At 68.8% G+C, this 54,665-nt stretch carries 52 protein-coding genes and 1 pseudogene (2 of these 53 running past the window's edge); 21 read left to right on the top strand and 32 right to left on the bottom strand.

The genetic code is table 11. The features are described from left to right. The 4 genes from EJO66_RS21825 to mutS form a co-directional block, all read right to left on the bottom strand. Positions 1-224: the 5' end (the start) of a response regulator transcription factor gene (locus EJO66_RS21825; protein WP_124955760.1), read on the bottom strand. 454 nt of this gene lie to the left of the window's left edge; the window shows 224 of its 678 coding nt (coding positions 1-224); the start codon lies at positions 222-224; its stop codon lies beyond the left edge, outside the window. Positions 225-391: 167 nt separating this feature from the next. Continuing rightward, positions 392-1,201, bottom strand: a complete 810-nt coding sequence (locus EJO66_RS21830; RefSeq protein WP_206168877.1) for an alpha/beta fold hydrolase — start codon at positions 1,199-1,201, stop codon at positions 392-394. 14 nt (positions 1,202-1,215) lie between these two features. Beyond that, a complete protein-coding gene (locus EJO66_RS21835) occupies positions 1,216-2,055 on the bottom strand; it encodes a proteasome-type protease (protein WP_012748685.1) in 840 nt (279 codons plus the stop codon). 27 nt (positions 2,056-2,082) lie between these two features. Next, positions 2,083-4,680, bottom strand: a complete 2,598-nt coding sequence (gene mutS / locus EJO66_RS21840) for a DNA mismatch repair protein MutS (RefSeq protein ID WP_240648661.1) — start codon at positions 4,678-4,680, stop codon at positions 2,083-2,085. A 168-nt stretch (positions 4,681-4,848) separates the two neighbouring features. On the opposite strand from mutS, the gene EJO66_RS21845 reads away from it, so the two are divergent. Together EJO66_RS21845 and corA are read left to right on the top strand one after the other, a co-directional pair. Then, positions 4,849-5,475, top strand: a complete 627-nt coding sequence (locus EJO66_RS21845) for a hypothetical protein (RefSeq protein ID WP_124955756.1) — start codon at positions 4,849-4,851, stop codon at positions 5,473-5,475. Between the two features lie 36 nt (positions 5,476-5,511). Then, entirely contained in the window at positions 5,512-6,489 is a 978-nt protein-coding gene (gene corA / locus EJO66_RS21850; RefSeq protein ID WP_124955754.1) for a magnesium/cobalt transporter CorA, read from the top strand. Positions 6,490-6,615: 126 nt separating this feature from the next. Here the strand turns inward: corA and EJO66_RS21855 are convergent, their stop codons facing one another. From EJO66_RS21855 to EJO66_RS21880, 6 genes are all read right to left on the bottom strand, one after another. Then, positions 6,616-7,455, bottom strand: a complete 840-nt coding sequence (locus EJO66_RS21855) for a siderophore-interacting protein (protein WP_125966074.1) — start codon at positions 7,453-7,455, stop codon at positions 6,616-6,618. A 15-nt stretch (positions 7,456-7,470) separates the two neighbouring features. Then, positions 7,471-8,082 (bottom strand): PadR family transcriptional regulator, encoded by a 612-nt coding sequence (locus EJO66_RS21860; RefSeq protein WP_125966075.1) that lies wholly within the window; start codon positions 8,080-8,082, stop codon positions 7,471-7,473. Between the two features lie 156 nt (positions 8,083-8,238). After that, on the bottom strand, positions 8,239-9,066 hold the full coding sequence (locus EJO66_RS21865; RefSeq protein WP_125966076.1) for an HDOD domain-containing protein: 828 nt from the start codon (positions 9,064-9,066) through the stop codon (positions 8,239-8,241). A 129-nt stretch (positions 9,067-9,195) separates the two neighbouring features. Beyond that, on the bottom strand, positions 9,196-10,512 hold the full coding sequence (locus EJO66_RS21870) for a sulfatase family protein (protein ID WP_125966077.1): 1,317 nt from the start codon (positions 10,510-10,512) through the stop codon (positions 9,196-9,198). A gap of 14 nt (positions 10,513-10,526) precedes the next feature. Continuing rightward, on the bottom strand, positions 10,527-11,519 hold the full coding sequence (locus EJO66_RS21875; protein WP_125966078.1) for a Bug family tripartite tricarboxylate transporter substrate binding protein: 993 nt from the start codon (positions 11,517-11,519) through the stop codon (positions 10,527-10,529). Positions 11,520-11,557: 38 nt separating this feature from the next. Beyond that, a complete protein-coding gene (locus EJO66_RS21880) occupies positions 11,558-12,559 on the bottom strand; it encodes a Bug family tripartite tricarboxylate transporter substrate binding protein (protein ID WP_125966080.1) in 1,002 nt (333 codons plus the stop codon). 105 nt (positions 12,560-12,664) lie between these two features. Here EJO66_RS21880 and EJO66_RS21885 point away from each other — a divergent pair, with 105 nt between their 5' ends. Continuing rightward, the gene (locus EJO66_RS21885; RefSeq protein WP_125966081.1) at positions 12,665-13,189 is read left to right on the top strand and encodes a MarR family winged helix-turn-helix transcriptional regulator; all 525 of its coding nucleotides are present in this window, start codon (positions 12,665-12,667) and stop codon (positions 13,187-13,189) included. Here EJO66_RS21885 and EJO66_RS21890 read toward each other — a convergent pair. After that, a complete protein-coding gene (locus EJO66_RS21890) occupies positions 13,161-14,168 on the bottom strand; it encodes a tripartite tricarboxylate transporter substrate binding protein (protein ID WP_125966082.1) in 1,008 nt (335 codons plus the stop codon). The genes EJO66_RS21885 and EJO66_RS21890 overlap by 29 nt on opposite strands. A 124-nt stretch (positions 14,169-14,292) precedes the next feature. Between EJO66_RS21890 and EJO66_RS21895 the strand changes: the two genes are divergently transcribed. Beyond that, positions 14,293-15,261 (top strand): LysR substrate-binding domain-containing protein, encoded by a 969-nt coding sequence (locus tag EJO66_RS21895; RefSeq protein WP_125966084.1) that lies wholly within the window; start codon positions 14,293-14,295, stop codon positions 15,259-15,261. Beyond that, entirely contained in the window at positions 15,258-16,478 is a 1,221-nt protein-coding gene (locus EJO66_RS21900) for a DUF418 domain-containing protein (RefSeq protein WP_125966085.1), read from the top strand. Before EJO66_RS21895 ends, EJO66_RS21900 begins: the two co-directional genes overlap by 4 nt. Here EJO66_RS21900 and EJO66_RS21905 read toward each other — a convergent pair. Continuing rightward, positions 16,451-17,071 carry a LysE family translocator gene (locus EJO66_RS21905; RefSeq protein ID WP_124961763.1) on the bottom strand — a complete coding sequence of 207 codons (621 nt, stop codon included), beginning with the start codon at positions 17,069-17,071 and terminating at the stop codon, positions 16,451-16,453. The genes EJO66_RS21900 and EJO66_RS21905 overlap by 28 nt on opposite strands. A 107-nt stretch (positions 17,072-17,178) precedes the next feature. Between EJO66_RS21905 and EJO66_RS21910 the strand changes: the two genes are divergently transcribed. Continuing rightward, entirely contained in the window at positions 17,179-17,637 is a 459-nt protein-coding gene (locus EJO66_RS21910; RefSeq protein ID WP_018906329.1) for an Lrp/AsnC family transcriptional regulator, read from the top strand. A gap of 19 nt (positions 17,638-17,656) precedes the next feature. On the opposite strand, the gene EJO66_RS21915 is transcribed toward EJO66_RS21910, so the two are convergent. The 3 genes from EJO66_RS21915 to EJO66_RS21925 are packed head-to-tail and all read right to left on the bottom strand — an operon-like array spanning position 17,657 to position 22,019. Continuing rightward, entirely contained in the window at positions 17,657-18,718 is a 1,062-nt protein-coding gene (locus EJO66_RS21915) for a mechanosensitive ion channel family protein (protein WP_124961764.1), read from the bottom strand. Next, positions 18,718-20,958, bottom strand: coding sequence for an FUSC family protein (locus EJO66_RS21920; RefSeq protein WP_125966115.1), 2,241 nt, complete (start codon positions 20,956-20,958; stop codon positions 18,718-18,720). The genes EJO66_RS21915 and EJO66_RS21920 overlap by 1 nt, the downstream gene beginning before the upstream one ends. Next, entirely contained in the window at positions 20,958-22,019 is a 1,062-nt protein-coding gene (locus tag EJO66_RS21925) for an inositol monophosphatase family protein (RefSeq protein ID WP_124961765.1), read from the bottom strand. The genes EJO66_RS21920 and EJO66_RS21925 overlap by 1 nt, the downstream gene beginning before the upstream one ends. 121 nt (positions 22,020-22,140) lie before the next feature. Here EJO66_RS21925 and EJO66_RS21930 point away from each other — a divergent pair, with 121 nt between their 5' ends. Further along, positions 22,141-22,872 (top strand): RNA methyltransferase, encoded by a 732-nt coding sequence (locus EJO66_RS21930; RefSeq protein ID WP_125966086.1) that lies wholly within the window; start codon positions 22,141-22,143, stop codon positions 22,870-22,872. Between the two features lie 59 nt (positions 22,873-22,931). Next, positions 22,932-23,723: a serine O-acetyltransferase gene (gene cysE, locus EJO66_RS21935; RefSeq protein ID WP_276311989.1), complete on the top strand. Its 792-nt coding sequence runs from the start codon at positions 22,932-22,934 to the stop codon at positions 23,721-23,723. A gap of 61 nt (positions 23,724-23,784) precedes the next feature. Here the strand turns inward: cysE and cadR are convergent, their stop codons facing one another. Beyond that, positions 23,785-24,258, bottom strand: a complete 474-nt coding sequence (gene cadR / locus EJO66_RS21940; protein WP_125966088.1) for a Cd(II)/Pb(II)-responsive transcriptional regulator — start codon at positions 24,256-24,258, stop codon at positions 23,785-23,787. 88 nt (positions 24,259-24,346) lie between these two features. On the opposite strand from cadR, the gene EJO66_RS21945 reads away from it, so the two are divergent. Further along, the gene (locus EJO66_RS21945) at positions 24,347-26,617 is read left to right on the top strand and encodes a heavy metal translocating P-type ATPase (RefSeq protein WP_124961768.1); all 2,271 of its coding nucleotides are present in this window, start codon (positions 24,347-24,349) and stop codon (positions 26,615-26,617) included. A gap of 84 nt (positions 26,618-26,701) precedes the next feature. After that, a complete protein-coding gene (locus tag EJO66_RS21950) occupies positions 26,702-27,964 on the top strand; it encodes a cation:proton antiporter (protein ID WP_125966089.1) in 1,263 nt (420 codons plus the stop codon). 7 nt (positions 27,965-27,971) lie between these two features. Here EJO66_RS21950 and EJO66_RS21955 read toward each other — a convergent pair whose 3' ends face one another. After that, positions 27,972-29,303 carry a heavy metal sensor histidine kinase gene (locus EJO66_RS21955; protein WP_125966090.1) on the bottom strand — a complete coding sequence of 444 codons (1,332 nt, stop codon included), beginning with the start codon at positions 29,301-29,303 and terminating at the stop codon, positions 27,972-27,974. Further along, positions 29,300-29,977, bottom strand: coding sequence for a heavy metal response regulator transcription factor (locus EJO66_RS21960; protein WP_062366367.1), 678 nt, complete (start codon positions 29,975-29,977; stop codon positions 29,300-29,302). Before EJO66_RS21960 ends, EJO66_RS21955 begins: the two co-directional genes overlap by 4 nt. A gap of 162 nt (positions 29,978-30,139) precedes the next feature. Here EJO66_RS21960 and czcI point away from each other — a divergent pair, with 162 nt between their 5' ends. The 5 genes from czcI to EJO66_RS21985 all read left to right on the top strand — a co-directional run bounded on the left by czcI (position 30,140) and on the right by EJO66_RS21985 (position 37,438). Next, positions 30,140-30,520, top strand: coding sequence for a cation efflux protein, CzcI family (gene czcI, locus EJO66_RS21965; protein WP_125966091.1), 381 nt, complete (start codon positions 30,140-30,142; stop codon positions 30,518-30,520). Positions 30,521-30,623: 103 nt separating this feature from the next. Further along, complete coding sequence (locus tag EJO66_RS21970; protein WP_125966093.1) at positions 30,624-31,955, top strand: TolC family protein; 1,332 nt, start codon at positions 30,624-30,626, stop codon at positions 31,953-31,955. A gap of 17 nt (positions 31,956-31,972) precedes the next feature. Further along, a complete protein-coding gene (locus tag EJO66_RS21975; RefSeq protein ID WP_125966094.1) occupies positions 31,973-33,280 on the top strand; it encodes an efflux RND transporter periplasmic adaptor subunit in 1,308 nt (435 codons plus the stop codon). 9 nt (positions 33,281-33,289) lie between these two features. Then, positions 33,290-36,514 (top strand): CusA/CzcA family heavy metal efflux RND transporter, encoded by a 3,225-nt coding sequence (locus tag EJO66_RS21980; protein WP_125966095.1) that lies wholly within the window; start codon positions 33,290-33,292, stop codon positions 36,512-36,514. A 171-nt stretch (positions 36,515-36,685) separates the two neighbouring features. Further along, a complete protein-coding gene (locus tag EJO66_RS21985; RefSeq protein ID WP_125966097.1) occupies positions 36,686-37,438 on the top strand; it encodes an SDR family oxidoreductase in 753 nt (250 codons plus the stop codon). A gap of 17 nt (positions 37,439-37,455) precedes the next feature. On the opposite strand, the gene mog is transcribed toward EJO66_RS21985, so the two are convergent. Beyond that, positions 37,456-38,046 carry a molybdopterin adenylyltransferase gene (gene mog / locus EJO66_RS21990; RefSeq protein ID WP_125966099.1) on the bottom strand — a complete coding sequence of 197 codons (591 nt, stop codon included), beginning with the start codon at positions 38,044-38,046 and terminating at the stop codon, positions 37,456-37,458. Further along, positions 38,043-38,699 (bottom strand): ribosome biogenesis factor YjgA, encoded by a 657-nt coding sequence (gene yjgA / locus EJO66_RS21995; RefSeq protein ID WP_125966100.1) that lies wholly within the window; start codon positions 38,697-38,699, stop codon positions 38,043-38,045. The genes mog and yjgA overlap by 4 nt, the downstream gene beginning before the upstream one ends. 105 nt (positions 38,700-38,804) lie before the next feature. Here yjgA and pmbA point away from each other — a divergent pair, with 105 nt between their 5' ends. Further along, positions 38,805-40,175, top strand: coding sequence for a metalloprotease PmbA (gene pmbA, locus EJO66_RS22000; RefSeq protein ID WP_125966101.1), 1,371 nt, complete (start codon positions 38,805-38,807; stop codon positions 40,173-40,175). Between the two features lie 19 nt (positions 40,176-40,194). Here the strand turns inward: pmbA and EJO66_RS22005 are convergent. Beyond that, positions 40,195-40,515: pseudogene (locus EJO66_RS22005) on the bottom strand (fumarylacetoacetate hydrolase family protein); the annotation flags it as partial. A gap of 214 nt (positions 40,516-40,729) precedes the next feature. Between EJO66_RS22005 and EJO66_RS22015 the strand changes: the two are divergent. From EJO66_RS22015 to EJO66_RS22025, 3 genes are all read left to right on the top strand, one after another. Beyond that, complete coding sequence (locus EJO66_RS22015) at positions 40,730-43,801, top strand: helix-turn-helix transcriptional regulator (protein ID WP_125966102.1); 3,072 nt, start codon at positions 40,730-40,732, stop codon at positions 43,799-43,801. Between the two features lie 119 nt (positions 43,802-43,920). Further along, positions 43,921-44,280 carry a group I truncated hemoglobin gene (locus EJO66_RS22020; RefSeq protein WP_062366395.1) on the top strand — a complete coding sequence of 120 codons (360 nt, stop codon included), beginning with the start codon at positions 43,921-43,923 and terminating at the stop codon, positions 44,278-44,280. Positions 44,281-44,350: 70 nt separating this feature from the next. Then, positions 44,351-44,821: a cupin domain-containing protein gene (locus EJO66_RS22025; protein ID WP_124961780.1), complete on the top strand. Its 471-nt coding sequence runs from the start codon at positions 44,351-44,353 to the stop codon at positions 44,819-44,821. A gap of 3 nt (positions 44,822-44,824) precedes the next feature. Here the strand turns inward: EJO66_RS22025 and EJO66_RS22030 are convergent, their stop codons facing one another. Continuing rightward, on the bottom strand, positions 44,825-45,100 hold the full coding sequence (locus EJO66_RS22030; protein ID WP_124961781.1) for a DUF4242 domain-containing protein: 276 nt from the start codon (positions 45,098-45,100) through the stop codon (positions 44,825-44,827). A gap of 70 nt (positions 45,101-45,170) precedes the next feature. Here EJO66_RS22030 and EJO66_RS22035 point away from each other — a divergent pair, with 70 nt between their 5' ends. Beyond that, on the top strand, positions 45,171-45,713 hold the full coding sequence (locus EJO66_RS22035) for a nucleoside 2-deoxyribosyltransferase (RefSeq protein ID WP_125966103.1): 543 nt from the start codon (positions 45,171-45,173) through the stop codon (positions 45,711-45,713). A gap of 24 nt (positions 45,714-45,737) precedes the next feature. On the opposite strand, the gene EJO66_RS22040 is transcribed toward EJO66_RS22035, so the two are convergent. Further along, complete coding sequence (locus tag EJO66_RS22040) at positions 45,738-46,643, bottom strand: LysR family transcriptional regulator (protein ID WP_124961783.1); 906 nt, start codon at positions 46,641-46,643, stop codon at positions 45,738-45,740. Between the two features lie 102 nt (positions 46,644-46,745). Here EJO66_RS22040 and EJO66_RS22045 point away from each other — a divergent pair, with 102 nt between their 5' ends. Next, positions 46,746-47,513: a sulfite exporter TauE/SafE family protein gene (locus EJO66_RS22045; protein ID WP_206168878.1), complete on the top strand. Its 768-nt coding sequence runs from the start codon at positions 46,746-46,748 to the stop codon at positions 47,511-47,513. Positions 47,514-47,534: 21 nt separating this feature from the next. Here EJO66_RS22045 and EJO66_RS22050 read toward each other — a convergent pair whose 3' ends face one another. From EJO66_RS22050 to EJO66_RS22090, 9 genes are all read right to left on the bottom strand, one after another. After that, on the bottom strand, positions 47,535-48,011 hold the full coding sequence (locus EJO66_RS22050) for an NUDIX domain-containing protein (RefSeq protein ID WP_125966105.1): 477 nt from the start codon (positions 48,009-48,011) through the stop codon (positions 47,535-47,537). After that, positions 48,011-48,460: a GatB/YqeY domain-containing protein gene (locus tag EJO66_RS22055; protein WP_125966106.1), complete on the bottom strand. Its 450-nt coding sequence runs from the start codon at positions 48,458-48,460 to the stop codon at positions 48,011-48,013. Before EJO66_RS22055 ends, EJO66_RS22050 begins: the two co-directional genes overlap by 1 nt. 110 nt (positions 48,461-48,570) lie before the next feature. Further along, positions 48,571-48,783: a 30S ribosomal protein S21 gene (gene rpsU, locus EJO66_RS22060; RefSeq protein WP_007833691.1), complete on the bottom strand. Its 213-nt coding sequence runs from the start codon at positions 48,781-48,783 to the stop codon at positions 48,571-48,573. A 110-nt stretch (positions 48,784-48,893) separates the two neighbouring features. Beyond that, complete coding sequence (locus EJO66_RS22065) at positions 48,894-50,135, bottom strand: BaiN/RdsA family NAD(P)/FAD-dependent oxidoreductase (RefSeq protein WP_125966107.1); 1,242 nt, start codon at positions 50,133-50,135, stop codon at positions 48,894-48,896. Between the two features lie 5 nt (positions 50,136-50,140). Continuing rightward, positions 50,141-50,926, bottom strand: coding sequence for a YaeF family permuted papain-like enzyme (locus tag EJO66_RS22070; RefSeq protein WP_124961788.1), 786 nt, complete (start codon positions 50,924-50,926; stop codon positions 50,141-50,143). Further along, positions 50,923-52,047 carry a sterol desaturase family protein gene (locus EJO66_RS22075; protein WP_125966108.1) on the bottom strand — a complete coding sequence of 375 codons (1,125 nt, stop codon included), beginning with the start codon at positions 52,045-52,047 and terminating at the stop codon, positions 50,923-50,925. Before EJO66_RS22075 ends, EJO66_RS22070 begins: the two co-directional genes overlap by 4 nt. Before the next feature lie 110 nt (positions 52,048-52,157). Beyond that, positions 52,158-53,048, bottom strand: coding sequence for an ABC transporter permease (locus EJO66_RS22080; RefSeq protein WP_124961790.1), 891 nt, complete (start codon positions 53,046-53,048; stop codon positions 52,158-52,160). 108 nt (positions 53,049-53,156) lie between these two features. Then, entirely contained in the window at positions 53,157-54,074 is a 918-nt protein-coding gene (locus EJO66_RS22085) for an ABC transporter permease (protein WP_125966109.1), read from the bottom strand. Between the two features lie 124 nt (positions 54,075-54,198). Next, a protein-coding gene (locus tag EJO66_RS22090; RefSeq protein ID WP_124961792.1) for an ABC transporter substrate-binding protein crosses the window boundary here: on the bottom strand, positions 54,199-54,665 show its end. 802 nt of this gene lie beyond the right edge of the window; only the last 467 of its 1,269 coding nucleotides appear in the window; its start codon lies beyond the right edge, outside the window — the gene reads right to left on this strand; it ends in the stop codon at positions 54,199-54,201.

The raw sequence follows: 54,665 nt of genomic DNA on the forward strand, positions 1-54,665 counted from the left end.
ACCGCGCCGTCGCCAGGCAAGCCGATGTCCACCAGCACCACGCCGAAGTTCGGCTTCTCCAGCAGCTGCATGGTCATCTCGACGTCGTCGGCCCAGGTGATCTGCGGCTCGTCGCATCCGAGCGTGGGCAGGATGTAGCGCAGACGTTCCTGCATCGCCGTGTCGTTTTCGACCACGAGCACCGAGTTCAGCGAAACGGTTTCGACGGCTTCCGAAGAGAACATTTGGGCGGCATTCTGAGGCTGTGGCCGAGAAAATGGGACGTTTCGACTTATTTTGCGCGAATGTTGCCGGAATTCACATTTATGTTCCCCGGTTTGCCCATGCCTTGAACAGGGCCTTGCACGGAGGGCTGCGCAAGCCCGCGCCGGCACCCAATATTCCTGTTCGATCAGCCCATCAGGTTGCGCAGTGCCGCTTCGACCGCCGCAGCGGTGGCCAGCGGCTTTTCCATGGGAAACAGGTGCGTGCCGTCAAGCATGGCGATGCGCCCCTTGGTGACCTGCTCGGTCATTGCCATGCCCACCTGCCTCATCTCCACCGACTGGCGCCCGCCGATGAATGCGACCTTGCACTTGAGCGGATGGCGGCGCAGCAGGGCACCGAGGTTATGGGGCAAGGTGTTGTAGATGGCCGTTTCCACGTCGCGGTCGAAGCTCAACTCGCGCGTGTCGTCGCGGTCGCTGGTGCCGTGGTCGATGTAGTCGTGCAGCACCTGCTCGTCCCACCTGGAAAAGGCCTTCTTGCTGCGGAAATGCTCGAACACCGCTTCGCGGTGCGCCCAGCTGTTGCGGCGTTTCCGGCTGATGGCGCCGGGCGAAATGCTCTTCATGAGCGGTGTGCGCTTGACGACATTGAGCGTGTTCGCGCGCCAGCCGCTGAGGACCGGCGAGTCGAGCAGCACCACGCCGCAAGCGAGCGCCGGATGCAGCGCCGCGCACATCAGGCTCAGGATTCCGCCAAGCGAATGGCCGACCAGGAACACCGGGCCGCCGGCGCGGTCGGCGTGCCGTTGCGCGAAGTCGGCCAGCTGCTGCACCAGGTGCGGCCAGTTGTCGGTGACAGGGTACTTCGGGTCGTGCCCGAATTTCTCGATGGCGTCGACCTCGAAGCCGCGGCTGCGCAGGCTGTCCAGGACGACGCGGTAGGTGCTCGCGGGAAAGCTGTTGCCGTGCGAGAACACGACGGGAGGCATCGGCATGGCCGCGGTCGGCTTCAGATCAGCTTTTCGTCGGGCGTCGAGATCTTGCGCAGCGGGCTGTGCCGCGTGGCCGGCATCTTCAGCGGATGCTCGGTGGCGGAGTCGTCCCACACCGGGTCCTCGATGCTGTCGAACACCTCGCGCAGCTTCTGGCCCCAGCTGTTGTGCATCATGCGGTAGTAGGGGTTGTCGGCATCGATGCAGATCACGCGGTCGGTCTCGAGCTTGTTGGCCTCGTACACCACCAGGTCGAGCGGCAGGCCCACCGAGAGGTTCGACTTCATGGTCGAGTCCATCGACACCAGCGCGCACTTGGCGGCTTCGTCCAGCGGGGTCTCGGGCGTGAGCACGCGGTCGAGCACCGGCTTGCCGTACTTCGATTCGCCCACCTGGAAGTAGGGCGTCTCGGTGGTGGCCTCGATGAAGTTGCCGGCCGCATAGACCAGGAACAGGCGCATGCCTTCGCCCTTGACCTGGCCGCCGAAGATGAAGGACACGTTGAAGTCCAGCCCCGCATGCTTGAGCGCTTCGGCGTCGCGGTCGTACACGTGGCGCACGGCCGAGCCGAGCACGCGCGCGGCGTCGAACATGCTCTTGGCGTTCCAGATGGTGATGGGGTCGCCCTGCGAGCCGTCTTCGCGCGTTTCGCGCAGTTCCTCGATCTGCAGGATCTCGCGCACCGACTGCGAGATGCTCAGGTTGCCCGAGGACAGCAGCACCATGACGCGGTCGCCCGGCTGCTCGTAGACGATCATCTTGCGGAAGGTGCTGATGTGGTCCACGCCCGCGTTGGTGCGCGAGTCGGAGAGAAACACCAGGCCGGCGTTGAGTTTGATGCCTACGCAATAAGTCATTTTTTCATCTCGCACGAAGGATGCCCGCTACGCGGCGCTGCGTTCGCGCGTGTTCAGTTTTTGTAAGGCATAGAGCGCGTCGAGCGCCTCCCGTGGCGTCATCGCATCGGGATCGAGCGCGGCCAGGGCGGATTCTACGGCGCTGGCCATAGGCGTTTCGGCCGCCGGGGGCGGGGCGAACAGGTCGACCTGCGCGCGCGTCTGGGCGTGCTGCGATTCCAGCGCCTCGAGCGCCTGCCGCGCATGGTTGACCACCGCGGCCGGCATGCCGGCGAGCCGCGCCACCTGGATGCCGTAGCTCTTGCTGGCCGGGCCGGGCTGCATTTCGTGCAGGAACACGATGTCGCGGCCCGCCTCGGTGGCGCTCACGTGCATGTTCACGGCGCAGTGGTGCGTGGCCGGGAATTCGGTCAGCTCGAAGTAGTGGGTGGCAAAGAGGGTGAAGGCCTTGCTGCGGTCGTGCAGCTGGGCCGCGATGCCCGCGGCCAGCGCCAGGCCGTCGAAGGTGCTGGTGCCGCGGCCGATCTCGTCCATCAGCACCAGCGACTGGGCGGTGGCGCTGTGCAGGATCTGCGCGGCCTCGGTCATCTCGAGCATGAAGGTCGACTGCGCGTTGGCCAGGTCGTCGGCGGCGCCGATGCGGGTGTGGATGGCGTCGATCGGCCCGAGCCGGCAGGCCGCCGCCGGCACGTGCGAGCCGATGGACGCCAAGAGCACGATGATCGCCACCTGCCGCATGTAGGTCGACTTGCCGCCCATGTTGGGGCCGGTGATGACCTGCATGCGCTGCTGCGGCCCGAGCTGCGTGTCGTTGGCGATGAAGCCGCCCGAGGATTTCTCGGCCAGCCGCGCCTCCACCACCGGATGGCGGCCCTGCTGGATCTCGATGCAGGGATGCGAGACGAAGCTCGGCGCGCGCCAGTGCAGCGTGTGCGAGCGCTCGGCCAGTGCGCACAGCGCATCGAGCGTGGCAATGGCGCCGGCCAACTGCGTGAGCGCGGGTACCGAGGGCTGCAGTGCGTCGAGCAATTGCTCGTAGAGCCACTTCTCGCGGGCGAGGGCCCGGTCCTGCGCGCTCAGCGCCTTGTCCTCGAAGGCCTTGAGCTCGGGCGTGATGAAGCGCTCGGCGTTCTTCAGCGTCTGGCGGCGGCGGTAATTGTCGGGCACCTTGGAGAGCGCGCTTTGCGTCACCTCGATGTAGAAGCCGTGCACGCGGTTGAACTGCACCCGCAGGTTGCTGATGCCGGTGCGCTCCCGCTCGCTGACTTCGAGCTTCAGCAGGAAGTCGTCGCAGTTCTCGCTGATGGCGCGCAGCTCGTCGAGCTCGGCGTCGTGGCCGGTGGCGATCACGCCGCCGTCGCGCACCAGCGCCGACGGGTCGGGCTTGATCGCGCTCGCCAGCAGGTCGGCGCAGCCCGGCGGCGGCGCGAGCCGTTCGATGATGCGGCCCAGCAGCTCGCCGGACGCCGGAAGCGCCGGTGCCAGCTGCTCGGACTTCGCGAGCGCGAGGCGCAGCGCCAGCAGTTCGCGCGGACGCACCTGCCTGAGCGCGATGCGCGCCGCGATGCGTTCCACGTCGCTGGTGTTCTTCAGCTGTTCGCGCAAGGTGCGCCAGGGCGCGGCCGTGCCACCCAGCACCGTGGACTGGAGCGCGGCAATGGCTTCGAGCCGGGCCTGCGCCTCGCTGCGGTCGCGCCGCGGCGACAGCAGCCAGCGCTTGAGCAGCCGGCTGCCCATGCCCGTCATGCAGGTGTCGAGCAGCGAGAACAGCGTGGGCGAATCCTCGCCGCGCAATGTCTGCACCAGTTCGAGGTTGCGGCGCGTGGTGGGCGGCAGCTCGACCAGATCGCCGTCGCGCTCCACCGACAGGCGCTGCACGTGCGAGAGCGCGCGGCCCTGCGTGTGCTCGGCATAGCCCAGCAGCGCGGCCGCGGCGGCATGCGCATTGGCGAGCGATTCGGCGTTCCAGGCCGCAAGGCTGTTGCTGCCCATCTGCTCGCTGAGCTTGCGTTCGCCCAGGCCACCGTCGAACTGCCACGCGGGCCGGATCGAGAGCGTGAAAGGCGTGGCCGCGCGCGCGGCCTTCAGGCGCTGCTCGAAGGCCGGCGTCACCTCGGCGCTGTAGAGCAGCTCGCTCGGCGCGATGCGCGCGATCCAGGCTTCGAGCGCGTCGGCCGGGCATTCGGCCAGCCGCAGTTCGGCGCCGGTCACGCTGAGCCAGGCCAGGCCGCAGAAGTTGCGCGTGCCCGCATGCACCGCGAGCAGCAGCGATTCGCTCTTGTCGTTGAGCAGTTCCGAATCGGTCAGCGTGCCGGGCGTGACCACCCGCACCACCTTGCGCTCGACCGGGCCCTTGCTGGCGCCGACTTCGCCCACCTGCTCGCAGATGGCCACCGATTCGCCCAGCTTGATGAGCCGTGCAAGGTAGGTGTCGACCGCATGGAAGGGCACACCGCACATCACCACCGGCTGGCCGGCCGACTGGCCGCGCTGGGTGAGCGTGATGTCGAGCAGGCGCGCGGCCTTCTCGGCATCGGCCCAGAACAGCTCGTAGAAATCGCCCATCCGGTAGAACAGCAGGGTGTCCGGATGGTTCGCCTTGAGGCCCAGGTACTGCGCCATCATGGGCGTATGCCCGGAGAAGTCGCTGGTGGAGGGGGAGGGTTGCGCAGTCGTCGTTTTCACTCGGACGATTATCGGGGACGGCGGCCGGCCATTCCGGCTGACCGGCAATGCGCACCTGCCGCTTTAAAATCCGCCGGCGCGAACCCCGCGTGAAGAAACAAGGTGCCCATGGTCCACCCGGATGAATTCAAAGGCCCCGAAGCGGACGCGCTGCCCGACACCGTCACCTTGCCCGCAGAACTCGCCGCGCTGTATCTCTGCATGTCGCCGGCCCAGCTCGCGGACCTGCGCAAATCGAAGCGGCCCGATGGGCGGGCAGGCAACGGCGCCTCCATCATCAAGCCCGTGGAAAGCGGCGCAGCAGCCGGTCCGAAAGACGCGGTGCTCTACAAGCTCGGCATCTTGCGCGACTTTGCCAAGTCGCATACCGCGCCCACTGCCTTCGACACCGCGCTGGACTCCGGGTTGCCGGGCTGGGTGTCCGCCAAGCTGCCTTTCTTTGCCGAGCGCGAACCCCGCGTCAAACGTGGCCGCCGCGTGCTCATCGGCGGCGCCTGGAACCGGGCGGACCCCCTGCGCGAGAAACGCTTCGCCGACTTGGCGAAGGGCCGCATCCGCTTCACGTCATTGACATGCGCCGAAGCCGCAGCGAGCCTGTGGGCCGACGTGGCAAGCCACGCTGCACTCGCCGAACAGGGGCTCGCCCTGCTCAGGAGCGAGACACAGGCCATCGAGGCCGCGCTGGCGGCCACCGGCCAGCTGGCCGCGGCTTCCAATCCGGATGCGGTGGCCTGACCCGCTTCCTTCAAGACCAACCAGCGACGAGCACCGATGCTGATCAACTGCGTGGCCTACGAAAACGGCGCCAAGCTCGCCGACATTCCGGTCGAGGACATCAGCGAGTACATCTCCCGGCCCGGCTGCTTCGTCTGGGTGGCGCTGAGCGACGCCACGCCGCAGGAGCTGGCCCAGATGCAGGACGAGTTCAACCTGCATCCGCTCGCGGTGGAAGACGCCCAGCACGGCCACCAGCGGCCCAAGGTCGAGGAGTACGGTGATTCGCTCTTCGTCGTGATGCACCTGGTCGAGCCCTCCGCCGAGGGCGAGCACTGCATGAACGTGGGCGAGGTCGACGTGTTCGTCGGCAAGAACTACGTGCTCTCTGTGCGCAACCGCAGCCAGCAGGGCTTCCTGGGCGTGCGCGAGCGCTGCGAGCGCGAGCCCGAGCTGCTGCGCAACGGCGCGGGCTTCGTGCTGTATGCGCTGATGGATGCGGTGGTGGACCGCTACTTTCCGGTCATCGATGCGCTCGAGGTGGAGCTCGAATCCATCGAGCAGCAGATCTTCACGCAGGGCGGCGCGGCGCGCGACAAGATCAAGCAGTTGTACGACCTGAAGCGGCGCAGCATGATCCTCAAGCGCGCCGTCGCGCCGCTGGTCGAGGCCGCGGGCAAGCTGCACGGCGGGCGGGTGCCGCAGATCTGCGTGAGCTCGCAGGAGTATTTTCGCGACGTGGCCGACCACCTGGTCCGCATCAACGGCTCGATCGACGCCATGCGCGACACCATCGGCACGGCCATTTCGGTGAACCTCTCGATGGTCACCATCGAGGAGAGCGAAGTGACCAAGCGGCTGGCGGCCTGGGCCAGCATCTTTGCGGTGTGCACCGCGTTCGCGGGCATCTGGGGCATGAACTTCGAGCACATGCCGGAGTTGAAATTCCGCTATGGGTATGCGGTGGCGCTGGTGCTGATCGCGGCCACCTGCAGCTATCTCTATTACCGGTTCAGGCGCGCGGGCTGGCTCTGAGTTTTTCTTTCTCCCGCCCCTTCCGGGGGGGGCAGGGGTGGGGGCTGGCGGCGTATCGGGTGCAGTCAACTTGCGATACGCCAAGAGCCCCCATCCCAACCTTCCCCCGGAGGGGGAAGGAGCAAGTCACTCGTCGTGCGTATCGTGCGTGGCCGCTGCGCCGCGCCGCCAGTAGCCGGAGGCGCGAATCCACTTGGGGTTGGCGCCGCGCTCGCCAACGAGGTGCGCGCGCAAGGCCTTCGCAATCGCCGATTCGCAACCCACCCAGGCGTGGAAGTCGCCGGGCGGCAACTCCGTGGCCTTGAGTGCATCGAGCAGCACCGGGCTCAGGCCCGGTTCGACGCCGTTGCGGTGGACCCATTTCAAGGTGAGCTGCGCCTGCGTCTCGAACGGAACCTGGTCGGCTTCGCTGTCGACCTCGGCCAGAACCACCACCTGTGCACCGGCCGGCAACTCGGCCAGGCGCCGCGCAATGGCGGGCAGGGCGGTGTCGTCGCCGATCAGCAGGTGCCAGTCGAACGCCGTCGGCACGATGAACGAGCCGCGCGGGCCGCCCACGCCGAGCACGTCGCCGGGCCTGGCCTGCTCGGCCCATTGCGTGGCAGGGCCGGCGTCGTGCAGTGCGAAGTCGAGCTCCAGCGTGTTGGCGCTGGCGTCATGGCGGCGCGGCGTGTAGTCGCGCATGGTGGGCCGGCCGCTCGCGGGCCACACCGGGCCGTCGGGTCCCATGGCCGGCAGCGTGAGCTGGCCGGTCGCCGCGTCGGGGAAAAAGATCTTTGCGTGGTCGTCGAAGCCCGGGCTCGTGAAGCCCGCGAGGTCGTCGCCCGTGAGCGTGATGCGGATCAGGTGCGGCGTCACGCGCTGCACGGCCTTGACCGTGAGCTGGCGAAATCGAAGCTCGTGGCGCACGCGGCGCGGCGTGCGCTCGGGTGTGGTGGAAGCGGAAGTGGTTGTGAAGTCGGTCATTTCAAAGGAAGAAGTTCAGATGCGCTCTAACTGTTGAGCGGCGCTGTCGAGCACCGCGGCGAAATCGTGGGCTTGTTGTTCGGTGAGGGGGGCGCCCGAGAGGCGCATGCGCATCGCGAGCTTGAGGTTCTCGATGGCGCGCGTGACCTGCGGCGGGCGCCCGCCGCGCGGACCGGCGCCGTCGACGCCGCCGTTCATGCGGGCCATCATGGCATCGGCCGTGTCGCGGTTGGCCGCCAGGAACTCCCGGCCGCTCGCGGTGATGCTGTAGCGCTTGCGTCCGCCGGTGTCGGCCGTTTCCACGCTCAGGTAGCCCATCTCCTCGAGCAGCGTGAGGGTGGGGTAGACCACACCAGGGCTCGGCGCATAGCTGCCGCCCAGGCGGTCTTCGATGGCCTTGATGAGCTCGTAGCCGTGGGCAGGCTTGTCGGCGATGAGCTGCAGCAGCACGAAGCGCAGGCCGCCATGGCCGAACACCCGTGCGCCGCCGCGTCCGCCGCGGCCTCCGCCATGCATGCGCTCTTCGCCGCCGTGGCGGCCGTGGCCGCCCGAAAGGCCGTCTTCGTGCTCGCCGCGCGGGGAATGGCAGTGGTGATGGTGGTGGTGGCCGAAGTGGAAATGCCGCATGTCGATGTCCTCTAGATGTATATCGAAATTATTTTCGATATATCTAAAAAAGTCAAACAGCTCTGCCTGCCGCATCACTGCAGCGCATCCAAGGGGGCGGGCAAGGTGGATTGGGCCGAGGCCCGGGCAAGCGGTCGGGCGGCGCCCGTCCGGTGATCAGGCGATCATCGATTCCAGGTCGGACGCGAGCTCGCGCGGCGCTGGCATGTCCTGCATCACGTCCTCGGAGAGGCCGATCGCGTCCGCCGGCTGGGCTGGCCAGACATGTTGCGCATCGCCGATGCGCAGCCCTTCGCGTTCCAGGGCGACGCGCCAGACCGCCAGGTGCAGCACGCTGGCGAGCGGGTCGACCTGCTCGGCCTCCATTGGGTTGGCGAAGGAGGAAAGGGCGCTGACGAACTCGGGCGCGAATTCCCAGCGGGCGGCCAGCCGGGCGCCGACCTCGCCATAGTGGAAGCCGAACTTCTGCCGCTCCACCTCGAGCCGCCCCATGCGATCGAAGGGATGCACGGCGTTGAGTTCGGCCATCGGCTGCTTCATGGCGCCGGCCATGATCAGGTGTCCGATGGCGTGCATGCTGCCGACGGTGAAGGCCAGGCTCTGGTCCACGCGGCGCGTCTTGCCCGCGAGATAGCGGGCCACGGCGGCCACGCGCAGGCTGTGCGACCAGAAGGCCGGCAGGTGCACGCCCTCGACCTTGCGGAAGGTGCCCGTGAGGCCGGAGCTCACCACCAGGGAGCGGATCGAGGAGAAGCCCAGCAGCTGGATCGCGTCCTGGATCGACAGGATCTTGCGGCGCAGCCCGAAGTACGGCGAATTCGCCATGCGCAGCACGCGGGCCGTCAGCACCTGGTCGAGCTCGATCTTGCGTGCCACCACGGAAACCGCGGCGTCCTCGCTGCGAAGGAGCTCGATGAGATCGAACACCACCTTGGGCACCGTGGGAAGCAAGTGGCTGTCGGTAAACAGTTCGTCCAGGGTCATGGCGATCTCGGGCTGTAGTTTTTTGCTGCCCGGGATTGTCCTGCAACCTTAGTGTTACATGTTGATGTCTTCGGAATCGGGCCGGCTCCCGTGGCCCGGCTGCAGACTTCCAGCAACACTGGAGCGCCCTCAGCGCTGCGGCATGTCCTTGACCGAGTAGCCCAGGCTCACCGTCGCATCCTCCGGAATCGCGGGCATCGTGGCGTTCCAGGCCAGCCAGTCTTCCCGCATGGCCGCGAGCCGCTGCGGCTCCTTCTTGCCCAGGTTCGCCCGTTCGCGCTCGTCCGCCGGAATGTTGAACAGGTACTCGTTGCCGTCGACCTTCAGGTACTTCCAGTCGCCGTCGCGCATGGCCTGCTGGCCGCGGTGGTTCATGCGCCAGTGCAGCGGGCGGCGGAAGCTGTGCTTCGCGTCCTTCAGCACCGGCATCAGCGACACGCCGTCGAGCGGGTAGTCCGCATCGGCCTTCACGCCGGCCGCGTCGAGCATGGTGGCGGACCAGTCCATGGTCATGCACAGCTGCCGGCTCTCGCCGCCCTTGGCAATCACCGCGGGCCAGTGCGCGATCCACGGCACGCGGATGCCGCCTTCGGTCAGATCCATCTTGCCGCCCACCAGCGGCCAGTTGTCGGAGAAGCGCTCGCCGCCGTTGTCGCTGGTGAACACCACCAGCGTGTTGTCGGCCATGCCGTGCTTCTCGAGCGCGGCCATGATCCAGCCGATGCCCTCGTCCATGTGATGGATCATGCGGCGGTACACGTGGATGTTGCCGCCGGCCAGGTCGAACAGGTTGTCCTTCACGAGCGGCGCCTTCTCGGCGTCGTCGCGCGTTTCCCAGGGCCAGTGCGGCGCGGTGTAGTGCAGGCTCAGGAAGAAGGGGGCGTCCTGCTTTGCCATGCGCTCCACGTAGTCGACGGCGCGCCTGGAGAGGATGTCGGTGAGGTAGCCCTCTTCCTTTTTGTCTTCCTCGCCGAACCACAGGTCGTGGCGGCCCGTGGAGTCGCAGTGCGTGAAGTAGTCGACGCCGCCCGACATCGGCCCGAAGAACTCGTCGTACCCCGAGCGCAGCGGCCCGAAGGTGGGCGGGTAGCCCAGGTGCCACTTGCCGATGAGCGCGGTCTGGTAGCCGCCGGCCTTCAGCAGCGAGGGCAGCGTGGGATGGTCGGTCGGCAGGCCGAGCGTGGTGCTGCCGCGGCTCTTGCTGTTGATGGGTTCCTCGGCCGCGCCGCGCAGCCGGTATTGGTAGCGCGCGGTGATCATCGCAAAGCGCGTGGGCGAGCACACGGGCGAGTTCGAGTAGCCCTGCGTGAGCTTCAGCCCGTTGGCCGCCAGGCCGTCGAGCACGGGCGACACGGGTCCGAACGCGGCATCGCGGCCGCCGTAGCAGCCGAGGTCGGCATAGCCGAGGTCGTCGGCCACGATGAAGATGATGTTGGGTCTGGTCATGTCTCTGGAAGGGTTCAGGGCTGGTAGCCGGACTTCTGGACGACGGGTGCCCATTGCGCCTTGTAGGCCTTGAGCATTGCGGCGGTCTGCGCCTGCGTGCTCACCACCGGCGTCATGCCGGCGTCCTTGAACTTGCGCTGCGTGTCCGCATCCTGCATGACTTCGCGGATGGTGGCGGCCAGGCGCTCGACCTTGGCCTTGGGCATGCTGGCCGGCGCAAAGAAGGTGTTCCAGCCGGTGGCGGCCAGGTCGAGGCCGGCTTCCTTGAAGGTCGGGATGTTCGGCGCGAAGGGCGAACGCTGGGCGCCCGACAGCGCCAGGATGCGCAGCTTGCCGGCGTTGTGCTGCGGCAGCACAACGTCCTCGGTATCGACCGAGATGGGCACCTGGCCGCCGATCAGGTCGTTCAGCAGCGGGGCCGAGCCGCGGTAGCCGATCACCTGCGTCTGCACCTTGGCCTTCTCGCCCACCATGAGGCCGAAGAAGTGCGGCAGGCTGCCGGTGGCTGGCACGCCCACGTTGGCCTGGCTGGGGTTGGCGCGCATCCACGCCAGCAGGTGGTTCAGTTCGCGCACCGGCAGCGTGGGTGACACCGACAGCGCGAAGTCGTAGCTGTTGACGTGCGACACGGGCACGAAGTCGCGCTCGGGGTCGTAGTTGTTGTCCTTGAAGACGAGCGGCGCCACCACCATCACGGCCGGGTTGGCGAGCATCAGCACGTTCTGGCTGGCGGGCGTGTTCCTGGCCTGCTGCGCGGCAAGGCGGCCGCCCGCGCCGGGCTTGTTGTCGACGACGACCGGCACGCCCAGCCTGGCGCCGAGCTTGTCGCCCACGATGCGCGCGACGCGGTCGGTGGCGCCGCCGGGGGCGTAGCCGACGACGATGTGCAGCGGACTGTCGAGCGTTTGCGCGCCCGCGCTGGCGGGCACGGCGGCGATGGACGCCATGAAGCCGGCTGCGGCAAGCAGCGCGGCAAGGCGGCGGGTGATGGGGGCGGTCTTCGGCATGTCGGGGTTCCTCCTCGTTCGGTCGTTCATTCGGTTGTTCAGTCGGTGGCCTGGAAATTCACGGCCTTCATGATGCCCGCCCAGCGCGCGGTGTCCTCGCGCATGGTCTTGAGCAAGGCCTCGCTGCCGTCGCCGACCGGGTACATGCCGTTCTGCAACAGCAGCTGGCGCACCTCGCGGGCATTGACGGCCCGGGTGAATTCGGCGCGCAGCTTGTCGACGACGGGCTGCGGCGTCTTGAGCGGCGCATAGTAGGCGAACCACGCGGTGGCCACCACGTCCTTGTAGCCGGCCTCGACGAAGCAGGGCAGATTGGGCATGAGCGGCGAGCGCTTCTCGCCGCTGGTGGCCAGCACCTTTGCGCGGCCCGTGGGCAGCATCTGCTGCGCGCCGCCGACGGTGTCGAAGTACACGGGCACGGTGCCGCCCATCAGGTCCTGCCGCGCGGGCGTGGAGCCGCGGTAGGGCACGTGCACCATCTTCAGCCCGGCCGCGCGGTTGAGCATCTCGCCGAGAAAGTGCGAAGGCGTGCCCGCGCCATAGGAGCCGAAGCTCAGCTTGTCGCCCTGCGCCCTGGCCCAGGCGATGAATTCGGCCAGTGTGTTGGCGGGCACGTCCTTGTGGACGGTGAGCGCCAGTTCGAAGCGCGCCGCATTGATGATCGGCACGAAATCCTTGACCGGATCGTACGAGAGGCTGCGGTAGGCGCTCGGGAACATGGTCATCATGCTGGCCGTGCCCAGCAGCAGCGTGTGGCCGTCGGGCGCGGCCGTCTTGACGGTTTCGGCCGCGATGCGGCCCGCCGCGCCCGCGCGGTTGTCGATGATCAGCGGGCCCAGCGCGTCGCGCACCTGCTGCGCGATGGCACGCGTCAGCACGTCCTGCGTGCCGCCGGCGGGCACGCCGATCAGCACCTTGACCGGCTGGCCGGGCCTGAAGGCCTGGGCCTGCGCGTCGAGGGCAAACGGCGCCAGGGCAAGGCCGCCCAGCGCGGCGAGTGCGCGGCGGCGGTCGAAGCTGGAAAGAGGCGTGCTGGGCATGGGGCGGTGTCTCCGGGGTCTTATAGGGCTGGTGCTGGATCCCGAAGGACTTTAGAGACGCTACATTCGATTGATCTAATCAACCATCCCCCGGACTAACCCCGAATGACCGCGCCGCGCCGCTCGCCCGACGACCTGCTGCTGTACCGGCTCGCGCGGCTGATCGGGGTTGCGGGCAGCATGGTGATTCGGCTGTGCGAGGGCCGCTTCGGCATCACGCGGCGCGAGTGGCGGCTGATCGCGGTGCTCGCGAGCCGCGGCGAACTGGGCTCCTCCCAACTGGCCGAGCACGCCCAGCTCGACCGCGCCCGCACTTCCAAGACGATCGGCTCGCTGGTCGAAAAGCGGCTGGTCTCGCGCGTGGCCCGCGCGGGCGACCGGCGGCAGGTGCTGCTGGGCCTGACCGAGAGCGGGCAGGCGCTGTACGAGGAGCTTTTTCCGCTGGTCACGAAGATCAACGCCGAGCTGATGGAGGCGCTCGACCAGGAAGACGCGGCGCGGCTGGACGGATTCCTGGACCGCCTGCAGGCGCAGGCCGAGCGCATGGTGCAAAAGGCCGTGCTGCCCAAGGCCGACCGCGGGCGCCGCGGTGCGGGCGGCATCAGTCCACCTTCATCCCGGTCGCCTTGACGATGCGGCCGTAGCGCGCCTGGTTGGCTGCCAGGCGCTCGGCCGCGGGAGCGCCGGTCTCGCCGAGCGCCACCATGTCGAGCGAGGCGAGGCGCGCCTTGACCTCGGGCAGCGCCAGCGCCTTCTGCAGCGACTGGCGCAGCGCCTGCACCACGGGCTCGGGCGTCGCGGCCGGCACCATCGCGAGGTAGAGCACCTCGAATTCCAGGTCCTTGAGGCCGAGTTCACCCACCGTGGGCACCTCGGGCAGCAGCGGCGAGCGCTGGCGGCCGGTCACGGCCAGCGCGCGCAGCTTGCCGGCCTGCACCTGCGGCAGCAGGCCCGGCGTGGCGAGGATGCCGGCCTGCACCTCGCCACCCAGCAGCGCCATCACGGCCGGCGCATTGCCCTTGTAGGGCACGTGCGTGATCTTGGCGCCGGTCGCGGTCGAAAAGATGCCGGCCGCAAGATGGCCGGGGCTGCCGTTGCCGGCGGAGCTGAAGGTGGCGGCTTCGGTCCTGGCCTGCGCGATGAATTCCGGCAGCGTCTTGGCCTTCGCGGCGGGCCCGACGCCGAAGCCCAGGCCCGACGAGCTGAAGATCATCAGCGGCTTCAGGTCCCTGGCCGCGAAGGGCATCGACGCATACAGGTGCGGGTTGATGGTGAAGGTGCTGTCGATGCTCAGCAGCACCGTGTAGCCGTCGGCTGCACTCTTGGCCACGAGGTCGGCGCCGATGTTGCCGCCGGCGCCGGGCCGGTTGTCGACCACGAAGGGCTGCCTGAGCTCCTTCTGGAGCACGTCCCCCAGCGCACGGCCGAGGATGTCGAGCGGACCGCCGGCCGGGAAGTTGGTGATGAACTTCACCGGCTTGGCGGGGTAGGCCGCGTCGGCATGCGCGGCCGGGCTGCCGAGCGCGAGGGAAAGCGCAGCGCAGGCGGCGGCAAGGGCCAGGCGGCGCGATGCGCCCGGGGTGTTCTTCTTCGAGAAACCGGTGGTCATGTGTTTGCTTGTCTCCGTACAGCCGGCACTCTAGAAGGCGGAAGCGGCCCGCACAACTGAAAGCTCTTCTGCCAGCTATTCCGGCTGGTTATATTTGAACGGCCGCCTCACAGGGAAGACACCCATGTCAGCCATGAACAACTTTGCGCGCCTCAAGCTGCGCCACCTGCAATGCCTCGTGATGGTGGCGCAGGAGCGCAACCTCGTGCGCGCGGGCAAGGCCCTGGCTCTCACGCAGCCCGCGGTGTCCAAGACCATCGCCGAACTCGAAGAGATCGTCGGGCGCCAGTTGCTGCTGCGCCGCCGCCGCGGCGTCGAGCTCACGCCGGCGGCCGAGGTGCTGGTGCGCCATGCCGTCTCCGCGCTGCGCGGGCTGCGCGAAGGCATGGGCCTGGCCATGGACCAGCCCGAAGCCGATCAGCTGCGCGCGGCCGTGGGTGCTCTGCCCAACATGGCAGCCAACCTGCTGCCCGAGGCCGTCGCGCGGCTGTTTGCATCGCATCCGGCGCTGCGCGTGCGCGTGGTGAGCGGCACCAACGCGCAGCTCATGACGCAGCTGCGCCAGGGCGAGATCGACCTCGTGCTCGGCCGGCTCGCCCAAGCCTCGGCGATGGCCGACCTGGCGTTCGAGCAGCTCTACAGCGAGCCGCTGCTGCTGGTGGTGCGCCCGGGCCATCCGCTCGCGGCGCGGCGCCGGCTCACGCTCGACGCGCTGGCCGCGCATCCGCTGGTGCTGCCCGTCTCGGGCACCCTGATCCGGCACACGGCCGATGCCTTCCTGATCGCGCAGGGCATGGCGCTGCCCAGCCGGCTGGTGGAGGCGACGGATACGAGCTTCGTGGTCGGGCTGCTGCAGCGCTGCGACGCGGTGTGGTTCGCCCCGCAGGGTGCCGTCGAGGGCTTGATTGCACAGGGTGCGTTGAAGCGCGTCGCCATCGACACCTCGAGCACCGAAGGGCCGGTGGGCTTCACGGTGCGGCGCGGCGGCGAAGCGGGCGAGGGCGCGCGGCTGCTGGTCGAGGCGATCCGCGGAATCGTCGCGGCCGCGGCGCGCGGGGGGCGGCCTGGTGCCAGACTCGGGAATACCGCATGAACACCACCCCGAACGAACGCCAGCAGATGGTCGATGCGCTGCGCGGCTTCGCGCTGCTGGGCATCCTGGTGGTCAATATCGCGAGCTTCGCATCGACCTACTATGGCCTGGGCGTTCCCGATCCGATGGCGCTCTCGCTGGCCGACCGCTGCGCATCGTTCGTGCGGGCCTTCGTGTTCGAGACCAAGTTCTATCTGCTGTTCTCGTTCCTGTTCGGCTACAGCTTCACGCTGCAGATGCGGTCGGCGGAGCGCGACGGAAAAGCTTTCGTGCCGCGCATGGTGCGGCGGCACGTCGGCCTGTGGGTCATCGGCGTCGTGCATGCCGTGCTGCTCTACTACGGCGACATCCTCACCACCTATGCGGTGCTGGGCGCCGTGCTGCTCATGCTGCGCAGGCGCGGTGATGTGTTCCTGGCGTGCGTGGGCATCGCGCTGGTGCTGCTCACTTCATTGCTGTGGGCCGCCGTCGGCCAGATGTACACGCACATGGACATGTTGATGGCAACGCAGGCGGCCTACGCCGAAGCCGCCGCGGCGCTGGCCGCCTACCGCGCGACGCCCGCCATGGTGGTCGTGCAGCATTTGCGCGATCTCTCGCAGACCTGGTGGATCACGGGGCTGGTGCAGGCGCCGGAGGCGCTGGCCATGTTCTTCGCGGGCTTCATCGCCGGCAAGCGCGGGCTCCTCGCGCATGTCGAAGCGCATCGCACGCTGTTGTGGCGGATGTTCTGGTGGGGCCTTGCCGTCGGCCTGCCGGGTGCGCTCGCCTACGCCTGGCCGACCCTGCGGCTGAATGACCCGGTGCGCGACATCCAGGGCCTTGCGGTCACGCTGCTGACGGCGCCGTTTCTGGCTGCCGCGTATGCGGCCGGCATGCTGCTCGTGTTCCAGAGCGGGCGCGGCGGCCGGGTACTGGTGCAACTGCTGGCGCCGGCGGGCCGCATGGCGCTGTCGAACTACCTGCTGCAATCGCTGGTCTGCGCGTGGATCTTTCTTGCCTACGGGTTGCGCTGGATCGGAACGGTCGGGCCGCTGGCCACATTCGCAGTGGCGTTCGCGATCTTCGCAGGCAACCTGGCGCTGAGCCGGTGGTGGATGCAGCGCTTCGCCTACGGCCCGGCGGAGTGGCTGCTGCGGGCCTTCACCAACCTCCAGCGGCCGCCGCTGCGCCGGCGCCGGCATGCGGATCAGCGCGACAGCAGCGCCGAGAACTGAAACACCGCAAAGCCCAGCAGCAGTGCGCCCGACAGCCGGTTGATGGACTGGAGCACCCGCGCACCGAGCTTGTGCCGCACCATCGACACCGCGGTCGACAGGCCCACCCACCACAGTGCCGACCCGAGGAAAACGCCCACCACCATCGTCACGGCGGCGCCGCTGCTGCTCGCATGTCCGGAGCCGATCGATGCGAACACCGCGACGAAGGACAGGATCGTCATCGGATTCGCGAGCGTGAGCATGAACACCGACAGCATGGCTTTCCGCGGCGTGGCGGCGTCCTGCGCGGTCCGGGCCTGGGTGGCGGCCGGTGCACGCAGCAGCTGCACGCCCATCCACCCCAGGAAGGCCGCGCCGCCGAGCGCCAGCGGCACGCGCGCCGCCACCATCGACGAGATGACTGCCGAGACGCCGAACGCGCCGATGGCGCCGTAGCACGCATCCGCCAGCGCGGCCCCGAGGCCGCTGAAAAGACCGATGGCACGGCCGTGCGCGAGCGTGCGCTGGATGCAGAGCAGCCCGATGGGGCCCACGGGTGCGGCGATCGACAGCCCGATGACCAGGGCCTTGAGGAAAAGAGAAAAGTCCATGCCTGGAATTGTTCGGCGCGGCCTCCATGGCGAGAATGACGAAATTCAGGCGCGCAGCGTGCCAAGCCTGAAATCGGAAGTGAAATTCTCAACTGCACCTTAGATTCATGGAAATCGACTCCAAGAACTGGCAAATCCTCGACGCGCTCCAGCAGGACGCGCGCACCTCGCTGACGGCGCTGGCGCGGCAAGTGGGCTTGTCCGTGCCCTCGACCTCGGAGCGCGTGAAGCGGCTCGAGGAGGCCGGCGTGATCGAGGGCTACCGTGCGGTGGTTCCGCCGCGCAAGGCGGGCTATACGGTGACGGCGCTGATCGGCATCACGACCGCGCAGCCCGACAAGGCCCGGCTGCTGAAGCTGCTCGATGGCCGGCGCGAGGTGCTCGAGTGCTTTCACGTCACCGGGCAGGACTCCTATGTGCTGAAGGTGGTCGCCCGGGACATCGAGCATCTGGAGACCTTCGTGAGCAGCATCAACCACCTGGGGGAGACGCGCACGTCGATCGTCATGTCGGTGCCGATCCCGGCGCGCGCGGTGGCGGTGCCAGCGGGCGCCGTGCCCGGATAAGGCGCTGCGGCGCCCTGCTTCAGGCCGCCGCCGAGCCCTGAGGCAGGTCGGCCTCGATGCGCATCCTCGGCAGGAACTGCGGGTACTCGCGCTGCATGAAGTCGAGGAGCCCTTCGCGCACGGTGCAGCGCAGGTCGAAGGCCAGGCCCGAGGTGGCGGCGGTGCACAGCACGCGAACCTGCATGCTGCGCTCGGTCGCATCGGTGACGCGCATGTTGAAGAAGCGGCCGTCCCATTCGGGCGCCGCCTTCACGATGCGCTCGACCTCTTCGCGCAGCGGCGCCAGCGGCATGCCGTAGTCCACGTAGATGAAGACCGAACCGAGCAGTTGCGACGAGTGGCGCGTCCAGTTCTGGAACGGCTTCTCGATGAAGTAGCTGAGCGGCAGGATCAGGCGCCGGTCGTCCCAGATCTTGAGCACGACGAAGGTGCCGGTGATTTCCTCGACGCGGCCCCATTCGCCTTCGACCACCAGCACGTCGTCGATGCGGATCGGCTGGGCCAGCGCAATCTGCAGCCCGGCGATCAGGTTGCTGAACACCGGCTTGGCGGCCAGGCCGGCCACGATGCCGATCACGCCCGCGGAGGCCAGCAGGCTCGCGCCGACCTGGCGCGCGCCGGGAAAGGTCATGAGCATCATCGCGCCGCCGGCCACCAGCACCACCGACATGGCCGTGCGCGCGAGCACGCGCGTCTGCGTGAGCACGCGGCGCGCCTGGAGGTTGTCTGCAATGTCGGACGGATGCTGCGCGAGCACGCCGTCGGCAAAGCCGCTGATGGCCCTTACCGCGAGCCAGGTGGTCGCGGCAATCAGGAGCAGGCCGTTGAAATGCCGCACGCTGGCAAGGAAGCGCAGGTCCTCGGGCGCCGCCTGGAGGATGAGCAGCAGCGCCACCAGCGGGAGCACGAGCCGCGCCGGTGCGTTGCAGTTGATCACCATCGCATGCACCGCGGGTGCGGGACGGGTGATCCGTTTCAGCACGAGGCCGCCGATGCGGTGGACCAGGAGAGCGAGCGGGACGGCGATGAGGACGGCAATCCAGGTGCCGAACCAGGGGTGGGCAAGTATCTCTTGGGTCATCAGGCGATGGTCGTCGTTGCTTCTGTTGTCTCGTTCAGATGTTGAAGAATGCGCGCCGCGTCGTCGCGCAGCTGCGTCGAAAGTGCCGTGGCCAAATCGAGCCGGCGCAGCAGCCAGGGGCTGATGTCGTTGTCGAACGGGTCGGGCAGGGGAATCGGGCCGCCCACGGTGGTGGAGCCGGGGCTTTCGGGCAGCGAGGGGCCGGTGGTCGGCGCGCTGCCGATCGCGGCTTCGATGCGCTGCGCGGTGCGCGCGAGCGGACCTTCGATCTCGGCGGCCGTGAGCCGGTCGCGCCGCAGCACCAGCATCGACTTGACGGCGCTGAGCTGCGCCAGCAGCTGGTAGCTGTGCGCCTGCAGGTGTTCGAGCGGCTCCAGCGGCGGCTGCACCGCGCGCGGCTCCGACAGCGAGCGCTGCGTGGCCTGCACCAGGGCCGAGAGGCTGTCGTAGGCCTCGCGGCGCGCGAGCCGCCATTCGAGCTCGGGGCTGCTGTCGACGGCCTGCAGCTGGCCGAGGCCGAGCGCCAGCCGTGCATGGCGCGCCTGCGCGGTGAGCGTGCGCGCCACCAGCGCCGGAATCTGCCCGCGCTCCCAGGAGGGCAGCACATAGCAGAAGCCCCAGGCCAGCGCGGCGCCGATCAGCGTGTCGGCAATGCGCTCGAACAGCGCGAAGATGGGCGCGGCGCCGGTGTTGAGCATGTGCGCCTGCACCAGGCCCAGCACAGTGGCGGCCACCGCCGTGATCAGGTAGCGCCGCACCGCAAAGCTGTGGGCGATGGCCTGCGCCACCGTGAGGATGACCAGCAGCATGAGCGGCGACGGATGCGCGGAGAGCAGGCCCACCGCGAGCACGCTGCCCAGCAGCGTGCCGGCGACGCGGCTGTTGCGCCGCTCCAGCGTCTGCGAGAGGCTGCCGCGCAGCACCACCACGATGGTCAGCAGGATCCAGTAGTCGTGCGAACCCCAGGGCAGCGACACCGCAATGGCGTAGCCGGCCGCAATGGCCAGTGCCGCGCGAATGGCGTGGCGCAGCGGCGGCGCGTCCCAGCGCCACAGCGTGAGAAAGGGCAGCAGCGACCAGTCGGTCGGGCTCACGAACATCTGCCAGTTGGCGCGCACCACCGCAAGGTTGGGTTCGGCATCGCCGCGCGCCATGGCCGACAGGCGCAGCACCTCGTCGTTGATGTGGCCGATGCGGCTGGCCAGGCCGCGCGCGAGCATGGCGGCGTTCGGGCCGGGCAGGCCGTGGCTGGCGATATGGTCTTCGCCCGGAAGATGGATCGACGCGAGCCGCGGCCGCCGGTCGGCCACCACCTCGGGCTGGCGGCCCATGAGCAGCGCATCGCCGAGCGCAATGGTGTCGTTGGCCAGCTCCTCGAGCACGCGGCGCATCTCGATGAGCGCCTGCGCATGCGCGGGGTGGCTCTTGAGCGCGTCCAGGTCGAGCTCGCTCGCAAGCAGCTGGTCGCGCATTTCGAGCACGATTACCAGCATGGCGGCCAGCCGCTGCCGGCGCGGTGTGCGCGGCGATTCGAGCACGATGTCGCGCGTGGCCTGCAACTGGTCGGCCAGCGCGGCCTGTTCGCGCAGCAGCTGGCCCAGCAGGGGCGCGGGGGTTTCGCGGATGTCGCTGGTGTCGTCGCGCGGCGTGAACTGGCTGGCCTCGGTGCGCATCAGCGCGGCCAGCGAATACAGCACGTCCGAGACCGACTGGACGCGAAAGCGCGAATTCAGCGCATGGTTGGCGAGCGTGGCCCAGATCACGTAGAGCCCGGCGCCAAGCCCGAAGTGCCAGGTGCGCTCGAGCGCCTCGGCCATGCCGCCGGGTGCGGGCGTGGCCATCGAGAAGACCATCGAGAACATCACCGCGATGGCAATGGGGATGCCGCGCTTGCCCCATGCCATGGCCAGGAAGGCGACGAAGGTGGCGGGCACCAGCACCAGGCCGAGGCGAATGGGCGCGGCGTGCAGCAGCTGCACGAAGAAGAACAGCGGCAGCCCGATCAGCGGGGCCGGCAGCATCTGGAAGAACTTGCCGCGGCGCGGGCCGGGCAGGTCGGGCGGGGCCGTGACGATCACGCCCACCGCGGCTGTGGAGGCCGCGATGGCGCCGAGCCACAGGTGCGCGCCGGCCGAGATGACCAGCAGGCCGAGCGCGACGGTGAGGCCGCTGGCGACGTACTGGCTCAGCGCAATGCGCAGCGCCGCACGGAAGCGGAGGGCGGCACCTGGCCCCTGCATCACTTGGCGGAAGCGTCGCCTTCGGAGGAGCCGCCGCCAGCAGGCGCGTCGCGGCGCACGCGCGTGAGCTTGCGCTGCACGGGAGCCGCCGGCGCGGCCGCGGGAGCGGGTGCCTCGCCGTCGAGTGGCGCGGCCGTCAGGTCGGTGACGGTGCTGCGGGCGTACAGGTCGACCGATTCGTCGGCACCGGGCCGCGCGGCGGCCGACACGGCGCGCACGCGGTCGCTGGCGCGCATCTTGTCGTCGATGCCCGCAAACTTGGAGTACTTGGCGAGCAGCGGCACCAGCTGGCCGTAGATGCGCGGTGCGCCGGCCAGGCATTCGCGCTGCTCGAGGAAATCGGGCTCGCCCGTGAAGTTGCCGATCAGGCCGCCGGCCTCGGTGACCAGCAGCGAGCCCGCGGCCACGTCCCAGGGGTTCAGGCCGGTCTCGAAGAAGCCGTCGGTGAAGCCGGCCGCCACGTAGGCCAGGTCGAGCGCCGCGGCGCCGGGGCGGCGCAGGCCCGCCATGCGGGGCATCATGTCGGCCATGATGGCCAGGTACTGCTTGAAGTTGTCGCCGCTGCGGAACGGAAAGCCCGTGGACACCAGGCATTCGCTGAGCCGGGTGCGCTTGGACACGCGGATGCGGCGCTCGTTCATGTAGGCGCCGCGGCCCTTGGTGGCGGTGAACAGGTCGTTGCGGCTCGGGTCGTAGATGACCGCCTGCTCGATCTTGCCGCGCACGGACAGCGCGATGGACACGCAATAGACGGGGAAGCCGTGGATGAAATTGGTTGTGCCGTCGAGCGGATCGATGATCCAGACGTAGTCGGAATCCTTGGCGCCATGCTCGGCGCCCGATTCCTCGGCCAGGATGCCGTGCCCCGGATACGCGCCAAGCAGCGTTTCGATGATGACCTGCTCGCTGGCGTGGTCGACTTCGGTGACGAAGTCGTTGACCTGCTTCTGCGAGATGCGCACGGCCTCGACGTCGAGGGCGGCGCGGTTGATGATGGCGCCGGCGGCGCGTGCGGCCTTGACGGCCACATTGAGCATGGGATGCAGGTTGGGGGACGACATTCTGGATTGTGAGAAGAACGGTGGGGTAGGTCCCCTGGAGGCGACCCTGCGGTCCGGCGATGCGGGCGGCGAGAATCGGGCATTTTACCGGCTCCGCCGCCTTGTGTCTCCCAACCCCGCCATGCGCACCCGTTTCATCCTGATCCAGACCAGCCACGCCGGCAATGTGGGCGCCGCCGCCCGCGCCATGAAAACCATGGGTTTCGACGACTTGGTGCTGGTCGCGCCCCGATGGGCCAACGTGCTGCGGCGCGAGGAAACCATCCAGCGCGCGAGCGGCGCGCTCGACGTGCTGACCAATGCCCGCATCGTCGAAACGCTCGACGAGGCGCTCGACGGCGTGACCCACCTGTGCGCCACCGCCATGATCCCGCGCGACTTCGGCCCGCCCACGCGCACCCCGCGCGAGCACCTGGAGCCGCTCGCGAAGCAGGGCGACCAGCATGTGGCCTTCCTGTTCGGCTCCGAGCGCTTCGGCATGCGCAACGAAGACGTCTACCGCTGCAACGTGGCGCTCTGCATTCCCACCGACCCGAAGTTCGGCTCGCTCAACCTCGGCGCCGCCATCCAGGTGGTGGCCTACGAATGGCGGCTTGCGCTGGGCGGCTACGAGGTGCGCGATGCCACCGCGCCCATCGAGGCGGCCGATGCCAAGGCGGTGGCCGGCATGCTCGAGCATTGGGAGCGATCGCTGGTGGAGATCGGCTTTCTGGACCCCTGGGCACCGAAGAAGCTGATGCCGCGGCTGCAGCAGCTGTTCAACCGCGCCCAGCCCACGCCCGAGGAAATCCACATCCTGCGCGGGATCGCCAAGGCCATGGCCGATGCGGCCCGCGGGCCGCGCAATGGCTGACAAAACCCCATCGGCGATGCGCGAAGACGGCCGGCCTTAGACTTCGCGGCCCTATCGATATAACGACAACAAAGGCTGCGATGTTCTCTCGATTGCGCGCCGACATCCGGTGCATCCTCGAACGCGACCCGGCCGCGCGCAGCGCCTGGGAAGTGATCACGGTCTACCCCGGCTTCCATGCCGTGGTGCTGCACCGCTGGGCGCACGCCTGTTGGACGCACGGTTTCAAGTGGCCGGCCCGCTTCATCGCGCACGTGGCGCGCGGGCTCACGGGCATCGAGATCCATCCGGCGGCCAAGCTCGGCGAGCGGGTGTTCTTCGACCATGCGATGGGCGTGGTGGTGGGCGAGACCGCCGAGATCGGCGACGGCTGCACCATCTACCAGGGCGTGACGCTGGGCGGCACTTCGCTCTACAAGGGCACCAAGCGGCATCCGACGCTGGGCAAGAACGTGGTGGTGAGCGCGGGCGCCAAGGTGCTGGGCGGTTTCCTCGTCGGCGACGGCGCCAAGATCGGCAGCAACGCGGTGGTCATCAAGCCGGTGCCGGCAGGGGCGACGGCGGTGGGCATTCCCGCACGCATCATCCCGTCGAAGGCCGGCGAGAGCGCCGACGTGGCCGCGCCGCAGAAGTTCTCCGCCTACGGCATCACGCAGGACGACGACCCGCTGAGCCAGGCGATGCGCGGGCTGATCGACAACGCCGCGGGCCAGGAGCACCAGATCGCGCTGCTGTGGCAGGCCATCGAGAAGCTGTCTGCGCATCCCGGCACCAAGGACTGCGTTCCCTGCGACGCGGCGCGCGACGAGAGCTTCGAGGCGGAGAAGCTGACGCAGCTGATCGGCAAGTAGAGCGGGTTTCAGGATCTCCTTGCTCGGGGCGCGTGCACGAGGGCACGCCTTGAGTCAAACCTCAAGCCGAACGCTTCGCAGCCGCGCTGTGCAGCGACCCATGCACATGCCCCGCGTGCTGTCCGAAGGGCTCGGTGGCGGGCGCGGCGGTGTCCAGTTCCTGCAGGATGCCGCAGTTGCGCGCCGATTCGGCGCCGCAGCACTGCTGGCGCAGCGCCTTCAGCTGCTTCTCCAGCGTCTTGAGCTCGCGGATGCGCGCAGCCACGTGGCCGATGTGGTCGTCGAGCAGCTGGTTGACTTCGCCGCAGTCATCGCCCGGTGCGTCGCGGAACCTGAGCAGGCTGCGGATCTCGTCGAGCGTCATGTCCAGCGAACGGCAGCGGCGGATGAAGCCCAGGCGCTGCGCATGCTCTTCGTCGTAGATGCGGTAGTTGCCCTCGGTGCGCGCGGGCTCGGGCAGCAGCTGCTCGCGCTCGTAGTACCGGATGGTTTCGACCGGCGTGTTCGCGGCCTTGGCCAGTTCTCCGATTTTCATGATGCGGCAAGAAAGAAAGAAAGGAAGGAAGGAAGTGGAGGAATCGCCGTTTGACTCTACACCTGCTTCAGGGTTTCCAATCGGCTTCATGACGAACCAGAATGCCCTGAAACCGATGGCGCCGCATGCCCACTCCCATGCGCCGGCCGCTCCCGAAACGGCCTGCTGCGGCAACCCGGCCTGCGGCTCGCCGGCTGTCGCCGTGGCCGCTGCCGACATTCCGAAGGGCGCCTTGCTCTTTCGCATTCCCACGATGGACTGCGCGGTCGAAGAGTCCGAGATCCGGCGCGCGCTCGAACCGGTCGCGGGCGTGCGCGCGCTGCGCTTTCGCCTCGGCGAACGCACGATGGCCATCACGGCCGATGACGGCGCCTTGCCCGGTGCGCTCGATGCCATTCGCAGGGCGGGCTTCAAGCCCGAGCCGTTGAACGACGCGGCAAGCAGCCCGGCCGAGGGTGCGCAGCCGGCGGCCGCCCCCGGGGGCATGAGCAGCGGCCTCGCGCGCCTCGTTGCCGCACTGGCGCTGGCCATCGCGGCCGAGGCCGTTTCCTTTCTCGCACCGGAGGGCGCCGGGTCCACGGCGGCGGAGATGGGGCTTGCGCTCGCGGCCATCGCATTGGCCGGCCTCGACACCTACAAGAAGGGCTTTGCCGCGCTGCTGCGCGGGCGCCTGAACATCAACGCCCTGATGGCGGTGGCGGTCACGGGCGCCTTCCTGATCGGGCAATGGCCCGAGGCCGCGATGGTGATGGCGCTCTATGCCATTGCCGAGCTGATCGAGGCGCGCGCCGTCGATCGCGCCCGCAACGCCATCCAGGGCCTCTTGGCGCTGGCGCCCGAGTTGGCCGAGGTCAGGCAACCCGACGGCAGCTGGAAGACGGCCAAGGCCGAGACGGTGGCGCTCGATGCCGTCGTGCGCATCCGGCCCGGCGAACGCGTGCCGCTGGACGGCGTGGTGACCGAGGGGGCGAGCGCCATCGACCAGGCGCCGGTCACGGGCGAGAGCATCCCGGTCGACAAATCGGCTGGGGACCCGGTGTTCGCGGGCACCATCAACCAGACGGCCGCGCTCGAATTCCGCGTGACCGCTGTGGCGGCCAACACCACGCTCGCCCGCATCATCCATGCGGTCGAAGAAGCGCAAGGCACGCGCGCGCCCACGCAGCGCTTCGTCGACCGGTTCGCGGCCGTCTACACGCCCGCGGTCTTCGTGCTGGCCGTTGCCGTGGCGCTGCTCACGCCCTGGCTCATGGGCTGGAGCTGGACCGAGGCCATCTACAAGGCGCTGGTGCTGCTGGTCATCGCGTGCCCGTGCGCGCTCGTCATCTCGACGCCCGTCACCGTGGTGAGCGCGCTGGCCTCGGCCGCGCGGCGCGGCATCCTGATCAAGGGCGGCACTTACCTCGAAGAGGCGCGCAAGCTCAAGGCCGTGGCGCTCGACAAGACGGGAACCATCACCGAAGGCAAGCCGAAGCTGGTCGCATCGCGCCTGCTCGACCCGGCGGCGGATGAAGCCGCGATCTTCGCCATTGCCGCGAGCATCGCGGGCCGCTCCGACCATCCGGTGTCGAAGGCCATTGCCGAAGGCCTGGAGCGCGAGCACCAGCCGGTCGGCGACTTCACGGCCTTGCCCGGACGCGGCGTGCAGGCCGTCCACGGAGGCCGCAGCCATGTGCTTGGCAACCACCGCCTGATCGAAGAGCAGGGGCTGTGCAGTCCCGCGCTCGAGGCCGAGCTGAAGCAGCATGAGGAAGCGGGGCGCACCGTCACGCTGCTGGCCTCCGGCCATGCCGTGCTGGCGCTGTTCGCGGTGGCCGACACCATCAAGCCGTCTTCGAAGGCGGCCATGGCCGAGCTGCGCGCGCTGGGCGTCACACCGGTGATGCTGACCGGCGACAACGCCGCCACGGCCAGGGCGATCGGCATGCACGCGGGCATCGACGACGTGCGCGGCAACCTGCTGCCCGAGGAGAAGCTCGATGCCATCAAGGCGCTGCAGCAGCGCCATGGCATGGCCGGCATGGCGGGCGACGGCATCAACGATGCGCCCGCGCTCGCGCAGGCCGACATCGGCTTTGCGATGGGCGGCGCCGGCACCGACACCGCCATGGAGGCGGCCGACGTGGTCATCATGAACGACGACCTGCGGCGACTGCCCGAAACCATCCGCCTCTCGCGTCGCGCGCATGCGGTGCTGTGGCAGAACATCACACTGGCGCTCGGCATCAAGGCCGTGTTCTTCGTGCTCGCGGTCTTCGGCAGCGCCACGATGTGGATGGCTGTGTTTGCCGACATGGGTGCCAGCCTGCTGGTGGTGGCCAACGGATTGCGGCTGATGCGCGCGCCGAAGGGCGGCTGAGGAGCTGCGCCCACGCGGCGTTGCGGACGAGGCGCCCGAACAAAACTAACATCGAGTGCTTCGCTCATTCAGACCATCGGTTTCATGTCCGCCACTTCGCTCCTGCTGCAACTCATCGTCATCCTGAGCACCGCGCGCATCTGCGGCTGGGTGCTGCGCCACGTGGGCCAGCCCGGCGTGGTCGGCGAAATGGCGGCGGGCCTCATGCTCGGGCCGGTGGTCATGGGGGCGCTGTTTCCCTCGCTGCATGCGCAGCTTTTCTCCAAGAGCCATCTCGAAGGCCTGTCTTCGCTCTCGACCGTGGGCCTGGTGCTCTTCATGTTCGTGGTGGGGCTGGAACTGCGGGCCACGCAGGGCGTGCGCGCGCAGCTGAAGGCGGCCGGCTCGGTGGGCGCGCTCAGCATCATCGTGCCGATGGTGCTGGGCCTTGCGATTTCGCCGGCGCTGCATCCGGCGCTGGCACCCGCGGGCGTGGGCTTCTGGCCGTTCGCGCTGTTCATGGCCGCGGCGCTGTCGATCACGGCCTTTCCGGTCATGGCGCGCATCCTGAAGGACCGCGGCCTCACGCGCACGCCGTTCGGCCAGCTGTCGCTCGGCGCCGCGGCCGTGGTCGATGTGTTCGCCTGGATCCTGCTGGCGCTGGTTGTGGCGCTCGCGGGTGCGGGAGAGGGCTACACGGGCCTGCTCAAGACCACGGCCGGCGTGGCCGTGCTGCTGGCCGTGCTGTTCTTTGGCCTGAAGCCGGCTTTCGCATGGATTCTGCGCACGCGCGCACCCGACGGCGAACCATCGACCACGGTCATGGCTTCGCTCATGATCGGCCTTCTCGCCTGCGCGATGGTGACCGAATGGCTGCACCTGCATGCCGTGTTCGGCGCTTTCCTGTTCGGTGCCTGCCTGCCGCGCGACGACCGCCTGCTGAGCTCGCTCACGGAGCGCATCGAGCCGATTTCCATCGTCGTGCTGATGCCGCTGTTCTTTGCGCTTGCCGGGCTCGGCACCACCACCAATGCCTTCTCGGGCGCGAGCATCGGCGCCATGCTGCTGATCGTCGCGGTGGCCACCATCGGCAAGCTAGCCGGCGGCGCCATCGGCGCGCGCATGGCGGGCTACGGATGGCGCGACAGCCTGGCCACCGGCTCGCTGATGAACGCGCGCGGCCTGATGGAGCTCATCGTGATGAAGATCGGGCTGGACGCCGGCCTGATCGGCCCCGAGCTCTTCACCATGCTGCTGGTGATGGCGCTGGCCACCACCGCGATGACGGGGCCGCTGATCAACCTGGTGATGGGACGCGCCAGGCCTTCCACCGAGGCCGAAGAGGCCGACGCACGCGCCAAGCCGTGATGCGCCGTCAGCGTGCGAGCGGCACCGCGAACCCGATGCGGGTCTCGCCGTTCGCGCTCGAGGCGAACACGCGGCCGCCATGCATGCGCGCAATGGCCTCCACGATCGAGAGCCCCAGGCCGTGGTGGCGCGCCGACCGGTCCCGTGCGGGATCGGCGCGGTAGAAGCGCTCGAACAGGCGTGGCAGCGTCTCGGCCGCGATCGGTTCGCCGCGGTTCACGACGGTGAGCGTGGCTTCGTTCGGGCCCTTGGCGATCTCGATGCCGATGCAGGACGCCGGCGCCGCGAAGCGGATCGCATTGCCCAGCAGGTTGGAAAGCGCACGCCGCACCAGGGAGGCATCGACGTCGGCCACGGCGTCGCCGGTGACCGTGGCCGAGAGTCCGGCCTCCTCGAGCATGGCTTCGTGGAAGTCGATCACGTCGCGCGCCTGCGCCGCCAGGCTCGTGCCGGCCTTCACGCGCAGCGGCGCGCCGCGCTCGGCCTGCGAGAGAAAGAGCATGTCGGTGACGATGACCGAGAGCCTGCCGACTTCCTCGAGATTGGAGGCCAGAACGGCCTGCAGTTCGTCGTTCGGCCGCGGGCGCGACAGCGCAAGCTCGGTGGTGCCGATCAGGTTGGCAAGCGGTGTGCGCAGCTCGTGCGCGACGTCGGCATTGAACGATTCGAGTTGCACATAGGCCTTCTGCACGCGCAAGAGCAGGGCATTGAACTGCGTGATCCACGGGTGCAGTTCGCGCGCGAACGCCGATGCATCGATGGGCTGGTTGATGTGGTCCGGCGTCAGCGCGGCGGTGCGCCTGGCCAGCGCCTCCAGTGGCCGCAGCCCGCGCCGCACCAGGTGCGCGCCGGTCAGCGACACAAGCAGCGTGCCCAGCACGGCGGCCGCAAGCAGCGTCCATGCAAGCCGGTGCAGCAGCACCACGTCCCTTGCCACGTCGATGCCGATGCGGATCGAAAGCGGCGTGCCCCCGCCTGCCCGGCCCCATGTGTGCACGAAGTCGCGCTGGATCCAGCGCCCGCCCGCAGGCGGTGCCGAGCGGAAGAACACGCTGCCGTCGGACTGCCGCGCAATCGAGAGCCTCACGTCGTCCTGCAGCGAGAAGAAGTCCTCGAGCTTGTGGCGCAGGAAGGAAAGGTCGCCGTCCTTCTCGCCTTCCTCGAGCAGATGCTGCACCAGCTGTGCCTTGTGGTCGAGCTCGGCGTCCTGCTTTTCGCCGAAGCTCCATGCGGTCACCAGGTAGACCGCCAGGCAGGCCACGCTGAGGCAGAAGAAGGCCTGCGCGGCGAACCAGGAGGTGAGCCGGTTGCGGATCGAATGCGGCCGTGCCGGGCTCACGACCAGGAACGATCCTCGAGCACGTAGCCCATGCCGCGCACCGTGTGCAGCAGCTTGACGTCGAAGGGATCGTCGATCTTGCTGCGCAGCCTGCGGATGGCCACCTCGACCACGTTGGTGTCGCTGTCGAAGTTCATCTCCCACACCTGCTCGGCCAGCGTACTGCGCGAAAGTATCTGGCCGCGGCGGCGCAGCAGCACCACCAGCAGCGTGAACTCCTTGGCCGTGAGGTCCAGCCGCGTGCGGTTGCGAAAGCACTTGCGGCTGGCCAGGTCGAGCTCCAGGTCGGCCAGCCGCAGCACGGTGGACTCCTGCGGCTTGCCGCGGCGCAGCAGCGCCTGGATGCGCGCCAGCAGCTCGGAAAAGGAAAAGGGCTTGACGAGGTAGTCGTCGGCGCCTTGCTGCAGGCCGTTGACCCGGTCCTCGACCTTGTCGCGCGCGGTGAGCACCAGCACGGGCACGTTGCTGGTGCGCCGGATCGCCTGCAGCACCGCGAAGCCGTCGATGCCGGGGAGCATCACGTCGAGCAGGATCAGCGCGTAGTCGCCCTCGGTGGCAAGGTAGCGGCCTTCGATGCCGTCGCGCGCGATGTCGACCACGTAGCCGTTCTCTTCCAGGCCCTTCTTCAGGTAGTCGCCCAGCTTGGGCTCGTCTTCAATGACCAGAATTCGCATCGGCAGATGTTAACGATGGGGCGGGGGCACTGAAGGTTACGAATTCGTCATCGCGGCGACAGGAAAAAGCCCGCACGCCTGTCGTACATTGCGCCGCAACCTGCAAACCGCAGGGGCATTGCGGGCCAGCATGCCACATGCCGCCGATATACTTTTTGCTCCATGCGCCGCTGGCTTCTGATCTTCTTGCTGCTTGTGCTGCCCTTCCAGTTCAGCTGGGCGGCCTCGGCCGCCTATTGCCAGCACGAGCGCGATGCGCAGTCAGGCCACTGGGGCCACCACGAGCACGAGCACGAGCCGGACCGCAGCGCGGATGGTTCCCGTACCGACGACGCGCAGAAGAGTCCCGTCACCCAGCCCAACGCCGTGCTGGGCGATTGCGCCGCCTGCCACCTGGGGCAGGCGCAACACCTGCCGCCGGCGGCCGAACGCGCGCATGCGCCGTTGCCCATCGCGCAGGCGCTGCGTGCCGTGCCCGCCGAACATTTCATCTCGCACATCTCCGAAGTGCCCGTGCCTCCTGCGTGGCCTCTCGCCCTTTGATTCGGCGAGAGAACAAGCACCCACATCCCTGATACCCGACATCAGCCGCTGAGCCCCCTCGCCGAATTCGTCCGCCCGTTGTTTTGCAACCCAGGAGAATTCGATGCGCACGCTCTTCGTGCCGCTGGCCGTCATGGCCTTGGCGGTGCCCCCGGTATTTTCACAACCCGCTGCCGGTTCCAACCCTTCGCCGATCCGGCACACGGCCGCGGCAATGGCGGAGCCCACGGGCCCGCTGGACCTGCGCAGCGCGCTCGCGCTCGCACTGCGCTTCAACCCGGGACTTTCGTCCGCCTCGCGCGAGCGCGAGGCCAGCGATGCGGCCGTGCTGCAGGCCGGTGCCTGGCCCAATCCGGTGTTCGACGCACAGGTGGAAGACCTGCGCCGCGGCAACCGCACCACCACGCTGCAGCTGAGCCAGCCCATCGAGCTGGGCGGCAAGCGCGCCGCCCGCGTGACGGCGGCCGAGCGCGCGCGCGACCAGGCCGCCTCGGCGCTGCTCGCGCGGCGCTCCGAACTGCGCGCATCGGTGATCACGCTGTTCTTCGAGGTGCTGGCCGCGCAGGAGCGCCTGCGCCTGGCGCAGGATTCGGTGGGACTTGCAGAGGGGGCAACACGCGCCGCCGCCAGGCGCGTGGCGGCCGGCAAGGTCTCGCCGCTGGAAGAAAGCCGAGCGCGCGTGGCCGAGGCCGGCATCCGTGTCGAGTTGCTGCAGGCCGAAGGTGCATTGCGTTCGGCGCGCCAGCAATTGGCCGCGCTCTGGGGCAATCCGAACCCGCGCTTCACGCAGGCGGACGGCGCGCTCGACCGGCTGCCGGCTGCGGCTGCGGCTGCGGCGGATGTGGGGGGACGGCTTTCCGCGGCGCCGGTGTTGCGCCATGCGCGGCTCGAGGTCGAGCGGCGCCAGGCGCTGTCGGACCTGGAACAGGCCCGGCGCATGCCCGACGTCACGGTGTCGCTGGGCGCCAAGCGCGTGCCGGCCGATGAGGGCATGGGCAGCGGCAGCGGCCGCAACCAGGTCGTGGTGGGCTTGTCGGTGCCGCTGCCGATCTTCGACACCAACCGCGGCAATGTGGCCGAGGCACTGAGCCGCGAGGAGAAGGCACGCGACGAGCTCGCCGCGGCCGAGCTGCAACTGGGCACCGACGTGGCGCAGGCCACCGAGCGCCTGCGCTCGGCGCGCGCCACTGCCCAGACGCTGCAGCGCGATGCACTGCCCGGCGCCGAAGCCGCCTACAAGGCCGCCGCCAGGGGCTTCGAGCTCGGCAAGTTCAGCTTTCTCGAGGCACTCGATGCGCAGCGCACGCTGTTCCAGGTGCGCAACCAGCACCTGCTTGCGGTGGCCGACGCGCACCGCACGGCCGCCGAGCTCGACCGGCTGCTCGGCACCGGTGGCGAAGAAGAAACCCCTGATGCGGCACCCGCCGCGCGCTGACAAGGAGTGCATCAATCATGAACACCGAAGAAGAACGCAAATCTTTCGCCGAGCGCGTCGGCAGGAAGCAGTGGATGGCGATCGCGGTCGTGCTGGCGGTGGGCCTCGGCGCCGGCGCGATGATCCTGCGCATCGCGCCGCCCGCGCCCGAAGCCGCCGGGCATCCGGAAGCCGAGGGCCATGCCGATGGCGAGCACCATGAGGAAGGCAGGGCCGAGGGCAAGGACGAGCACGGCCACGGTCACGGACACGGCGAAGACAAGGGCCACGCCGGCGAGGAGCACAACGAGGAAGAAGAGAAAAAGATCGCCTTCACCGACGCGCAGATCCAGGCTGCCGGCGTGGCCATCGAAAGCGCCGGCCCGGCGCGCATCCGATCGTCGCTGCAGCTGCCCGGGGAGATCAAGTTCAACGAAGACCGCACGGCCCACGTGGTGCCGCGCGTGGCGGGTGTGGTCGAGAGCGTGCCGGCCAACCTCGGGCAGGAGGTCAAGCGCGGGCAGGTGCTGGCAGTGCTCTCGAGCCCGATGCTTTCGGAGCAGCGCAGCGAGCTTCGGTCGGCAGAGCGTCGGCTTGAGCTGGCCCGCACCACCTACCAGCGCGAGAAGAAACTCTGGGAAGAAAAGATCTCGGCCCAGCAGGACTACCTGCAGGCGCAGCAGGCGATGCAGGAGGCGCAGATCGCCGTGGCCAATGCGAACCAGAAGCTGCTGGCGCTGGGCGCCGCGCCCGCCTCGTCGGCCCTGGGACGCTACGAGCTGCGCGCGCCCTTTGACGGCATGGTGGTCGAGAAGCACATCTCGCTCGGCGAATCGGTGAAGGAAGACGCCAGCGTCTTCACGATTTCCGATCTCTCGACCGTGTGGGCCGAGATCAGCGTGGCCGCGAACAACCTGAGCCTGGTGCGCATCGGCGAGCCGGTGAGCATCCGCTCGACCGCGTTCGATCAGGCGGCCAGCGGCACGGTGTCGTACGTGGGCTCGCTGATCGGCGCGCAGACGCGCACCGCCACGGCGCGCGTCACGGTGACGAATCCGCAGCGTGTCTGGCGGCCCGGGCTGTTCGTGAATGTGGAGCTCGTTTCGTCGGAGGCCGAGGCCGCGGTGACGGTTTCGGCCGACGCGGTGCAAACGGTGGAGGACAAGCCCACTGTCTTCCTCAAGGTGCCCGGCGGCTTCATGCCGCAGCAGGTGCGGACCGGCCGCAGCGACGGCCGGCGCATCGAAGTGTTGAGCGGCCTGGAGTCCGGCACGGCCTATGCCGCGAGCGGCAGCTTCGTCGTGAAGTCGCAGCAGGGCAAGAGCTCTGCCACGCACACCCACTGAGGACGCCGCATGTTCGAACGAGTCATCCGGTTTTCCATCGAGCAACGCTGGCTGGTGCTGCTGGCCGTGCTGGGCATGGCGGCGCTCGGCGTCTTCAGCTACCAGAAGCTGCCGATCGACGCGGTGCCCGACATCACCAACGTGCAGGTGCAGATCAACACGGCTGCGCCCGGCTACTCGCCGCTCGAGGCCGAGCAGCGCGTGACCTATCCCATCGAGACGGTGATGGCCGGTCTGCCGGGCCTGCAGCAGACCCGGTCGCTGTCGCGCTACGGTCTCTCGCAGGTGACGGTGATCTTCGAGGACGGCACCGACATCTACTTTGCGCGGCAGCTCGTGAACGAGCGCATCCAGTCGGCGCGAGAGAGCATGCCGGACGGCATCTCGCCGGTGATCGGGCCGATATCGACCGGGCTCGGCGAAATCTATCTCTGGACCGTGGAGGCCGAGGAGGGTGCGAAGAGGGCCGACGGCAAGCCCTACACGCCCACCGACCTGCGCGAGATTCAGGACTGGATCATCAAGCCGCAGCTGCGCAATGTGAAGGGCGTGACCGAGATCAACTCCATCGGCGGCCATGCCAAGGAGTTCCAGATCGCGCCCGACCCCGCCAAGCTGCTGGCGCACGGCCTCTCAATGGCCGACCTGGTCAGCGCACTGGAGCGCAACAACGCCAACGTGGGCGCGGGCTACATCGAGAAGCGCGGCGAGCAGTACCTGATCCGCGCGCCGGGGCAGGTGAAGTCGGTGGAGGACATCGGCAACGTGATCCTCGCGAATTCCAGCGCCAGCGCGGGCGGCGTACCGCTGCGCGTGCGCGACGTGGCCGAGGTCGGCATCGGCCAGGAGCTGCGCACCGGCGCCGCCACCGACAACGGCCGCGAGGTGGTGCTGGGCACGGTGTTCATGCTGATCGGCGAGAACAGCCGGACCGTCTCGCAGGCGGTCGACAGGAAGATGCAGCAGATCAACCGCACGCTGCCCGCGGGCGTGAAGGCCGTGACCGTGTACGACCGCACGGTGCTGGTCGACAAGGCCATTGCCACGGTGAAGAAGAACCTGTTCGAGGGCGCGGTGCTGGTGATTGCGGTGCTGTTCCTGTTCCTCGGCAACATGCGCGCGGCGCTGATCACCGCGCTGGTGATTCCGCTGTCGATGCTCTTCACCTTCACCGGCATGGTGAACCAGAAGGTCAGCGCCAACCTCATGAGCCTGGGCGCGCTGGACTTCGGCATCATCATCGACGGCGCGGTGGTGATCGTGGAGAACTGCGTGCGGCGCCTCGCGCATGCGCAGGCCAGGCATGGGCGGGCACTGACGCGCAGCGAGCGCTTCCACGAGGTGTTCGCGGCCTCGCAGGAGGCGCGGCGGCCGCTGCTGTTCGGCCAACTCATCATCATGATCGTGTACCTGCCGATCTTTGCGCTCGCGGGCGTGGAGGGCAAGCTGTTCCACCCGATGGCCTTCACGGTGGTGCTCGCGCTGCTGGGCGCGATGATCCTGTCGATCACCTTCATTCCCGCGGCCGTGGCGCTCTTCATCGGCCACAAGGTGAGCGAGAAGGAGAACCGCCTGATGCAGTGGGCCCGGCGCGGCTACGAGCCGCTGCTGGCGCGCGCGATGGCGGCCAGGCCGCTGGTCATCACTACGGCGGTGGTGGCGGTGCTGCTCTCGGGCCTGCTGGCGACGCGCCTGGGCACGGAGTTCGTGCCGAGCCTCGGCGAAGGCGACTTCGCACTGCAGGCGCTGCGCATTCCGGGCACCAGCCTCACGCAGTCGGTCGAGATGCAAAAGCAGATCGAACGCACGCTGACGGCGAAGTTTCCGGAGATCGAGCGCGTGTTCGCGCGCACCGGCACGGCCGAGATCGCGTCGGACCCGATGCCGCCGAACATTTCCGACGGCTACATCATGCTCAAGCCGGAGAGCGGGTGGCCCGAGCCGCGGCGCACGCGCGACGAACTGCTGGCCGCCGTGCGGGAAGAGGTCGAGAAGCTGCCGGGCAACAACTACGAGTTCTCGCAGCCGATCCAGCTGCGCTTCAACGAACTGATCTCGGGCGTGCGCAGCGACGTGGCCGTGAAGATCTTCGGCGACGACATGGAGGTGCTGAACAGGACCGCGGCCGAGGTGTCTGGAACGCTGAGCAGGATCTCCGGCGCCGCCGAAGTGAAGGTCGAGCAGACCACGGGGTTGCCGATGCTCACGGTGAACATCGACCGCAGCAAGACGGCGCGCTACGGCCTCAACGTGGGCGACGTGCAGGACGCGGTCTCCATCGCGGTGGGCGGGCGCGAGGCGGGCGCGCTGTTCGACGGCGACCGGCGCTTCGGCATCATCGTGCGGCTGCCCGAGAACCTGCGCACCGACCTGGAGGCGATCAAGCGCCTGCCGTTGGCGCTGCCCGTGGGCGCGGGCGCGCAGGCCCAGCAGCGCACCAGCTTCATTCCGCTCGGCGAAGTCGCCACGCTGGAGCTGGCGCCGGGCCCGAACCAGGTGAGCCGCGAAGACGGCAAGCGCCGCATCGTGGTGAGCGCCAACGTGCGCGGGCGCGACCTCGGCTCCTTCGTGGCCGAGGCCGAGGAAGCGATGCGCAAGGTGCGCATTCCGCCGGGCTACTGGACGGCCTGGGGCGGCCAGTACGAGAACCTGGCGTCGGCCGCCGAGCGGCTGCAGGTGGTGGTGCCGGTGTCGCTGCTGCTGGTGTTCACGCTGCTGTTCGCGATGTTCGGCAACCTGAAGGACGGACTGCTGGTGTTCACCGGCATTCCGTTCGCGCTCACGGGCGGCATCGTCGCGCTGTGGCTGCGCGGCATTCCGCTGTCGATCTCGGCTGCGGTGGGTTTCATCGCGCTGTCGGGCGTGGCGGTGCTCAACGGGCTGGTGATGATCTCGTTCATCCGCAACCTGCGCGAGGGCGGGCTGCCGCTCGACGCGGCGATCCGCGAAGGCGCGCTCACCCGGCTGCGGCCGGTGCTGATGACCGCGCTGGTCGCGTCGCTGGGCTTCGTGCCGATGGCCATCGCCACCGGCACCGGCGCCGAGGTGCAGCGGCCGCTGGCCACGGTGGTGATCGGCGGCATCCTGTCATCGACCGTGCTGACGCTGCTGGTGCTGCCGCTGCTCTATCGCATCGCGCACCGGCGTGAGGAGCACGAAGAGAAGGAGGACGCGCGCGGGCAGAGCGATGGTGCACCGTGCGATCCTGCGCACGGAGAGGTCCGTGGCACGTGAATCAGCCCACACGGCCGGCGCAGCGAGAAGGCGCTGCGCCGGGCTTTGCGGGCTGGCCGGTTCCAAGTAGTTTTCGCCCCCGGTGTCACAAACCATCCCCACCGGACGTCTTGCTTGCAAGGACGTCCACGGGGGGCGTTCTCTGGACTGCCTTTTCACAAGGAATCGACCATGAAGATCGTCATCATCGGGGGCTCCGGCCTCATCGGCTCCAAGCTCGCCGCACGGCTGCGCCACACCGGCCACGAAGTCGTTGCCGCCTCGCCCTCCACGGGCGTCAACACGCTCACGGGCGAAGGGCTGAAGGAGGCCCTGGCGGGCGCACAGGTTGTCGTCGACGTGGCGAACTCGCCGTCGTTCGAGGACGAGGCCGTGCTGCGCTTCTTCGAGACCTCGGGCCGCAACCTGCTCGCGGCCGAGGCCGAAGCCGGCGTGGCCCACCACATCGCGCTCTCGGTCGTCGGCACCGACCGGCTGCTCGCCAGCGGCTATTTCCGCGCCAAGCAGGCCCAGGAAGACCTGATCGGGGCCGCGTCCGTGCCTTACACGATCGTGCAGGCGACGCAGTTCTTCGAGTTCCTGGCCGGCATTGCCAACGCGGGCGCCGCGGGCAGCGAGATTCGCCTGTCGCACGCTCTGGTGCAGCCGATTGCGGCGGAAGACGTCGCCGCCGCGCTGGCTGACATCGTGAACGAGCCGCCGGCCGGTGGGCGCGTGGAGATCGCAGGCCCCGAGGCCGTGCCGCTCGACGACCTGGTGCGCCGTTTTCTCGCTGCGACGGGCGATGCCCGGCAGGTCGTTGCCGATGCCGAGGCGGCTTACTTCGGCGTGCGCCTCGACGACCGCTCGCTCACGCCGGCTGCCGGCGCGCGCCTCGCGCCGACCGGCTTCGAGGCCTGGCTCCGGCAGCGCCCGAAGGCCTGATCCCGCTGGCTCGCCGCCTAGCGCGGCGGCCGGATGGCCGACTTCGGCCGGAACGCCTTGCAGACCGTGTCGTCGGTTTCCAGGTACGGCCCGCCGATCAGGTCGATGCAGTAGGGCACCGCCGCGAAGATGCCGGGCACGACCTGCACGCCTTCGGTGTCCTTGAGCCCCTCGAGCGTTTCCGCGATCGACTTCGGCTGCCCCGGCAGGTTGATGATCAGGCTCTTGTCGCGGATCACCGCCACCTGGCGCGACAGGATCGCAGTGGGCACGAAGCGCAGGCTGATCTGGCGCATCTGCTCGCCGAAGCCGGGCATTTCCTTGTGGGCCACGGCCAGGGTGGCCTCGGGCGTCACGTCGCGCAGGGCCGGGCCGGTGCCGCCGGTGGTCAGCACCAGCGAGCAGCCGGCGTTCACCAGTTCGATCAGCGTGGCGCTGATCAGGGCCGCTTCGTCGGGAATCAGCCGGGCCTCGAAATCGATCGGGTTCTTCAGCGCGCGGCCGAGCCATTGCTGCAGCGAAGGCAGGCCCTTGTCTTCATAAGTGCCGCTGGAGGCGCGGTCGCTGATGGAGACGATGCCGATGCGGACGGGGTCGGGTGCGCTCATGCGTCCTCTTCCCGGTCTTGCGCGGCCGCCGCCGCCGCATGGTCCGCACCGCCGTGCACCGCGAGCTGCGCGCGCACCAGCTGAAAGATCTCGCGGTAGGCCTTGCCCTGGCGCGGCGCCTCGCCGGGGGGGCCGGCCTTCATGTCCTTGCGGGCCTGGCGCACCAGGGCGCGCAGCTGCTGCGAATCGGTGGCGGGGTGGGTTTCGATCCAGCCGCCCAGCGCATCGTCGTCGGCAATCAGCCGGTCGCGCCAACGTTCGGCCTCGTGCAGCGCGGCGGTTTCGGCTGCGGGCACGCTGTTCTGCTCGGCGAGGGCGAGCCTCACGGCTTCGAGTACTTCGGGTTCGAGCTTGCGCATCAGCTTGCCGATGAACTGCATCTGTCGCCGCTTGCCCTCGAAATTGGTGATGCGCTTGGCCTCGGCGACGGCGTCGACCAGTTTTTCGCCCAGCGGGAGCGCATCGAACAGGCCGGCGCGCAGGCCGAGCAGCTCGGTGCCGAGCTTTTGCAGTTCATCGCTTTCGCGCTTGAGATCGGTGCGGCTGGCTTCGTCGGTGCCCTTGAGCTCGCGCTTGAGCTCCAGGTCGAGCTCGCTGCCTTCGGCAACGAACTGGCCACGGACGAAATAGCCTTTTTTGGGTTTGCGGGACATGGGGTGGATTCTGGGCCGCACCGTGCGGCGTTGCAACGCGTGCAATGCGCAACGGGAAGCCGGGGCAAAACGGGATATGGGGGGCGCAAGTATCATAGCCACCACATGACGACATCTTCCTCGCGCGCCGATTCCGGCTTCGCCTACAGCCGCTCCTTCTTCGAAAACCTGGTCGACACGGCCCTGGCCCGCGCCAAAAAGCTCGGTGCCACCGATGCCGGCGCCGAGGCCTCCGAGGGCTGCGGCCTGAGCGTCTCGGTCCGCAAGGGCGAGCTCGAGAACGTGGAGCGCAACCGCGACAAGTCGCTGGGTATCACGGTCTACGTGGGCCACCGCCGCGGCAACGCCAGCACCTCCGACTTCTCCGAGGCCGCCATCGCCCAGACCGTGCAGGCGGCCTACGACATTGCCCGCTTCACCGCCGAAGACCCGGTCAGCGGCCTTCCCGACGAGGAAGACATTGCCAAGGAGCACCCCGAGCTCGACCTGTTCCATCCCTGGAGCGTGACCAGCGAGCAAGCGGCCAAGCTCGCGCTCGAATGCGAAGAGGCGGCGCTTTCGACCGACAAGCGCATCACCAACAGCGAAGGCGCGGGCGTCTCGGCCCAGCAGAGCCACTTCTTCAGCGCCCACACCCACGGTTTCCGCGGCGGCTACGCCAGCTCGCGGCATTCGATGTCGGTTGCGCCCATCGCCGGCAAGGGCGACGACATGCAGCGCGACTCCTGGTACAGCTCCATGCGATCGGCCGACGAGCTGGCCAGCCCGCAGGCGGTGGGTCGCTATGCCGCCGAACGGGCGCTGAGCCGGCTCAAGTCGCGCAAGATCAAGACCACCGAATGCCCGGTGCTGTTCGAGTCGCCGCTGGCCGTGGGCCTCCTGGGCGGGCTGGTGCAGGCCGTGAGCGGCGGGGCGCTGTACCGCAAGAGCACTTTCCTGCTCGATTCGCTCGGCAAGCCGGTGCTGCCCAGGCACGTCGACGTGGCCGAAGACCCGCACATCCTGCGTGGCAAGGGCAGCTCGCCCTTCGACGACGAAGGCGTGGTGACCCGTGCGCGCAAGGTGGTGGACGCCGGCCGGCTCGAAGGCTACTTCCTGTCGACCTATTCCGCGCGCAAGCTCGGCATGAAGACCACCGGCAACGCCGGCGGCTCGCACAACCTGATCCTGAGTTCGCGCCTCACCAAGCCCGGCGACGACCTCGACGCCATGCTCGCCAAGCTCGGCACCGGCCTCTTCGTGATCGAGCTGATGGGCCAGGGCGTGAACTACGTGACCGGCGACTACTCGCGCGGCGCGAGCGGCTTCTGGGTCGAGAAGGGCCGCATCGCCTTCCCGGTGCACGAGATCACCATTGCCGGCAACCTCAAGGACATGCTGATGGGCATCGAGGCCATCGGCGCCGACGCCTACACCTTCGGCGCCAAGACCACGGGCTCGGTGCTGGTCAACCGCATGAAGGTGGCCGGCAGCTGAACCAGCCGCCGATCCGCTCTCAGACGATGCGCACCGACAGGTTCGGCAGGCCGTCGATGTGGATCTCGATCACTTCGCCGCGCACCACCGGCCCCACGTTCTCGGGCGTGCCCGAATAGATGATGTCGCCAGGCATCGGCTCGAAAGCCTGCGAGAGGCGGCCGATCTGCTCCGCCACCGACCAGATCATGTGCTTGAGCGTGGCGTTCTGCCTGGTCTGGCCGTTCACCTTGAGCCAGATCGCGCCGTCGGCGTAGTGGCCGACCTTGGCCACCGGATGGATCGGCCCGATGGGCGCCGAGCGGTCGAAGCTCTTGCCGATCTCCCAGGGCACGCGGTCTACTTCGCCCGCTGCTTCAGGCTGCACAACGGCGTCACGCCGCGGCAGCTCCGCAGCCAGTCGGATGCGGAGCTGGCGACGGTGGCGCTGGACCGGAGCCGTCGGACCGCCAGCGTCGTTTGACCACGGCGTAAGTCCTAAGTCCTATAAACCTTCGCCGCGCGCAGACTCGCGCTTGCCGGCCCCCCATGGCCGGCAAAGCACAAGGAGCGGCATGGCCACGCTGGACCGGATGGGCTGTCATCGCTGCGGGCGCGTTCGCCTGCACGCCGATGCGCCATGTCCGGCCTGCGGCGCGGCGCTGCCTGCAGAAGCGGCGGTGGCGGGCGCGAACGAGCCCTTCGTCGGCCGCCGCGGCGAATTGCAGCTGGCGCACGATGCGCTCGGCGGGGCGCTGGGCGGGCGCGGCCGCGTCGTCATGCTGAGCGGCGAGGCCGGCATCGGCAAGACGCGGCTGGCCCAGGAGGTGGCAACACTGGCCCTGCGGCGCGGCATGCTGACCCTGTGGGGCCGCTGCCTCGAGGAACCCGGCGCGCCGCCTTTCCTGCCGTGGACCCGCGCGATGCAGGCCTGCCTGCGGGCCTGCCGCGACGAGCGCCTGCCCGCGCTGCTCGGGCGCGAGGCCGCCGCGGCGGTCGAGATCGCGCCCGAACTCGCCGGGCGGCTGCCCCCCGGCACCGCGGTGCCGGCGATCGGCGAGGGCGACCAGGCGCGCTTCCGGCTGTTTGCCGCGGTCGCGCATTTCTGGCGCCAGGTGGCGACGCTGCGCCCGCTGCTGCTGATCCTGGACAACCTGCACTGGGCCGATGCATCGTCGCTGCGGCTGCTGGCCTTCATCGCCCAGGATGTCGGCGAATCCCGCATCCTGCTGCTCGGCTCCTACCGCGAGGCCGGCCTGTCGCGCCAGCATCCGCTGGCGGCCACCCTGGCCGAGCTGCTGAACACCCGGCAGTTCTGCCGCCTGCCGCTGCAAGGGCTGAGCCTCGAAGAGACCGAGCGGATGGTGGCCGCGGCCAGCGCCGTGACGCCGCCGCCCGCGGTCATTGCGACCATGCACCGCCGCACCGAGGGCAATCCGCTGTACCTGGTCGAGACGCTGCGCTTCCTGCACCAGGGGCACTGCGGCAATGACCCGCAGGCCGCCGCGGCGCGGGCCGAGACTGTGCCCAGCGGCATCCGCGCGGTGATCGGCCGGCGGCTGAACCAGCTCTCGGCACCGTGCTGCGAACTGCTCGCGATCGCCGCGTCCATCGGCCGCGACTTCGACCTGCCGATGCTGGCCGAACTGGCCGGCGCCGGCGGCGAGGCCGCGCTGCTGGGCAGGCTCGACGAGGCGCTGGCGCAGCGCGTCATCGAGGCCATGCCGCCCGGGCCGCAGTACCAGTTCAGCCACGTGCTGATCCGCGAGGTGCTCTACGACGAGCTGCCCGCGGCGCGCCGCGTCGCGCTACACGGGCGCATCGCCGAGTTGCTCGAGGTGCGCCACGCCGGGGGCCTCGATGCGGTGCTGGCGCAGCTCGCCTACCACGCGGCCGCGGCCCTGCCGGCGGGCAACGCGGCGCGCGCGCTGGACATCGCGCAGCAGGCCGCCGCGCGGGCCGTGGCGCTGATGGCGTACGAAGAGGCTCTGCGCTGCTACCGCCTCGCGCTGCAGTTGCAGGAACGCTGGCTGCCGGCCGAGCGCGCGCGGCATGGCGCGCTGCTGCTGGCGCTGGGTGCGGTCCAGGTGCATGCCGGCGAGAACGATGCCGGCGCCGCCACCTTTCTCGAAGCGGCCACGCTGGCGCGAGCGCTCGGCGACGCGGACCTGTTCGCGCAGGCGGCGCTCGGCTTCGAGGACAACGGCTGGCGCATCAGCCGCCCGGGCGAGCAGGCGGCGGCATTGCTCGAGGAAGCGCTGGCGTCATCGGACGGTTTCGACGCCGCGCTGCGGGTCGACCTGCTGGCCGCGCTGTGCCGCGCCTGCATCTTCTGCGGCCGCCAGCCGCAGGCCAACGCGGCGCAGCGCCGGGCGGTTGCGCTGGCGCGCGGTCTGGCGATGCCGCACCCGCTGTTCAAGGCGCTGGCGGCGATCCTGCCGGCCCGCGCCGATCCCACCCAGCTCGACGAGCGCCTGCGCTGCGCGCGCGAAGCACTCGAAGTGGCCGAGCATGCCGGCCACATGGAATGGGTCGACGCGCTGACCGGCTGGTACTTCGGCGACCTGGTCGAGAAGGGAGAACTCGGCGCGGCGCGCCCGCTGGCGCAGGTCCATGTACGGGTGGCGGACGCGATCCGCCAGCCCTTCATGCAGGCCATGGGGCTGGCCAGCCTCACATTGCTCGCCGCCTACGAGGGCCGCTTCGCGGATGCCGAGCGGCTGGCCGGCGAGACCTTCACGATCGGGCAGCGCTTCCTGCCCGGCAACGCGCAGGGCGCCTACAGCCTGCAGATCTTCGTGCTGCGGCGGCACCAGGGCCGCCTCGGCGAGGTGCTGCCGGTGCTGCGCGGCTTGGTCGGCAGCGTGCCGCGCGACAGCCTCTGGCAGCCCGGCCTCGCGCTGATCTGCGCCGAACTCGACCTGCACGAGCCGGCCCGCGAGGCCTACGAGGCGCTTGCGGCCGACGGCTTTTCCGGCATTGCGCGCGACGGCATGTGGCTGACCAACATCGTCTTTGCGGCCGAGGTCTGCGCCCGCCTCGGCGACCGGCCGCGCGCAGCGCTGCTGTACCGGCTGCTCGCGCCCTATGCCGGCCGCAACGTGGTGACCGGCACCAACATCGCCTGCTTCGGCGCCGTGGACCGCTACCGCGGCATGCTGGCCGCACTGGCCGGCGACGATGCGAACGCCGCGGTGCATCTGGAGGCCGCGGTCGCCCTGGACGAGCGCTGCGGCGGCCGCCCCTGGCTTGCGTACAGCCGCTTCGAATGGGCGCGCTGGCTGGCCGCGCACGGCGATGCAGCGGCCGCGAGCACGCAGCTCGATGCGGCACTCGCGCTCGGCCGCGAACTGGGCATGGCCAGCCTGGCGCGGCGCTGCGAGGCGCTGCAGCGCGAACTGGCAGGCGCCAACTCGGTGCCGTCCACGTCCCCCGAGGGCCTGAGCCGGCGCGAGCTCGCCGTGCTGCGGCTGCTCTGCGCCGGCTGCAGCAACCAGGCGATTGCCGAGCGCCTGTTCATCAGCCCGCACACGGTGGCACACCACGTGCGCCACATCCTCTCGAAGACCGACTGCCGCAGCCGCACCGAAGCCGCGGCCTGGGCGCACCGCCACCGCGTCGCAGCCGAGGGCCTGGAGCAATCCTGATCGCCGGGGCGGCCCGGCGCGAAATGGTCAATTCGGGCGATGCGCCGCCGCGCACACAAGCCTAACTTCGGGTCTCGGGCTCGGCGCCGCCGGGCCCCTCAACCGAAGGAGTGCGCCCCATGCCTGCAACCCTGTACGAACGACTTGGTGGAGAGGAGCGCATCCAGCGGCTCGTCACCGACGTCGTCGAGAACCACTACACCAATCCGCTCATCCGTTCGCGCTTTGCGAACAGCAACCGCGCCGAGGTCGAGCGCCACGTGGTCGAGTTCCTCTGCTCCGGCAGCGGCGGCCCGCAGTGCTACACCGGCAAGGACCTGGTGTCGGCCCACAAGGGCATGAACATCAGCGAGCAGGAGCTGGTCGCCGCAATGGACGACATCGTCGCGGCCATGACCAAGAACGGCTACGACCAGGCCGAGAAGAACGAGGTGGTCGCAATCCTCTATTCGTTGAAGGGCGACGTGGTGCGGCTGTAGACGCAGCCGCCGGTCTCGCTCGCGCCCCGGCGGCGTTTCGCCGGTGACACGGAAGGAAAGGAACCTCACCATGACACGCCAACCATTTGCCGCCTGGGCGATCGGCGCAGCCCTGATTGCGGCCATCGCCACCAGCTGGGCCCAGTCCGGCGACCACCGGATGATCTCGCCTGCCGACCTCAAATGGGCCGATGTTCCCTCGCTGCCGCCCGGCGCGAAGCTCGCGGTGATCGAAGGCCCCATGAGTGAGGCCGTGCCCTTCACGGTGCGCATCAAGGTGCCGGCCAATTACCGGATCCCGTCGCACTGGCATCCGGCCGTCGAGCGCGTGACCGTGCTCTCGGGCACCTTCCACATGGGCCTGGGCGACAAGCTCGACATGCAGAAGTCGATGCCGGTGGTCGCGGGCGGCATGATGATCCTGCAGCCCAAGACGCCGCACTTCGCCTGGACCAGCGAGGAAACCGTGGTGCAGCTGCACGGCACCGGCCCCTGGGGCGTCACCTACGTCAATCCGGCGGACGACCCGCGGGCGAAATGACCTTCAGGCCGACATGAGGTCGGCCGGCAGCGGCGGCGGGCGCAGCTCGCCGACCTCGACCACCACGTCGGCCGGCAGTCCGTTGCGCCGCGCCGCCTCGCGGATCGGCTCGATGCCGGGGGCTTCGTACAGGCAGTACGTCTTCTTCTTGTCGGCACTGAGGAACGAATACAGCCAGCGTACGCCGACGTCGTCGTTGACGCGGATGATGCCGGCCGCAGCCTCGGGCGAGACCTCGAGTTGATCCGCAAAATTGCGCTCGATCAGATAGAGAGGCATGGCGGCTCCTTCGTCGTGAGGAAGTGCCATCGTAGTACGGCTGGCCGCAAAAACCTAAGATGTGCCCTTCATGGACACATCACCCGACAACCCGGCGCGCCCGCGGATCTACCTTGCCGGCCCCGACGTCTTCCGACCCGATGCCAGGGAGCACTTCGTGCGGCTCGCGGCAGCCTGCGACGCGCTGGGGCTGGCGGCCCTGCTGCCGGCCGACGGCAACGAGGAGCCGGGTGCGCAGGCGCCGGAAATGCAGATCTACCAGGCCAACATGCAGCGCCTTCGCGGCGCCGACGGTGTGGTGGCCAACCTCGCGTGCTTCCGCGGCCTGGAGCCCGATTCGGGCACGGTGTTCGAGGTGGGCGCCGCGGTGGCGCTGCAGATTCCGGTCGTGGCCTACGGCGTGCCCGCGGGCAGCTATGCGGACCGCGCCCGCTCGGCGCTGCAGTGCGCGCCAGATGCGGTCGGAGTGCTGCGCGAGAGCGGCAGCGGCATCGCGGTCGAGGACTTCGGGCAGCCGCTGAACCTCATGCTGGCCTGCTCGATCCACATCGCGCCGACGCCGGAAGCGGCGCTGCAGAAGATGGCGGAACTGCTCGCCGCGCCTGCGCGCTGAGCCGGCCGGGGAAGGGCGCGGCGGCTACTTCGCCGCCACCTGCTCCACCGGTGCCACCAGGTGCTCGAGCATGCGCCGCGCATTGAGCGGCAGCTCCTGCGACGAGCGTACGCATGCCATCAGCGTGCGCTCGGCCCAGGCGTCGCCGAGCGCGGCGCGCGCGATCTTCATCGAGCGGGCGCAGCGTTCGGCCGCCGTCTGCGGCACGATGCCCACGCCGACGCCGTTCTCCACCATGCGGCACACGGCCTCGAAGTTGCCCACGCGCACCCGGTACGCCAGGTGCCTGCCGAGCGCGCGGGCATGCTGCGTGAGCAGCAGCTGCAGCGCGCTGTCGGCGGGCAGGCCGACGAACTCGCTGTCGATCACCTCGGCCAGCATCACGCGCCGGCGCCCGGCCAGCGCATGGCCGCGCGGCATCACCAGCACCAGATCGTCGCGCCGGAACGGGTGGCATTCGAGGCCCTCGGTGCCGATGGCGTCCGAGACGATGCCGATGTCGCACCGACCGCCGCGCAGCGCGTCGACGGTGTCCGGGCTGGGGCGTTCCTCGAGGTCGACCGAGATGCGCGGGTGCTGCATGAGAAAGCGGCTCAGCACCTCGGGCAGGTGCTCGGTCAGCGCCGAGGTGCCGCACATGAACCGCACATGGCCCTTGAGGCCCTGGCCGTACTCGCCGAGCTCGCCGCGCAGGCGCTCCATCTGCTGCAGCACCACGCGCGCATGGTGCAGCAGCGTGCGGCCGGCCTCGGTGGGGCGCACGCCCTGTGCATGGCGCGTGAGCAGCGGGCTGCCGAGGGCGTCTTCCATGCCGCGCACGCGCTGGCTGGCCGAGGCGAGCGTCATGTGCGAGCGCGCCGCGCCGGCCGTGAGGCTGCCGGCCTCGACCACATGGAGAAAAAGCCGCAGGTCGGTGAGATCGAATCGCATGGTGAGGCCGCAAGGTAGCACGGGAGCCTCAGCCTGTGCCTGAGGCCGGCTGCGCGAATGCCGCATTTTCAGGCGCGGCTGTGGCCGGCAGACTGCGCCGCAATGACGATTTCGAACGAACTGGCAGAACTGGCAAGGGGCCACTGGGCGGCGGCCGCCCTGGTGTTTCTGCTGGCCGGCGTGGTCAAGGGCGTGATCGGGCTCGGGCTGCCGACGGTGTCGATGGCGCTGCTCGCACTCTGGATGCCGCCGGTGCGCGCGGCGGCGCTGCTGATTGGGCCTTCGCTCGTCACCAACCTCTGGCAGACCGGGCCGCGCGCGAGCTTCTGGCCGGTGCTGCGCCGCATCGGCGGCATGCAGGCGGGCATCGTGGCGGGCACCCTCGGCGGCGTGCTGTGGTTTGGCGTGCCGGCGGGCACCTGGGCCTCGGTGGCGCTGGGGGTGGCGCTGGTGGCGTACGCGCTCTGGGGGCTCGCGGGCCGGCAGCTGCAGGTGCCCGCGGCGCACGAGCGCTGGCTCGGACCGGTGGTGGGCGCCGCCACCGGGTTGGTGACGGCGGTGACCGGGGTGTTCGTGGTGCCGGCCGTGCCCTATCTGCAGGCCCTGGGCTTCCAGCGCGATGCGCTGATCCAGGCGATGGGAATCTCGTTCACCACCTCGACCGTGGTGCTCGCCATCGGGCTCGCGGGCAACGGCAGCTATCCGATGGCGGCGGTGGGGGGATCGCTCGCCATGCTGGTGCCGGCCATCGGCGGCATGGCGATTGGAACGTGGCTGCGCAAGCGGCTGCCGGTGGCGGTGTTCAGGCGTTGCTTCCTGGCCGGGCTGGCGCTGCTGGGGCTCTACATGGTGGCTCGCGCGCTGGCGTGAACCCGAAGAACCCGACAAGCCCTACGCTGCGGGCAAGGCCGCGCGAACGCGCTCGATGGCCTGCTGGTAGGGCAGGGTGAAGCTGCCGGTGTCGTCGCCGGCCGCCAGCCAGCTGAAAGAGAACACCAGACCGTCTTCCTCGGGGCTGCCCATGGCCACATGGTCGAAGGTTTCGGGCAGCGGGCCATCGGCGCGCATCAGGAACAGGTGCCACAGCTGGGGGTGGCGCAGCGTATTGCCCTCGATGCCGGCTTCGCAGTCGCGCTGCAGGGTGCCGAGCGGCTGCAGTTCGCCGACATGGTCGATACCCGATTCCTCCAGCAGCTCGCGGCGCACCGCCACCTCGGGCGATTCGCCGGGCTCGATGGTGCCCTTGGGCAGCTGCATGTTGCCGTCGCCGGGGTGGCGGAACACCAGCAGCCGGCCCCTGGCGTCGACCAGGCAGGCGCAGGCCTTCAGGATCGGGCCGGCACGGCCGCGGCTGCTGCTGTCGTTCATCAGGCGTTCGCGAGGGCGGCCTTGACGGCGGCGCTCACTTGGCCCATGTCGGCCTTGCCCGCGAGGCGGGTCTTGACCGCGCCCATCACCTTGCCCATGTCGCCGGGCCCCTTGGCGCCCAGTTCGGCCACGATGGTTTTCACTTCCGCGGCCACTTCGTCGGCGCTCATGCGCTGCGGCAGGTAGACCTCGAGCACCTTGATCTCGGCCGATTCCTTGTCGGCCAGGTCGGCGCGGCCGCCGGTGGTGAACGCGGCGATCGAGTCCTTGCGCTGCTTGACCATCTTGTCGACGATGGCAACGACCATGGCGTCGTCGAGCTCCACGCGCTCGTCGACTTCCTTCTGCTTCAGCGCGGCCAGCAGCAGGCGGATGGTGCCCAGGCGCTCCGAGTCCTTGGCGCGCATCGCGGTCTTCATGTCTTCGGTGATCTGTTCTTTGAGTGTCATTGGGCACAACCTTTCGGAAAAAACAAAAGCCGCGGCAGGTTTCCCTGGCGCGGCTGGAGCAACGGAACGCTGGCGGTGACTTTCGTCGACGGCCGGGCCCGGGGTGTTGCTTAGTACAGCTTCTTGGGCAGCTGCATGCTGCGCACGCGCTTGTAGTGGCGCTTGACGGCGGCTGCCTTCTTGCGCTTGCGCTCGGCGGTCGGCTTTTCGTAGAACTCGCGGGCACGCAGGTCGGTCAGCAGGCCGAGCTTTTCGATGGTGCGCTTGAAGCGGCGCAGGGCGACGTCGAAAGGCTCGTTTTCTTTAACGCGGATGGTGGTCATTGATGAATCGTTGAACTGAATTTGGCCTGGGGAGATCGAGGCCCCAAGCCGGGGTTCCTCAACTGAAAAATTTTTGCGGCCGTTGAGGGAAGGCCAAAGTTAGCCCGCGATTATAGCGCGGTTGCGCACGCATGTGCACTCGCCCAGGCCCATTGGAAGTTGTATCCGCCCAGCCAACCCGTCACATCGACCACTTCGCCGATGAAATACAGGCCCGGCTGCTTCGATTCCATGGTCTGGGAGGACAGGTCCCGGGTGTCGACGCCGCCGGCCGTGACTTCGGCCTTTTTGTAGCCCTCGGTGCCGCTGGGGGTGATCTGCCAGCGGGCAATGCGCTCCGCCAGGGCCGCCAGGGCCTTGTCGGCGGCCTCGTTGACGGGCCGCTGCAGGGCCGGATCCTGTCCGACCCAGGCATCCGCCAGCCGGGAGGGCACGAGCGCGGCCAGCTCGTTGGCGATGCGCTTCTTCGAACGCAGCTTGGCTTCGCCCAGGGCCTCGGCCACGTCCACGCCGGGCGCGAAGTCGAGCGTGAGCGGGCTGCCGGGCTTCCAGTAGCTCGAAATCTGCAGCACGGCCGGGCCCGACAGGCCGCGGTGGGTGAACAGCAGGTCTTCGAGGAAGGCCATCTTTTCTTTCTTGGCGCCGGTCTCGATGCGCACCGGCAGCGCCAGCCCGGCCAGTTCGGCATACGGCGCCCAGGCTTCGCCGCCGAAGGTCAGCGGCACCAGGGCCGGTCGCGGCGCGACGACGCGCAGGCCGAACTGTTCGGCTAGGCGGTAGCCGAAGTCGCTGGCGCCGATCTGCGGAATCGAGAGGCCGCCGGTGGCGATCACCAGCCTGGGCGTCTCGACGGGGCCCCTGGTGCTATCGATCCGGTAGCTGCCTGCGCCCGCCGCACCATCGCCGGCGGCCGAGAACACGATTTTTCCGAGCTTGCACGGCTGCCAGCGCGTGACGCTGCCGGCCTCGCACTCCGCCAGCAGCATGTCGATGATCTGCTGCGAGGAGCCGTCGCAGAACAGCTGGCCCTTGTGCTTTTCGTGATATGCAATGCCGTGCTTGTGCACCAGGTCGATGAACTGCTGCGGCGCATAGCGTGACAGCGCCGAGCGGCAGAAATTCGGGTTGTCGCCGATGAAGTGGCGCTGCGGGGCGCGCACGTCAAGGTCGCGGTTGGTGAAGTTGGCGCGTCCGCCGCCCGAGATGCGGATTTTTTCCGCGATCTTTTCGCTGTGGTCGACCAGCAGCACCTTGAGCCCGCGCTGGCCGGCCAATGCCGCGCAGAACAGGCCCGCGGCACCGGCGCCGACCACGACGGCGTCGAAAAAATGAACCGAAGAAGAATTGCTCAAGGCGGTCAGGGGCCGTCCGCGGCAAGCAGCGGCGGCGGGTTGTATTTGAGGTGGCCGACGTAGCGCAGCGGCTGCGTGGCGGCAATCGAGGGCACGTCGCCCTCGCGCATGTGCAGCAGGTCGGCCGGGCTGACCCAGCGCGGGTCGGCGTCGGTGATCGGCAGGCCGGCCCGCCGGTAGGCCTCGAGCACGAACTGCGAGCAGAAGAACTGGTCGTCGCGGCTCGCGCCCAGCTGCACCATGGCCATGCCGCTGATGCAGTAGTGGCTGACGGCGGAGGGAATGAGCGGCAGCTCGCACAGGCGCCGGTTCAGCACGAAAGGCGCATTCAGCAGCACGCCGGTGGTGTTGTAGCGGATGCCCACCTGCGAGTTGGCCCAGGCGCGCAGTTTCCGGGCCCCCGAGTCATCGAGCCCGGGCACGCGAAAGGCCACGACCATCTGCTCTTCGTCCACCACGTCGGCCAGCGGGCGCGCGCGCACGCCGCTGCCTACCGCCTCGGCGATCAGGCCGTCGCCCAGGTAGAGCACGGCGTGGCTCACGGGCGAGAAGGTGCCCAGCCGGATGCCGAAGGAATTGACCGTGGCGATGGAGGTCAGCAGGATGTCGCCGGGCTGCAGCGCATCGGCGGCAATGAGCTCGCCGCCGTTGCCGGGCGCGATGACCGAGCTCTGCACGCGCAGGCGCAGCCCCGCGTCCTTGGACGGCAGGTCGACGCGGGTGGCGCAGGCCGACAGCAGCAGCGATGCACAAGCGGCGAGCGCCGCCGCGCGGAGATGGCGCCGCATCATCCCTTCCAGACGAAAGGAAACTTCAACTGCTTGAAGAAGCCGTTGGGCACGTAGTCGCCGAGCACGCCGTACTTCTCGGGCCAGAGCTTGGTGCTCTTGACCGCGGTGCCGAAGAGATAGTCGAGAAAGGCGTAGTGCGCCGAATAGTTCTTGTCGAGCGCCTCCATGTCCTGGCTGTGATGCCAGTGATGGAAGTTGGGCGTGACGACGATGTAGCGCAGCGGCCCGAGCCGCACGCTCACGTTGCAGTGGTTGAACACCGCCTGGAAGCCCACCACCACGATGTACGCGTCGATCACTTCCTTGGAGAAGCCCAGCACGTAGATGGGCGCCAGCACCAGCGTGCGCGTGATCAGCAGCTCGAGGATGTGCTGGCGCGAGCCGGCCATCCAGTCCATGCTCTTCACGCTGTGGTGCACGGCGTGCAGTCGCCACAGCACCGGCACCTCGTGGTAGGCGCGGTGGGTCCAGTACTGCACCAGGTCGGCCACCAGGATGATCAGCAGCAGCCCGGCCCAGAACGGCAGGTTGCCCACCCAACCGCGCACGCCGTCGTTGGCGGCCCAGCCGAAGAACTTGTGCACCATCAGGTTGGTGGCAAGCAGGACGAAGCCCACGATCATGTGGTTGACCACGAAGTGGTGGAAGTCGGTCTGCCATTCGGCGCGGAACACTGGCTGGTCCTTGCGCAGTGCGAACAGCTTCTCGATGAAGATGAAGATCAGCGAGGAGCCCAGCAGGTCCAGGATGAACCAGTCCAGGCCGATGTAGGGCGTGTTGTCGGCAAAGTCGTTCACCGGCACCTTGTGCCCGCCCAGCAGCGCGGCCGCGGCCACCAGCAGGAAGGCGGCCGAAGAGAGCCAGCGCGAGCGGTTGAAGATGATGTTCACCAGCGCCAGGCCGCCCGAGACCACCATGGCCGCCAGCAGGATGAAGCGCATCACGTCGACGTTGTAGCTCTTGCGCAGCTCGGGCGTCGTGAGGTACTGCGGAAAGTGGAAAGCCAGCACGCCAAGGAAGCACAGGATGCCCAGGCTCAGGGCGATGGTTCCGGTGACGAGGCCGCGGCCGGGCTGCAGCTGGCCGTGGCTCCCCGTGAAGTCGTTCAGTTTGTCGAGCATGTCCGCCTCTCTCTCTCGCTTGCGCTTTTGTTGGAGCGCGATTTTAGGCGGCTGTAGGAAAACGCCCACGTCCGCCAAAAGGTCTAGACGCGGCCGCCGGTCTCCAGTGTTCAGCGCGGCCGCACGGCACGCCGGCGCAGCAGCGCTGCCGTCCCCAGCGCCGCGGCCATCACCAGCAGCGAAACGACAGTGGTCACCGTGCCCAGCGCATAGATCGACGGCGTCGTGACGGTCGAGGTCAGGCCCTGCAGCTCGAGCGGCAGCGTGTTGACGTCGCCGATGGCCTGCGAAGTGCGGGCGATCTCGTCCCACGACAGCGTGAATCCGAACATGCCGATGCCCACGATCGACGGGCCGATCAGCGGCAGCACCACGAAGCGGAAGGTCTGCCACGGCGTGGCGCCGAGATCGCGCGCGGCTTCCTCGTAGGCCGGGTTGAAGCGGTTGAACACGGCGAACATGATGAGCAGGCCGAAGGGCAGGGTCCAGGTCAGGTGCGCGCCGAGCGCGGAACTGAACAGGCCGAGCGCGGTGCCGTAGCCTTCGAGCAGCGTGGTGGCGTCCACCGCCGTGAGCACGCTCTTGATGCCGGTGTCGAGCAGCCGGAACTGCAGGCCGATGCCGAGCGAAATGATGATCGACGGCATGATGAGGCTCGCTACGGTCACGAAGAACAGGGCGTTGCTGCCCGCGAGCTTCTTGCGGAACGCGAGCCCGGCCAGCACCGACAGCACCACGGTGAAGCCCATGACCACCGCGCCCAGCGCCAGCGAACGCCGGAAGGCCGCGCCGATGTCGACGGTGCCCAGGCCCTCGGCCAGCTTGTGGAACCAGTGCAGCGAGACGCCGCGCAAAGGGAAGGTCAGGCCGCCTTCGGGGCCCTGGAAGCTCAGGATGAAGATCGTGATCATCGGGCCGTAGAGGAACAGCACGAAGAGGGCGAACACGATCGCAAGGGGCCAGAAGCCGGGGGCGCGTTGTTCTCCGGTGCGTTGGCTCATTTATGTTTTTCCTTCAGGGCGCTGTTGTTCAGGGTGCTGCACAGGGCACGCTGCAGGTGTACTGCCGAACGACGAAGCCCGAATCGAACAGAAGAGCCCAGGTTCACCCTAAAGCTCCTTGCGAATATCGACCAGCCGCGTCAGCCCCCAGATGATCATCAGCACCACCGCCAGCAGGATCACCGCGTTGGCTGCGGCCAGCGGAAACTGCAGGTACGAGGTCTGCACCTGGATGATCTTGCCGATCGATGCGATCTGCTGCCCGCCCATCACGCCGATGGTGACGAAGTCGCCCATCACGATGGTGATGACGAAGATCGAGCCGATCAGGATGCCGGTGCGCGACAGCGGCACCACCACGTTCCAGAGCGTCTGCCAGCCCGAGGCGCCCGCGTCGCTGGCGGCTTCGAGCAGCGAGCGGTCGATGCGCATCATGCTGTTGAAGATCGGCACGATCATGAACATTGTGTAGAGGTGCACGAAGGCGAGCACCACCGAGAAATTGGAGAACAGCAGCCACTCGACCGGCTGATCGACCAGGCCGAGCCCGGTCAGCATCTGGTTGACCAGTCCGTTTCGGCCCAGGAGCGGCACCCACGAGATCATGCGGATCACGTTGGAGGTCCAGAAGGGCACGGTGCACAGCACGAACAGCGCCGTCTGCATGCCTGACGATCGCACGTGGAACGCGAGAAAGTAGGCCACCGAAAAGCCGACCAGCAGCGTGATGCCCCACACCAGCAGGCAGAACTTGAAGGTGCTCAGGTAGGTGTTGAGCGTGACGCACAGGTCGCCGTTGTCGGTGAGCTGCGAGCAGCCCTCGAACAGGCTCAGGTAGTTGCGCAGCGTCACCGCCGGGATCAGCTCGTACTCGTTGAAGTTCCACAGGCTGACCATCGCGACCAGCGCCAGCGGGATCAAAAAGAACAGCAGGAATACCAGCGCGAATGGCGCGGCCTGCCACCACGCCTTGACGGCGTGGGCAGGCATGGAGGCGGGGTGGGCGCTGGCGACTGGCGAACTCATGGCAAGTGAAGCGAAGCCTTTGCGGGAGCCACCGCGGAACCGGCTTTGCCGGGCCGCTGGTGGCGCCCCCTTGAGGGGGGAGTCGAGCTACACGAAGTGAGCGAGGGACGGGGGTGGGCCATGTTCAGGCCGCGACGAACTCGTTCCACTTGCGAACCATGTACTCGTTCTCGTCCATCACCGCATTCCAGCAGGCGATGCCGCCCATGCGCTGCTCGTAGCTGCCGCCGTCGCGCACCGCGCCGGCCTTGGCCAGCAGGTCGCCGTTCGGGCTCTTGATGTCCTGCGAGGCGGGCTTGCCTTCCATCCAGTAGGCCCATTCGTAGGCTTCCATCTTGGCCTTGGCGGTGTCGAGCACGGCGCTGTAGTAGCCCTGGCGGTTCAGGTAGGCGCCGGCCCAGCCGTCGAGGAACCAGTTGATGAATTCGTAGGCGCCGTCGAGCTTCTTGCCCGAGAGCGTGGCCGGCAGGCCGAAGCCCGCGGCCCAGGCGCGGTAGCCTTCCTTGAGCGGCTGGAAATTGCAGGCGATGCCCTTGGTGCGCACGGCGGTGACGGCCGGCGACCACATCGACTGGATCACCACTTCGCCCG

Origin of the sequence: Variovorax beijingensis (assembly GCF_003951285.1) — a bacterium.
Classification (GTDB): domain Bacteria; phylum Pseudomonadota; class Gammaproteobacteria; order Burkholderiales; family Burkholderiaceae_C; genus Variovorax; species Variovorax beijingensis.

Excerpts from the sequence above, each read along its gene's own strand:
- EJO66_RS21860 (WP_125966075.1), bottom strand. The coding sequence starts at position 8,082 with ATGCGGCATTTCCACTTCGGCCACCACCACCATCACCACTGCCATTCC.
- EJO66_RS22055 (WP_125966106.1), bottom strand. The coding sequence starts at position 48,460 with ATGACACTCAAAGAACAGATCACCGAAGACATGAAGACCGCGATGCGC.
- EJO66_RS22020 (WP_062366395.1), top strand. The coding sequence starts at position 43,921 with ATGCCTGCAACCCTGTACGAACGACTTGGTGGAGAGGAGCGCATCCAG.
- mog (WP_125966099.1), bottom strand. The coding sequence starts at position 38,046 with ATGAGCGCACCCGACCCCGTCCGCATCGGCATCGTCTCCATCAGCGAC.
- EJO66_RS22035 (WP_125966103.1), top strand. The coding sequence starts at position 45,171 with ATGGACACATCACCCGACAACCCGGCGCGCCCGCGGATCTACCTTGCC.
- EJO66_RS21895 (WP_125966084.1), top strand. The coding sequence starts at position 14,293 with ATGTCAGCCATGAACAACTTTGCGCGCCTCAAGCTGCGCCACCTGCAA.
- EJO66_RS21845 (WP_124955756.1), top strand. The coding sequence starts at position 4,849 with ATGGTCCACCCGGATGAATTCAAAGGCCCCGAAGCGGACGCGCTGCCC.
- EJO66_RS22025 (WP_124961780.1), top strand. The coding sequence starts at position 44,351 with ATGACACGCCAACCATTTGCCGCCTGGGCGATCGGCGCAGCCCTGATT.
- EJO66_RS21855 (WP_125966074.1), bottom strand. The coding sequence starts at position 7,455 with ATGACCGACTTCACAACCACTTCCGCTTCCACCACACCCGAGCGCACG.
- czcI (WP_125966091.1), top strand. The coding sequence starts at position 30,140 with ATGCGCCGCTGGCTTCTGATCTTCTTGCTGCTTGTGCTGCCCTTCCAG.
- rpsU (WP_007833691.1), bottom strand. The coding sequence starts at position 48,783 with ATGACCACCATCCGCGTTAAAGAAAACGAGCCTTTCGACGTCGCCCTG.
- EJO66_RS22045 (WP_206168878.1), top strand. The coding sequence starts at position 46,746 with ATGACGATTTCGAACGAACTGGCAGAACTGGCAAGGGGCCACTGGGCG.
- EJO66_RS21830 (WP_206168877.1), bottom strand. The coding sequence starts at position 1,201 with ATGCCGATGCCTCCCGTCGTGTTCTCGCACGGCAACAGCTTTCCCGCG.
- EJO66_RS21975 (WP_125966094.1), top strand. The coding sequence starts at position 31,973 with ATGAACACCGAAGAAGAACGCAAATCTTTCGCCGAGCGCGTCGGCAGG.
- EJO66_RS21835 (WP_012748685.1), bottom strand. The coding sequence starts at position 2,055 with ATGACTTATTGCGTAGGCATCAAACTCAACGCCGGCCTGGTGTTTCTC.
- cadR (WP_125966088.1), bottom strand. The coding sequence starts at position 24,258 with ATGAAAATCGGAGAACTGGCCAAGGCCGCGAACACGCCGGTCGAAACC.
- EJO66_RS21980 (WP_125966095.1), top strand. The coding sequence starts at position 33,290 with ATGTTCGAACGAGTCATCCGGTTTTCCATCGAGCAACGCTGGCTGGTG.
- EJO66_RS21875 (WP_125966078.1), bottom strand. The coding sequence starts at position 11,519 with ATGCCGAAGACCGCCCCCATCACCCGCCGCCTTGCCGCGCTGCTTGCC.
- mutS (WP_240648661.1), bottom strand. The coding sequence starts at position 4,680 with ATGATGGCGCAGTACCTGGGCCTCAAGGCGAACCATCCGGACACCCTG.
- EJO66_RS21945 (WP_124961768.1), top strand. The coding sequence starts at position 24,347 with ATGACGAACCAGAATGCCCTGAAACCGATGGCGCCGCATGCCCACTCC.
- EJO66_RS21885 (WP_125966081.1), top strand. The coding sequence starts at position 12,665 with ATGACCGCGCCGCGCCGCTCGCCCGACGACCTGCTGCTGTACCGGCTC.
- EJO66_RS21915 (WP_124961764.1), bottom strand. The coding sequence starts at position 18,718 with ATGACCCAAGAGATACTTGCCCACCCCTGGTTCGGCACCTGGATTGCC.
- corA (WP_124955754.1), top strand. The coding sequence starts at position 5,512 with ATGCTGATCAACTGCGTGGCCTACGAAAACGGCGCCAAGCTCGCCGAC.
- EJO66_RS21985 (WP_125966097.1), top strand. The coding sequence starts at position 36,686 with ATGAAGATCGTCATCATCGGGGGCTCCGGCCTCATCGGCTCCAAGCTC.
- EJO66_RS22075 (WP_125966108.1), bottom strand. The coding sequence starts at position 52,047 with ATGCTCGACAAACTGAACGACTTCACGGGGAGCCACGGCCAGCTGCAG.
- EJO66_RS21925 (WP_124961765.1), bottom strand. The coding sequence starts at position 22,019 with ATGTCGTCCCCCAACCTGCATCCCATGCTCAATGTGGCCGTCAAGGCC.
- EJO66_RS22040 (WP_124961783.1), bottom strand. The coding sequence starts at position 46,643 with ATGCGATTCGATCTCACCGACCTGCGGCTTTTTCTCCATGTGGTCGAG.
- EJO66_RS21950 (WP_125966089.1), top strand. The coding sequence starts at position 26,702 with ATGTCCGCCACTTCGCTCCTGCTGCAACTCATCGTCATCCTGAGCACC.
- EJO66_RS22070 (WP_124961788.1), bottom strand. The coding sequence starts at position 50,926 with ATGATGCGGCGCCATCTCCGCGCGGCGGCGCTCGCCGCTTGTGCATCG.
- EJO66_RS22085 (WP_125966109.1), bottom strand. The coding sequence starts at position 54,074 with ATGAGTTCGCCAGTCGCCAGCGCCCACCCCGCCTCCATGCCTGCCCAC.
- EJO66_RS21865 (WP_125966076.1), bottom strand. The coding sequence starts at position 9,066 with ATGACCCTGGACGAACTGTTTACCGACAGCCACTTGCTTCCCACGGTG.
- EJO66_RS21960 (WP_062366367.1), bottom strand. The coding sequence starts at position 29,977 with ATGCGAATTCTGGTCATTGAAGACGAGCCCAAGCTGGGCGACTACCTG.
- EJO66_RS21905 (WP_124961763.1), bottom strand. The coding sequence starts at position 17,071 with ATGGACTTTTCTCTTTTCCTCAAGGCCCTGGTCATCGGGCTGTCGATC.
- EJO66_RS22030 (WP_124961781.1), bottom strand. The coding sequence starts at position 45,100 with ATGCCTCTCTATCTGATCGAGCGCAATTTTGCGGATCAACTCGAGGTC.
- EJO66_RS21910 (WP_018906329.1), top strand. The coding sequence starts at position 17,179 with ATGGAAATCGACTCCAAGAACTGGCAAATCCTCGACGCGCTCCAGCAG.
- yjgA (WP_125966100.1), bottom strand. The coding sequence starts at position 38,699 with ATGTCCCGCAAACCCAAAAAAGGCTATTTCGTCCGTGGCCAGTTCGTT.
- EJO66_RS22050 (WP_125966105.1), bottom strand. The coding sequence starts at position 48,011 with ATGAACGACAGCAGCAGCCGCGGCCGTGCCGGCCCGATCCTGAAGGCC.
- EJO66_RS21970 (WP_125966093.1), top strand. The coding sequence starts at position 30,624 with ATGCGCACGCTCTTCGTGCCGCTGGCCGTCATGGCCTTGGCGGTGCCC.
- EJO66_RS22080 (WP_124961790.1), bottom strand. The coding sequence starts at position 53,048 with ATGAGCCAACGCACCGGAGAACAACGCGCCCCCGGCTTCTGGCCCCTT.
- EJO66_RS21870 (WP_125966077.1), bottom strand. The coding sequence starts at position 10,512 with ATGACCAGACCCAACATCATCTTCATCGTGGCCGACGACCTCGGCTAT.
- EJO66_RS22015 (WP_125966102.1), top strand. The coding sequence starts at position 40,730 with ATGGCCACGCTGGACCGGATGGGCTGTCATCGCTGCGGGCGCGTTCGC.
- EJO66_RS21920 (WP_125966115.1), bottom strand. The coding sequence starts at position 20,958 with ATGCAGGGGCCAGGTGCCGCCCTCCGCTTCCGTGCGGCGCTGCGCATT.
- pmbA (WP_125966101.1), top strand. The coding sequence starts at position 38,805 with ATGACGACATCTTCCTCGCGCGCCGATTCCGGCTTCGCCTACAGCCGC.
- EJO66_RS21880 (WP_125966080.1), bottom strand. The coding sequence starts at position 12,559 with ATGCCCAGCACGCCTCTTTCCAGCTTCGACCGCCGCCGCGCACTCGCC.
- EJO66_RS21930 (WP_125966086.1), top strand. The coding sequence starts at position 22,141 with ATGCGCACCCGTTTCATCCTGATCCAGACCAGCCACGCCGGCAATGTG.
- EJO66_RS21900 (WP_125966085.1), top strand. The coding sequence starts at position 15,258 with ATGAACACCACCCCGAACGAACGCCAGCAGATGGTCGATGCGCTGCGC.
- EJO66_RS21890 (WP_125966082.1), bottom strand. The coding sequence starts at position 14,168 with ATGACCACCGGTTTCTCGAAGAAGAACACCCCGGGCGCATCGCGCCGC.